Origin of the sequence: Chromobacterium sp. (genome assembly GCF_041912965.1) — a bacterium.
Taxonomy (GTDB): Bacteria; Pseudomonadota; Gammaproteobacteria; order Burkholderiales; family Chromobacteriaceae; genus Chromobacterium; species Chromobacterium aquaticum.
The window spans coordinates 55,056-101,855 of record NZ_JAYSGF010000015.1 but is presented as its reverse complement, the minus strand read 5'-3'; the positions used below and the strand labels follow the sequence as shown (position 1 = coordinate 101,855).

Genomic DNA, 46,800 nt, shown 5'->3' with positions numbered 1-46,800 from the left:
AACCGCCGACATTCTGCTTGTAAGGCAGACGCTCTACCAACTGAGCTAAACGCCCCTCGAAACACCTTGCCAGCCCTTAGAGGCTGCCAAGGCCGCTAATTATAGCGCGTCTTTCAGTGCCTTGCCAGCACGGAACTTCGGCGAACGTGCTGCCGGGATCTTGATGGTTTCGCCGGTTTTCGGGTTGCGGCCGCTGCGTTCTGCGCGCTCGCCAACGTAGAAAGTGCCGAAGCCCACCAGCGTCACGGTGTCGCCCTTTTTCAGAGCGTCGGTTACAGCAGCCACCATGCCATCCAGCGCCTTGGCGGCGGCAGCCTTGGAGATATCGGCCTCAGCGGCAATAGCATCAATCAGTTCAGACTTGTTCACGTAAGTCCCCTTTCGTCGTTCTCGGTCTACGTAATTCGGATAAAAACCGCTTGCTTTATAGCAAGGGCGAAATCCTTGTGTCAAGCGGCTTTGACGGGCATTTTGCCATTTCGCAAACCCGCTGGAAAGCCGCTTGAACACAAGTTATTCAACGTTCGGCTAAGGCCATGATTCTTAATGCTTCATCACGGACACGCCTTGCGCTGCCTCCTGCGTCGCTCGCAACTCCTCCGCCGGCTTTTCTTCTTCCGACAAAGGCTCCGGCTGTCGCTCCAACGCCAAGGCCAAGACTTCGTCTATCCACTTAACGGCATGGATTTCGATTTTATGCTTGATATTGGCGGGAATTTCAACCAAATCTTTTTCATTGCCCTTGGGGATCAACACATGCTTGATCCCGCCGCGATGCGCGGCCAGCAGCTTTTCCTTCAGGCCGCCGATGGGCAGCACTTCGCCGCGCAGCGTGATCTCGCCGGTCATCGCCACATCGGCGCGCACCGGAATGCCGGTCAGGACGGACACCAGGGCCGTGGTCATCGCGATGCCGGCACTGGGGCCGTCTTTCGGCGTCGCCCCTTCCGGCACGTGGATGTGCATATCGCTCTTCTCGTAGAAGTCCGGCTTGATGCCCAGCGAACGCGCGCGGCTGCGCACCACGCTCATCGCCGCGGTGATGGATTCCTGCATCACCTCGCCCAGCTGGCCGGTGCGGATGATATTGCCCTTGCCCGGCAGCGACACCGCCTCGATGGTCAGCAATTCGCCGCCCACCTCGGTCCAAGCCAGGCCGGTGACCTGGCCGATGCGGTTCTCGTCCTCGGCGATGCCGTAATCGAAACGGCGCACGCCCAGGTATTTGTCCAGGTTGCGGCCGCTGACCGTCACCTTGGCCGCCTTGCCGGCCTTCAGCGAGGCGCTGGTCACCACCTTGCGGCAGATCTTGGCGATTTCGCGGTCCAGGCTGCGCACGCCGGCTTCACGGGTGTAGTAGCGCACGATGTCGCGCAGCGCCGACTCCTGCACCGCCAGCTCGCCCTCCTGCACGCCGTTGGCCTTCATCTGCTTGGGCAACAGGTATTTGGTGGCGATATTGACCTTCTCGTCCTCGGTGTAGCCGGCGAGGCGAATGATCTCCATCCGGTCCAGCAGCGCCGGCGGAATGTTCAACGAGTTCGCGGTAGCGACGAACATCACATCGGACAGGTCGAATTCGACTTCAGCGTAGTGGTCGATGAAGGAGTGGTTCTGTTCCGGATCCAGCACCTCCAGCAAGGCCGACGACGGATCGCCGCGGAAGTCCGCGCCCATCTTGTCCACTTCGTCCAGCAGGAACAAGGGGTTCTTCACCGCCGCCTTGCTCATGTTCTGCAGCACCTTGCCCGGCATCGAGCCGATATAGGTGCGGCGATGGCCGCGGATCTCGGACTCGTCGCGCACCCCGCCCAGCGCCATGCGCACGAACTTGCGGTTGGTGGCGCGCGCCAGCGACTGGCCCAGCGAGGTCTTGCCCACGCCCGGCGGTCCCACCAGGCACAGAATGGGCGCCTTGAGCTTGTCGACGCGCTGTTGCACCGCCAGGTACTCCAGAATGCGTTCCTTGACCTTTTCCAGGCCGAAGTGATCCTCGTCCAGCACTTCCTCGGCCTTGGCCACGTCCTTGCTGATCTTGGTCTTCTTCTTCCACGGCAGCTCAAGCAGGGTGTCGATGTAGTTGCGCACCACGGTGGCTTCCGCCGACATCGGCGACATCATGCGCAGCTTCTTGAGCTCGGACATCGCCTTTTCGCGGCCTTCCTTGCTCATGCCGGCGGCCTTGATCTTGTTTTCCAGCTCGTCGAGGTCGCTGACCTCGTCCATCTCGCCGAGCTCTTTCTGGATCGCCTTGACCTGCTCGTTCAGGTAGTACTCGCGCTGGCTCTTTTCCATCTGCCGCTTGACGCGGCCGCGGATGCGCTTTTCCACCTGCAGGATGTCGATCTCGCCTTCCAGCTGCGACATCAGATGCTCGAGGCGCTGCTGCACATCGAACATCTCCAGCACTTCCTGCTTCTGCTCCAGCTTCAGCGGCAAGTGGGCGATGATGGTGTCGGCCATGCGGCCGGCGCGGTCGATGCCGGCCAGCGAGTTCAACACCTCGGGCGGGATTTTCTTGTTCAGCTTGACGTACTGCTCGAACTGGGCGAGCAGCGCGCGGCGCATCGCCTCGGTCTCGGTCGATTCCTCGGCCTCCGGGCTCAGTGGCTTGAAGGCGCCGACGAAGCATTCGTCCTCTTCGCCCACCGATTCGATCATCGCGCGCTGGCGGCCTTCGACCAGCACCTTGACGGTGCCGTCCGGCAGCTTGAGCATCTGCAATACCGAGGCGATGGTGCCGACCTGATACAGGTCGTCGGCGGACGGCTCGTCCTTGGAGGCCGAGCGCTGGGCCACCAAGAGGATTTGCTTGCCCTCGTCCATCGCCAGCTCCAGCGCGCGGATGGATTTGGCGCGGCCGACGAACAGCGGGATCACCATATGGGGGAAGACCACCACGTCGCGCAGCGGCAGCAATGGCAGCGTGGCTTCTTCTTTGAGTTCTGCGGGTTGCGGCATATCACCTAACCTTGCTTATGAAACAATGCTTGGGAGATGGGGGGGCGGACGACAAAATTCAACACCCCCATACTAAATCAGATTTCCGGCTCTACAAATAAAAAACCGCCCGGTTTGGGCGGTCTCCGGAAGCGCGGCGGTCTATCAGGCCGACTGCGCCTTATCGTCCTTGTCGCGATAGATGAACAGCGGCTTGTCGCCCTTGTCGATAACCTTTTCATCCACCACCACTTTTTCCACGTCGGCCATGGACGGCAGCTCGTACATGGTGTCGAGCAGCGCCCGTTCCAGAATGGAACGCAGGCCGCGCGCGCCGGTCTTGCGGTTCAGCGCCTGCTTGGCGATCACGCGCAAGGCGGACGGACGCACTTCCAGCTCCACCGACTCCATCGAGAACAGCTTCTGGTACTGCTTGATCAGCGCGTTCTTCGGCTGGGTCAGGATGGTGACCAGCGCTTCCTCGTCCAGCTCCTCCAGCGTCGCGGCCACCGGCAGGCGGCCGATCAGTTCCGGAATCAGACCGAAACGGATCAGATCCTGCGGCTCCACTTCCTGGAACAGCATGGACAGGCTCTTGCCGTCGTCCTTGGAGCTGATGTCGGCGCCGAAGCCTATGCCGCCCTTTTCCGAGCGCTGGCGAATGATCTTCTCCAGCCCGTCGAAAGCGCCGCCGCAAATGAACAGGATATTGGTGGTGTCCACCTGGATGAATTCCTGGTTCGGATGCTTGCGGCCGCCCTGCGGCGGAATCGAGGCCACGGTGCCCTCGATCAGCTTCAACAGCGCCTGCTGCACGCCCTCGCCCGATACGTCGCGGGTGATGGACGGGTTTTCAGACTTGCGCGAGATCTTGTCGATCTCGTCGATGTAGACAATGCCGCGCTGGGCCTTGTCCACGTCGTAATCGCACTTCTGCAGCAGCTTCTGGATGATGTGCTCGACATCCTCGCCCACATAACCCGCTTCGGTCAGCGTGGTGGCGTCGGCGATGACGAAGGGCACGTCCAGCAAACGCGCCAGCGACTGGGCGAGCAGGGTCTTGCCGGAGCCGGTCGGGCCGATCAGCAGGATGTTGCTCTTGGCCAGCTCGACCTCGTTCTTGCTGGCCGGGCTGTTCAGACGCTTGTAGTGGTTGTACACCGCCACCGACAGGGTCTTCTTGGCGAAGTCCTGGCCAATGATGTACTGGTCCAGGTCCGCACGGATTTCCTGCGGCGTCGGCAGCGGACGGTCTTCGGAGACGGACGCGGCATCGCCGACGCCCTTCTCCAGCTCCTCGCGAATGATGTCGTTGCACAGCTCGACGCATTCGTTGCAGATGAAGACCTGCGGCCCTGCGATCAGGCGCTGGACTTCATGCTGGCTCTTGCCGCAGAAAGAGCAGTAGAGAAGCTTTTCATTGCTGTTCTTGTCAGCCATTGGCGGATTCCATCGCTCCTTAAGCTGTCACGTCCTTGTGGGACGTCAGCACTTTGTCGATCAAGCCGTAAGCCTGTGCCTCGTCGGCGGACATGAAGTTGTCGCGCTCGGTGTCGGCCACCACGCGCTCCAGCTGCTGGCCGCTATGCTTGGCCAGCAGTTCGTTCATCTTGGCCTTGACCTTGACCAGTTCACGCGCATGGATTTCGATATCGGTGACCTGGCCGGACAGGCCGCCGCCGTACAGCAGCGGCTGGTGAATCATCACCCGGCTGTTGGCCAGCGCGAAACGCTTGCCCGCGGCGCCGGCGGCGAGCAGGAAAGCGCCCATGCTGGCGGCCTGGCCGATGCACAGGGTGGAGACATCCGGCTTGATGAAGTTCATCGTGTCGTAAATGGACATGCCCGCGGTAATCGACCCACCCGGCGAGTTGATGTAGAAGTGAATGTCCTTGTCCGGGTTTTCCGACTCAAGGAACAACATCTGCGCCACAACCAGGTTGGCCGACTCATCCGTGACAGGGCCCACCAGGAACACGATGCGTTCCTTCAGCAGACGCGAGTAGATGTCATACGCGCGCTCGCCGCGGCCGCTTTGTTCCACCACCATGGGCACCAGGCCCAGACCTTGAGGTTCCATCATCGATTTCATCGGCCACTCCAGCTGTTATCAGGCGTTGTTGCCCATCAGGGCATCGAAGGACAATTCTTTCTCTACAACATTGGCCTTGGACAGCACAAATTCAACCACATTGTCTTCCAGGACCATGGAGGTCGGGCCTTCCAGGCGATCCGGGCTGGCGTAGTACCAGGTCAGCACTTCAGCCGGATCTTCGTAGCTGTCGGCGAACTCGGTGATCATGGCCTTGATTTGGTCCTGCTTGGCTTCCAGCTTGTTGGATTCCACTACTTCGGACAGGATCAGACCCAGGGCCACGCGGCGCTCGGCTTGCTGAGCGAACAGTTCCGGCGGGAACGGCATGTCCTTGACGTTCATGCCGCGCTGTTGCATGTCGCGACGGGCCTGCTCGACCAGACGGCCGATTTCCAGGCTGACCAGGGCTTTCGGCAGTTCGATCTCGGTGGCGTCCAGCAGCGCCTGCATCACGTTTTCCTTGGTGCGGGCCTGCAGGCGGCGCTTCACTTCGCGCTCGACGTTCTTGCGGATTTCGGCGCGCATTTTTTCCACGTCGCCGTCGGTGATGCCCAGTTGCTTGGCGAACTCATCGTTCACTTCCGGCAGCACGGCTTCAGCCACGTTCTTCAGCAGGATCTCGAACACGGCGGTTTTGCCGGCCACGTCCTTGCCATGGTAGTCCTCGGGGAAGCTCACTTCCACGCTCTTGATCTCGCCTTCCTTCATGCCGGTGACGCCGGCTTCGAACTCGGCCAGCATCTGGCCCTGGCCCAGCACGAAGGGGAAGTTCTCGGAAGAGCCGCCTTCGAAGGCCACGCCGTCGATGGCGCCCTTGAAGTCGATGATCACGCGGTCGCCGGCGGCGGCTTCGCGCTCAACGCGGTTGTAGCGAGTGCGCTGCTTGCGCAGGATGTCGATGGTTTTCTCGATCTCGGCGTCGCTCACCGGGGTCAGCGGCTTCTCGATTTCCTTGCCGGCCAGTTCGCCTACCTTCACTTCCGGGTAAACCTCGAAAGTAGCGGCGAACTTGAAGCTTTCCTTGTCGTCGCCGGCGGCTACCGGCTCAAAGCGCGGGTAGCCGGCAACGCGCAGCTTCTGCTCGCTCACGGCGGAGTAGAAACCCTGTTGAACCTGTTCACCCATCACTTCTTCACGCACCTGGGCGCCGTAGTTCATTTCCACGATCTTCAACGGAGCCTTGCCCGGGCGGAAACCTTGGATCTTGGCGTTGCGGGCTACGCGCTTCAGGCGCTCGGCCACTTGCGCGTCGATGGCTGCCAGCGGCAGGGCGATGTTCATGCGGCGCTCAAGATTGCTCAATGTTTCCAGCTGTACTTGCATGTTAAATCCTTAGTGTGTGACAGGTTTAGTCATCTGGGACGGTACGACGCCACGGATAGGCGGACTCGGCGGGCATTGCCGCATCTCCATTACCGCACCTCCAAGTGGCGCTGCGCGGAGTTACACCGCGCACCCAACGCGAAAGCGGACAGTATAGCACGCGGCCCGCGCTGGCAAGTAGCCGCCCGGCCAGCCCGGCGTCGCGGCCAGCGCAGGACGGCGGGCTCGCCGCGGGCGCCGCCGGCGCCGCGCGCAAGCCAAGTTTTTGAATCGACGGATGAATGCGCGCGTGATTTTGAACAGAGACAGGTCAGGCTGATAGGCCGGCGGCGACACGCCGATAAAAGATTTCAATCAGCAATGTTGAATATTCCAATCAAGCGAACGCTTAACCTTGCCCCGCCGCTCTTGTATATTGTCAGCCGAAACGCCCGCGCCCGGCGCGCGCGCTGTCCGAAAGAGTCCGCTCTTGGATTCCGGCGGACAGGCACCATACTTCAGAACTGAACGACTCAACCACGGCTCCAATCAGGCCGTCCGGTTCGACGCAATCGGTTTCATTACCCGCTTTTCACACAGGAAAACATCATGACCACGACTCGCCACAGTCCCCTGCTGATTCTGGGTTCCGGCCCCGCCGGCTACACCGCCGCCGTTTACGCCGCGCGCGCCAACCTGAAGCCGGTGCTGGTGACCGGCCTGGCGCAAGGCGGCCAGCTGATGACCACCACCGACGTGGACAACTGGCCCGCGGACGCGGCCGGCGTGATGGGCCCGGAACTGATGCAGCGCTTTCAGCAGCACGCCGAGCGCTTCGGCACCGAGATCCTGTTCGACCACATCCACACCACCCATCTGCACGAGAAGCCGATCCGCCTGGTCGGCGACGCCGGCGAATACACTTGCGACGCGCTGATCATCGCCACCGGCGCCTCGGCCAAATACCTGGGCCTGGCCTCCGAAGAGGCGTTCAAGGGCAAGGGCGTGTCCGCCTGCGCCACCTGCGACGGCTTCTTCTATCGCAACCAGGACGTGGCGGTGATCGGCGGCGGCAACACCGCGGTCGAGGAAGCACTGTACCTGGCCAATATCGCCAAGCACGTGACCCTGATCCATCGCCGCGACACCTTCCGCGCCGAGAAGATCCTGATCGACAAGCTGATGGACCGCGTCAAGGAGGGCAAGATCAGCCTGAAGCTGAACGCTACCCTGGACGAAGTGCTGGGCGATGATTCCGGCGTCACCGGCCTGCGCCTGAAGTCCATGCAGGACGGCAGCACCGAAGAGATCAAGGTGCTGGGCCTGTTCGTCGCCATCGGCCACCAGCCCAACACCGAGATCTTCAAGGGCCAGCTGGAAATGGATGGCACCGGCTACCTGATCACCAAGAGCGGCCGCGAAGGCAACGCCACCGCCACCAGCGTGGCGGGCGTGTTCGCCGCCGGCGACGTGCAGGACCACATCTACCGCCAGGCGGTGACCAGCGCCGCTTCCGGCTGCCAGGCCGCCCTGGACGCGGAACGTTATCTGGACAGCCTGAAGTAAACACTTGAAAGCGTTCAAAAAAGCGCTGCAAGGCCTGCGCCAGCAGGTGCGCGATTCCCGCGCGCCGGCTGGCGTTTCCGTTTCCGCCGCCCCGCCGGCCGAGCCGGAACCGGACTTCCGCCAGCTATTCCGCGACGTCAAGCCGCTGAAACCGGATGGCCACCATACCAGTCCGCGCGCCAAGCCCAGCCCGCACCCGCGCCGCCGCCACGCCCACGAGACGACGTCGGAGGCGGTGCAGCAGGCCTTGTTGCAGCAGATGGTGGGCTGGTTTGAACCGGCCGAGATCGACACTCATTTCGCCCGTCCAGGCATGCCCTCCGCCACGCTGAAGAAACTGCGCGCCGGTTTCTGGCCGGTCAGCCGCCAGCTCGACCTGCACGGCTGCGACCGCTACCAGGCCCAGGATGCGCTGGCGCTGTTCCTGCACCAGGCGCGGCGCCACGGCCCTTGCGTGCGAGTGATACACGGCAAGGGCTTCGGCTCCAACGGCCAGCCGGTGCTCAAGCGCATGGTGCGCGCCTGGCTCAAGCACCACCCCGATGTGCTGGCCTTTTGCGAGGCCGGCGAAACCATGGGCGGCGCCGGCGCCTTGCTGGTGCTGCTGCGCCGCGAACACGCGCCGTGAAAATTTCGTTACCCATTCCCATTGTCTAACCGGGCGGTAATCCGCTAATCTCAAGACAAGGCGGACGCACCACCCAGTTCCACCACAGGAGTTATTGCATGTCCGGCACTGCTTGCCCCGACTTCACCCTGCCCGGCACCGCCGGCGTCTCGTTTCAGCTGTCCTCCAGCCCCAAGCCGCTGGTGATCTACTTCTACCCCAAAGACAACACGCCCGGCTGCACCAATGAAAGCATGGACTTCCGCGATCTCCATGCCGAATTCGCCGCGGCCGGCGCCGTCGTCGTCGGCATTTCCCGCGACGGCCTGAAGTCCCACGAAAACTTCAAGGCCAAGCTGGAGCTGCCGTTTGAACTGCTGTCCGACCAAGAGGAGACCGTCTGCAATCTGTTCGGCGTCATCAAGATGAAGAATATGTATGGCAAACAAGTCCGAGGCATTGAACGCAGCACCTTCGTGATTGACCGGAACGGCGACATCGCGCGCGAGTGGCGCGGCGTCAAAGTGCCCGGCCACGCCGGGGCGGTGCTGGACTTCGTCAAGACGCTCTAAAAAACCGCGTCGGGGCCGGCCGGCTTCCGGGCCGCCCCGCGATAAAACCAGGGGATCATCATGGCCAGCCGCAAAAAAGTCAGCGCCAGCAAGCTGTTTGTTCTCGATACCAACGTATTGCTGCACGACCCCACCTGCTTGTATCGCTTCGAAGAACACGATGTGTTCATCCCCATCATCACGCTGGAAGAACTGGACACCCACAAGAAGGGCATGTCCGAAGTGGCGCGCAACGCCCGTCAGGCCAGCCGCTTCCTGGACGAGATCGTCAGCGGAGCCGAAGCGGAGATCGAATCCGGCATACCGCTGAAAAGCGCCAGCCGCGACGCCGCCACCGGCAAGCTGATCCTGCAGACTCAGGCGATACACAGCGTGCTGCCGCCGTCGCTGCCGGTGGGCAAGGCCGACAACCAGATCCTCGGCATCGTGATGGCATTGAAGGAGCTGCAGCACGGCCGCTCGGTGATCCTGGTGTCCAAGGACATCAATATGCGCATCAAGGCCCGCGCATTGGGCCTGGACGCGGAAGACTACTTCAACGACAAGGTGCTGGAAGACACCGACCTGCTCTACACCGGCACCCGCGAGATCGACGAGAGCTTCTGGGAACGCAACGGCAAGGACATGAAGTCCTGGCAGGAACAGGGGCGCAGTTACTACCAGGTCAAGGGCCCGGACGGCCAGAACCTCTACGTCAACCAGATGCTATGGCAGGAAGGCGCCCAGCCGCTGCAGGCGCGCGTGACCCAGGTGGAGGGCAAGAGCGCGGTGCTGCAGACGCTGAAGGATTACAGCCATCACAAGAACAATGTCTGGGGCATCACCGCGCGCAACCGCGAACAGAATTTCGCCCTCAATCTGCTGATGGACCCGGAAGTGGACTTCATCACCCTGCTGGGCCAGGCCGGCACCGGCAAGACCCTGCTGACGCTGGCCGCCGGCCTGGCGATGACGCTGGAGCAGAAGCTTTACTCGGAAATCATCATGACCCGGGTCACCGTGCCGGTGGGCGAGGACATCGGCTTCCTGCCCGGCACCGAGGAAGAAAAGATGGCGCCGTGGATGGGCGCGCTGGAAGACAATCTGGATGTGCTCAACAAGAGCGACGACGACGGCGGCGACTGGGGCCGCGCCGCCACCCGCGATCTGATCCGCTCCCGCATCAAGGTCAAATCGCTGAACTTCATGCGCGGCCGCACCTTCCTGAATAAATACCTGATCATAGACGAGGCGCAGAACCTGACGCCCAAGCAGATGAAAACGCTGATCACCCGTGCCGGCCCCGGCACCAAGGTGGTCTGCCTGGGCAATATCTCGCAGATCGACACGCCCTACCTGACCGAGGGCAGCTCCGGCCTGACCTATGTGGTAGACCGTTTCAAAGGCTGGGAGCATTCCGGCCACATCACGCTGCAGCGCGGTGAGCGCTCGCGGCTGGCCGACCACGCGGCCGAAGTGCTGTGATGCATCCACGCCTGGAACTGCTGCATCAGGCTCCGGCGACAACGGCGGCGCGTCTCGCGCCGCCGTTGTTGTTCGTGCATGGCGCCTTTTGCGGCGCCTGGTGCTGGCGGGAGAATTTCATGCCCTGGTTCGCCCGACAAGGCTACGATTGCTGGGCGTTGAGCCTGGAAGGCCACGGCGGCAGCGAGGGTCGGGACTACCTGGCCGCGATCGGCGTCGACGATTATGTGCGCAATCTCGACACAACGCTCAAACAACTGCCGGCCGCGCCGGTGATGGTCGGCCATTCCATGGGCGGCTTTGTCGCGCAGCAATACCTGAGCCGCCACAAACTGCCCGGCGCCGCCTTGCTGGCCTCGGTGCCGCCCGGCGGGCTCGCCTCGTCCAGCCTGCGGCTGCTGACGCAGGCGCCGGCGCTATTCCTCAAGCTCAATATGTACCAGCACGGCCTGTACGACCCGGAGTTCGTCGAACTGAAAGACATGCTGCTGTCGCCGGATGCGCCGGAATCGGCGGTGGAACTGCTGATCAGCCGCTGCCAGCAGGAAAGCCAGCGCGCCTTGATGGACATGACCCTGGTCAATCCGCTGGCCAACCGGCCGCTGGCGAAGATGCCGGCGCTGGTGCTGGGCGCAGCCGAGGACAAGCTCGTAGGGCCGGAAGACGTGGTCGCCACCGCGCGGCGGCTGGATGTGGCGGCGGACATCCTGCCCCATCTCGGCCACATGATGATGCTGGACACGCGCTGGGAGAGCGCGGCGGAATGGCTGGCCAGCTGGCTGGAACGGCAGTTTCCGGAAGACTGGAATCAGGCGCTCAGCGCCTGAGAACCTGTTTACGCACTGCTGCGCGTCATGAGACGTGGCGCGGTGAGCACCGCTTCGAAATGCTCATGCGTCACGGGCACATTCCGCTTCCTCAGCTGTTTTCGCCTTGTCTCGCCCTAGCTCGCGAGATCGTGAGCAGGTTCTGAAACCCCACAATAAAAAAAGCGGCCTAGGCCGCTTTTTCAGTCACCCCGCCGTCTCAGGCGCGGGTATCGATATTCTGCCCCAGATGGGCCGGATTGCTGGCCTGGGCCTGCGCCATAGTGTCGGACGCGCCTTGCACCAAGCTCAAAGCCGACTGCGACTGCGCCGACATGGCTTTTTTCAATGCGTAGATCTGGATGCTGTTGGACACGCCCTGCCCACTGATCTGACTCAATCCATCCATGCTTCGCCTCCCTCTGAAACACGCACAATGCGCATGGCTACAGTCTAGACGCATCATCGCCGGCTGTCATCGCCGAATTTAATCTTTTGTATCCAATACACTACAGCCCTGGGCCACGATGCGACGCGGACGGCATAATGCCGGACGCCCCCCGCATTCACCGAGACCGCGTCCATGCGTTTGCACAGCCTTTCCCTCACTCATTTTTCCCTGATCCACCAAGCCTTCACCCAGGCTTTCGACGACTATCTGGTACCGATGCGAATGGACGAAGAACAACTGGCCGCCATGCTGCACCGTCGCGGCTGGCGGCCTGAACTCAGCGTCGGCGCCTGGCAAGGAGATGCTCTCGTCGGCCTGTGGCTGGCCGGCATCCATTGCGATGAGAGCGGCCCTGCCGGCTATTGCATCGCCACCGGCGTGCTGCCGGCCGCGCGCCGTCGGGGTCTGCTGCAGGCGATGGCCGCCGCGGTGAGCCGGCGCCTGGCCAGCCGCGGCATCCGCCGCCAACGGCTGGAAGTGATCGCCGACAACGCCGCGGCGCTGGCCGCCTATACCAGCCTCGGCTTTCAAGCGCATCGCCGGCTGGATTGTTACCGCATCGAACAAGCCATCGTCGCGCCGATCGGCGACTGGACGCTGCAACACGGCCAGCCGGAGGAATGGCCGTGTTGGGAGCTGGATTTCGAACCGGCAATACCCAATAGCCGCGACAGCCTGCAACGGGCGCGGCCGCCGCTGAGCTTGCTGACCGCGCGGCGGAATGGCGCCCTGATCGGCTATGCCCTGCACTCCAGCGCCGGCGACATCGCAGAACTGGCGGTGCGCCCCGACTGCCGACGCCGTGGCGTCGCCCGTTCGTTGCTGGCCGCGACGCAAGCGGCCATCGGCGCCGAGCGCCTCGGCTGCAACAATATCGACGCCGCCGATCAGGCGATGGCCGACTTGCTGCGCGGCTGCGGCGGCCAGCTGTGGCTGTCGCAATGGGAGATGCGCCGCGCTTGACCTCCGGCATGCCAATGCCGTAATATCGAACAAATGTTTGCTAAACGGACAAATGTTTGATGACTGAGCGGGAACAACAAATCCTCTCTCTGCTGCGCCTGGATCCGCTGATCCCGCAGCAGGAGCTGGCGGATCAACTAGGCATCAGCCGCTCGGCGGTGGCCGGCCACATCATGAATCTGGTGCAAAAGGGGCATATCCGCGGCAAAGGCTACATCCTGGCCGAGCAGCGTTATATCGCCGCCGTCGGCGGCGCCAATATGGACATCGTCGGCAGCGCCGCCGCCGCGCTGCGCCACGGCGACTCCAATCCCGGTCAAGTGCGCTGCTCGCCCGGCGGCGTGGCGCGCAACGTCGCGGAAAACCTGGCGCGGCTGGGCGCCGACTGCCGGCTGGTCTCGGTGGTGGGCGACGACATCCACGGCCGTTCGCTGCTGGAGGCCACCCAGCGCGCCGGCGTCGACGTGCGCGGCTGCCTGACGCTGCCGGACGCGGCCACCTCCACCTATCTGTCCATCCAGCAGGCCGATGGCGACATGGCGCTGGCCATCAACGACATGGATATCCTCAAGCGGCTGACGCCGGAACGGCTGCAAGCGCAGCGCGAGCTGGTGCGCCACGCCGGCGCGGTGGTGGCCGACACCAATCTATGCGCCGACGCGCTGGCCTGGCTGATCGCCGAAAGCGGCGACAAGCCGCTGTTCATCGATCCGGTCTCCGCGTTCAAGGCCGAGCGCATTCGCCCCTGGCTGTCGCGCATCCACACCTTGAAGCCCAACCGCCTGGAAGCCGCCGCCTTGTCCGGCCTGCCGCTGGAACGGCCGGAACACGCGCCGGACGCCGCGCGCTGGTTCCATGGCCAGGGCGTGCGCCGCGTGGTGCTGAGCATGGCCGGCGCCGGCATCTATTACAGCGGCGAAGCCGGCGACGGCTGGCTGGACGCGCCGGACTGCGCCATCGTCAACACCACCGGTTCCGGCGACGCGCTGATGGCCGGCCTGGCCTGGGGCTGGCTCAATGAACTGCCGCTGGCGGACAGCGTGCGCTTCGCCCGCGGCTGCGCCGCGCTGACGCTTTCCTCCGCCGCCACCAACAATCCCTCACTGTCGCGCGCGGCGGTGGAAGCCTATCTGAACGCCTGATCTCGTCATCAACAAGGAGCACGCAATGCACAACGCCCATCTCGACATCCATCCCGAAGTCGCCGCCGCCCTGGCCGCCAACCGCCCGGTGGTGGCGCTGGAGTCCACCATCATCTCCCACGGCATGCCCTATCCGCAGAACGTGGAAACCGCGCTGCAAGTGGAAGCGGAAATCCGCGCCCACGGCGCGGTGCCGGCCACCATCGCCATCATCGACGGCCGCTTGAAAGCCGGCCTGAGCGCGGACGAGATCGAATACCTGGGCAAGGGCGGTCGCGACATCGCCAAGGTCAGCCGCCGCGACCTGCCCTTCATCGTCGCCGGCAAGCGCAGCGGTGCCACCACCGTGGCCACCACCATGATCATCGCCGCGATGGCCGGCATCCGCGTGTTCGCCACCGGCGGCATCGGCGGCGTGCACCGCGGCGCAGAGCGCAGCTTCGACGTGTCCGCCGATCTGCAGGAACTGGCGCAAACCCCGGTGGCCGTGGTCTGCGCCGGCGCCAAGTCCATCCTGGACCTGGGCCTGACGCTGGAATACCTGGAAACCCATGGCGTGCCGGTCATCGGCCATCGCTGCGACCACCTGCCGGCCTTCTTCACCCGCGACAGCGCCTTCAAGCTGGACCACCGTCTGGACGAAGCCGCCGACATCGCCGCCACGATGCAGGCCAAGTGGCAGCTGCAGCTGCGCGGCGGCGTGGTGGTGGCCAACCCGATTCCGGAGCAATACGCGATGCCGCGCGACAAGATCGACGCCGCCATCGAACAAGCTCTGGGCGAAGCTGAGGCGCAAGGCGTGGCCGGCAAGGAATCCACCCCCTTCCTGCTGGCCCGCGTCTGCGAACTGACCGGCGGCAACAGCCTGGCCGCCAACATCCAGCTGGTGCTGAACAACGCCCGCCTAGCCTCGGCGATCGCCGCGCGCTACTGCGAGCTGAGCGCCGGCTAAGCGCCTCGCGAGCAAGAACGACACATTGAACCGGCTTTTAACGCCGGCTTGACGGCGGTGCGGATTGGGGCTGTAATCCTCTGCCCCAACCCACCACCGCCGCAATGAGCCACCCCCTTAGCGATACCCCGCTGGAAAACTGGCGCCAACGCCTGATCCAGTTGCTGCTGCAACAGCCGGGCGACGACGACGGCGCCCACGACCTCAACCACTTCCACCGCGTCTGGGCCTGCGCCCGCCAGTTGCTGGACGCCCACCCCGAAGCCGACGCGCTGACCGTGCTGGCCGCCTGCTATCTGCATGACCTGGTCAACCTGCCCAAGAACCACCCGGAGCGCCATCTAGCCTCGCGCCAGGCCGCCACGCGCGCCCGCGCGCTGCTGGCCGCCGACGACTTTCCGCAGCACAAGCTCGACGGCGTCGCCCACGCCATCGAAGCGCACAGCTTCAGCGCCGCTATCGCGCCGCAAAGCCTGGAGGCGCGCATCGTGCAGGACGCCGATCGCATGGACGCGCTGGGCGCCATCGGACTGGCGCGGCTGTTCTACACCGCTGGCCGCATGGATTCCGCGCTGGCCCACCCGCTGGACCCTGAGGGCGCAGACCGCGAGCTGGACGACCGCCGCTGGGCGCTGGACCATATCGAGGTAAAACTGGCTAAATTGCCAGGCATGATGCAGACCGAGGCCGGCAGGAAAATGGCGGAGCAGCGGCTGCAAGCGCTGTTCGAATTCCGCCGGCAATTCTGCCAGGAATGGCTGACCGGCTAAGCTCAGACTCGCCACAGAACTCGCTAAGCCACTGATAGTCAAACAAAAATAGTTCTAGTTTGGAAACTATCAATACGATGACAAAACCATCGGCATGGCGCAAAATATCCGCACCCCACCCCCGAGTTCAAGCATGATTCTGAAGCTGCAACGCAATACCCAAGGCCGCGACTGGGTGGTAGGCGATATCCACGGCTGCTTCCGTCAACTGTCGCGGCTGTTGAAAATGGCCGCCTTCAATCCCACATGCGACCGGCTGTTCTCGGTCGGCGACATGGTGGACCGCGGCGCCGACAGCGCCGCGGTGCTGGAGTGGCTGGCGCAACCGTGGTTCCACGCGGTGCGCGGCAATCACGAGCAATTGGCGATCGATTCGCTGCTGGGCGACAAGCAGGCCGAGATCCGCCACGTCAACAATGGCGGCTCCTGGCTACTGGCCCTGCCCACGGCGCAGCGACTAGCCTGCCTCGCAGCCTTTCAGCGCCTGCCCTACGCGATAGAGATCGCCGACGGCGCTGGCGGCAGGATAGGCGTGGTGCACGCCGATTGCCCGGACAATGACTGGGACGCCCTGGTCGCGGGTCTGGAAAACGGCACCCTGCCGGACGCCAGCCGCAACACCGCGCTGTGGTCGCGCGAACGCGCGCGCAATGGCCGCGGCGGCGTGGTCAGCGGCGTCGAGCTGCTGCTGGTTGGCCACACTCCGCAGACCAGCGCCACCCGTTTCGACAATGTGCTGAACCTGGATACCGGCGCGGTCTATGGCGGCAAGCTGACCTTGTTTTGCCTGAATGATTTCGTCGAATTATCGCTGCCCAGCGAAGAGCATGGGCTGATGGAGTTCCAGCTGCATTGAACGGGCCGCTGGCGCGCCGCGGCCGGGATGGCTAGAATGCGGCGCTCTGTCTTTTCCTCCAGGAGCCCCAGATGGCCAGCAAGAAAGCCGCGAGCAAGCCCCAGGCGCAGCAACGCCAGCAGCAGGACAAGCGCTGGAGTTCAGCGGAACAGGCCTGCCGCGAAATCATGGCGCTGCTGGATACGCTGAACCCCAGCCTGGACGCGCAACAGACCGCGTCGCAGTACGCGCAGATGGCGGCCGTGTACTACAAGAAAATCCGCAATGGCCGGGTGCTGTCGCCCGGCGACTTCAATCTGGCCGCCGATGTCGCCGCCAGCGCCCGCCGCGCTCTGCAAGCACTGTCACCAACGCTGGACGTCTCCTCCCTGCCCCAGGCCGCGGACTGCCAGCGCATGCTGACGCTGGCCGATAGCGTGCTGGCGGCGATGAGCGAACTCAAGGCCGCTGGAAAACCAAGGCCTTAGAGCCTGTTCAGAGTCTCGCGAGCAAGAGCGAGACAAGGCGAGAAGCGCTGAGAAAGCAGAATGTACTCGTGGTACATGAGCATTTCGAAGCGGTACTCACCGTGCCACATGTCTCGACGCGCAGCGGATCGTAAATAGGTTTTCAGGCGTCGTCGGTCGCCGGCTGCTCCGTCTGCTGCAAGCGCCACATTTCGGCATAGCGCCCGCCACGCTCCAGCAACTCGCGGTGGCTGCCCTGCTCCAGCACGCGCCCGGCCTCCATCACCAGGATCTGGTCGGCGTCAACGATGGTGGACAGCCGATGGGCGATGATCAGCGTGGTGCGGTTGGCGGAGATTTCCGCCAGCTCGCGCTGGATCGCCTTCTCGGTGCGCGAGTCCAGCGCGCTGGTGGCCTCGTCGAAGATCAGGATGGGCGGATTCTTCAGAATGGTGCGCGCAATCGCCACCCGCTGCTTTTCGCCGCCGGACAGCTTGAGTCCGCGCTCGCCCACCATGGTGTCGTAACCATCCGGCAGGCCGCTGACGAAACCGTGGATGTGCGCGGACTTGGCCGCTTCCATCACTTGCTCGCGGCTGGCGCCGGGCCGGCCATAGGCAATGTTGTAATACACCGTGTCGTTGAACAGCACCGTGTCCTGCGGCACGATGCCGATATGAGCGCGCAAGCTGTCCTGGCTCAGTTCGCGGATATCTCGGCCATTGACTAGGATGCGGCCCTGGCTGACGTCGTAGTAGCGGAACAGCAGCCGCGACAGCGTGGATTTGCCGGCGCCGCTGGCGCCCACCACCGCCAATGTCTTGCCGGCCGGAATCTCGAAGCTGACCTCGCTCAGAATCCGGCGCTTGCTCTCGTAAGCGAAGCCCACCTGTTCAAAGCGTACCGAGGCCGCCGGCGCGGCCAGCGTGGCCGCCCCTTCCACGTCCGCCACTTCTTCATTCGCTCCCAGCAACGAGAACATGCGCTCGATATCGGCCAGCGAATGCTTGATCTCGCGGTAGACGAAGCCGAGGAAGTTCAAGGGCGCGTACAGTTGGGTGATGAAGGTGGCCACCAGCACCACATCGCCCACCGTCATTCGCGCGGCCACCACTTCGCGCGCCGCCAGCACCATGATCAGGGTGACGCCGCTGGCGATGATCAGGCCCTGACCCGCGTTGAGCATGGACAGCGATACCTGGTTCTTGATCGCCGACGCCTCCCAGGCCGCCAGATTCTTGTCGTAGCGCGCCGCCTCGTAGCCTTCATTATTGAAGTATTTGACCGTCTCGTAATTGAGCAGCGCGTCTATCGCCTTGGCGTTGGCCTTGGAGTCCAGGTCGTTCATGCTGCGGCGGTAGACGGTGCGCCACTCGGTCACCACCAGGGTGAAGGCGATGTAGACGGCGATGGTGGCGAAAGTCACCAGCGCGAACGGCCAGGCGTAGCGGTGCAGCAGGATGGCGGTGACCATGCCGATTTCCAGCAGCGTGGGCAGGATGTTGAACACAGTGAAGTTCAGCAGAAAGCCTATGCCCTTGGTGCCACGCTCGATGTCGCGGCTCATGCCACCGGTCTGGCGTTCCAGATGAAAACGCAATGACAGCCGCAGCAGGTGCTGGAACACCCCGCGCGCGACGCTGCGCACCGCGCCCTGTATCACCCGCGCGAACACCGCGTCGCGCAGTTCGCCCAGCACGCTGGACAGCAGGCGGGCACAGCCATAGCCGGCCAGCGCCAGTACCGGCAGCGCCAGCAAGGTGGCCGGCACCGAGAGTTGATCGACGATGTCTTTCAGGTACAAGGGCACGCTGACCGCGGCCACCTTGGCCAGAATCATGCAAGACAGCGCCAGCAGCACGCGGCCCTTGAACACCCACAGATAAGGCAGCAGCGTCTTCAGCGTCGCTGCGTCGTTGCGGTTGCCCGGGGCCGGGCCGGAATGGGTAAAACGCATATTTGGGATTGCCTGTGACGACAAGCTGTTCCAAAGTGAGAGTTGAGCGGTCTTGCGAACATCATCAACGCTCGCTAGGGAGAGCGGATATGTGGATATTATTGCTGGAAGCGGCGATTGCCGGCGGTTTGGCCACCTTCATCGTGTGGTGGACCTGGCCAAGGGAAAAATAGCACCGCCGGCGGGAGCGCTTTAGTGCAGCACGCGCGGCGCCACCAGATTCATCTCGGGGATCTCCGCCTCGAAACGCTTGCCGTCGTCGGCCAGGAACTGGTAGCTGCCCTTCATTGAACCGTAGGGGGTTTTCAGGTGGGTGGCGCTGGAATAGTCGAAGGACTGGCCCGGCTCGATGCGCGGCTGCTCGCCCACCACGCCCATGCCGCGCACTTCCTGCACCTGCTCGTTGGCGTCCGCGATGATCCAGTGGCGGCTGATCAGCTGCGCCGGTTCGCTGCCGGTATTGGTGATGCGGACGCGATAGCCGAACACATAGATGTCGTTGGCCATATTGGATTGCTCTTCGATGTAATGCGGCTCGGCCTGGACTTCGACGCGGTAGGTTTTTTCCGCCATGTTCTGCGCTCCTTTTGTTGTTTGTGCTTTATTTTATCCCGACGTCCCGCATTTGGCGCGGTAGAATGTGGCCATCCCGTGTTCATCCTTGCCCAAAGCAACGCCCTATGCGCACTTTCCGTATCGCCCCCAGCATTCTTTCCGCCGATTTTTCCTGTCTTGGCCAAGAGGTTCGCGACGTGATCGCCGCCGGCGCCGACATCATCCATTTCGATGTGATGGACAACCACTATGTGCCCAACCTGACCATAGGGCCTATGGTGTGCGAGGCCATCCGTCCGCACAGCAACGCGCCCATCGACGTGCACCTGATGGTGAAGCCGGTGGACAGCCTGGCCGCCGCCTTCGCCAAGGCCGGCGCCGACATCATCACCTTCCACCCGGAAGCCTCCGAGCACATAGACCGCACGCTGGGCCTGATCAAGGACGCCGGCTGCAAGGCCGGCCTGGTGTTCAACCCGGCCACCTCGCTGTCCTATCTGGATCATGTGATGGACAAGATAGACATGGTGCTGATCATGTCGGTGAACCCGGGCTTCGGCGGCCAGAAGTTCATTCCGCACGCGCTGAACAAGGTGCGCGAGGCGCGCCGCCGCATCGATGAATACACCGCCAAACACGGCGGAGAAATCTGGCTGGAAGTGGACGGCGGCATCAAGACCGACAATATCCGCGCGGTGGCCGAGGCCGGCGCCGACACCTTCGTCGCCGGGTCCGCCATCTACGGCCAGGCCGATTACAAGACCGTGATCGACGCGATGCGCGCCGAGCTGGCCCAACTCCGCTGAAACCGGCCCTCAAACCAGGAGCACAGACTATGCATGCCTTCATCGTGACCGGCGCCTCGCGCGGCCTTGGCCTGGCGCTGACCGAAGCCCTGCTCGCCGACGGCTACCGCGTCGCCGGCCTGGCGCGCGGCGCCGTGGACGCGCTGGCGCCGCTGACGCGCCGCTACCCCGAGCGCCTGATCGCCCTCGACGTCGACCTCGCCGACGCCGCCGCGGTGGCGCCCGCCATCGCCGCAGCGGTGGAACAACTGAAGCCGGCCGATTGCGCCAGCCTCAATCTGATCAACAACGCCGGCGTGGTCACGCCCATCGCCCAGGCTGGCCATTACCCGGCCGAAGACGTGGTGCGCGCGCTGGCGATCAATCTGGCCGCGCCCATGCTGGCCACCGACGCGCTGCTGCGCGCCAGCGCCGGCCTCAAGGCCCGCCGCCGCATCCTGAACATATCCTCCGGCGCCGCGGCCAAGCCCTATCCGGGCTGGAGCGTGTACTGCACCACCAAGGCCGGGCTGGACCACTTCAGCCGCAGCGTGGCCGTGGAACAGGCCGGCCAGGCCAACGCCGCGCAAATCGTCGCGCTCTATCCCGGCGTGGTGGACACCGAGATGCAGGCCAGCATCCGCGGCAGCGACACCGAGCAGTTTCCGCAGAAAGCCCGCTTCGACGCGCTGAAGGCGGACGGAGAACTGAGCACCCCGGCCGCCGCCGCGCGCCGCATCGTCGACCATCTGCTGTCGCCGGCCTTTGGCTTGCAAGCCGTGGTGGACATCCGCAACCTGGGCTGACGCCTGTTTACAATCCGCCGCGCGCAAACGCGCGCGACAAGCACAAGCGGCGGCCAAGGCCGCCGCGCTGAAACGCATATGAATCTGAAACACATCAAAGCCGTCGCCTTCGATCTGGACGGCACCCTGGTCAACTCCATTCCCGATCTCGCCGCCGCCGCCAACGCCATGCGCGAACACCTGGACCTGCCGCCGCTGCCGGCGCTGCGCATCCAGGAGCACGTCGGCGACGGCATCGCCAGCCTGGTGCACCGCGCGCTGACCAATGAGCGCGACGGCCAGGCTGATCCGGCGCTGTGGGAACGCGGCTACGTCTTCTTCATCCAGTACTACCGCGAGCACCTGAGCGACAACACCAGCATCTATCCGGGCGTGACCGACGGCCTGGGCCTGTTGCGCGCGCTGCAGCTGCCGCTGGCGGTGATCACCAATAAATCCGAGCGGCTGGCGCTGCCGCTGCTGGAACAGCTGGGCCTGCGCGACCACTTCAGCCTGATCATCGGCGGCGACACCCTGGCGGAAAAGAAACCGTCGGCGCTGCCCTTGCAGCACGTTTGCCAGGTCTTGGGCATCGCCCCGGAGCAAATGGCGATGGTGGGCGACTCCGCCAACGACGTGCTGGCCGCGCGCAATGCCGGCTGCGCCGCCGTGGCCGTCAGCTACGGCTATGCCGACGCCGCCGCGCTGGGCGCGGATCTGGTGGTGGCCAATATTGCCGAACTTTACGATTTGATGAAGAATAGCTGATCAGCTGATAATTTCTTTTACGGATGACAACTTCATGATGATGCAAGGATACCGGCTTGGATGCCGATGGCGTCGCTCAATGCCTGTTTGACAAGCTGCATTCGACCTCACCACGACCGCAAAAGCGCAGGACCCGCCATGAACCATGAAGAATTCAACCGCCTGGCCGCCGCCGGCTACAACCGCATCCCGGTCAGCCTGGAGCTGTTCGCCGACCTCGACACTCCGATGTCGGTTTATCTGAAGCTGGCCAACCAGCCCTATTCCTATCTGCTGGAGTCCGTCGTCGGCGGCGAGCGCTTCGGCCGCTACTCCTTCATCGGCCTGCCGTCCAATACCCGCTTGCGGGTCAATGGCCAGCAAGTGCAAGTGGAATACGGCGACAAGGTGATAGAACGCCACAGCGGCGACCCGCTGGCCTTCATCGAAGCCTTCCAGCAGCGCTTCCACACTCCGCCGCAGCCGAACCTGCCGCGCTTCGCCGGCGGCCTGGTCGGCTACTTCGGCTACGACACCATACGCCACATCGAAAAGCGGCTGGCCGAAACCGCCAAGCCCGACGCCATTGGCACCCCGGACATGCTGTTGATGGTGTCCGAGGAACTGGCGGTAGTGGACAATCTGTCCGGCAAGCTATTCCTCATCGTCTACGCCGATCCGGAAGTGCCCAACGCGCTGCTGAAGGCCGAGGCACGGCTGGCGCAACTGCGCGCGCGCCTGCGCGAGCCGCTGGAAGTGCCCTTGTCCTTGCCGTCCCAGGCCTCGCAAGCGGCTTCGGAATACGGCGAACAGGCGTTCAAGGACGCGGTGGCCGACTGCAAGCGCTACATCCAAGACGGCGACATCATGCAGGTGGTGCTGTCCCAGCGCATGCAGATGCCGTTCGCGGAGTCCCCGCTCAGCCTCTACCGCGCGCTGCGCAGCCTGAACCCGTCGCCCTATATGTTCCTCTACCACTTCGACGACTTCCACGTGGTGGGCGCCTCGCCGGAAATCCTGGTGCGCCGCGAGCGCGATACCGTCACCGTGCGCCCTATCGCCGGCACCCGCCCGCGCGGCCAGAACCGCGAGCAGGACGAAGCGCTGGCGGCCGAATTGCTGGCCGACCCCAAGGAAATCGCCGAACACGTGATGCTGATGGACCTGGGCCGCAACGACGTGGGCCGCGTTGCCACCACCGGCAGCGTGCGCGTCACCGACAATATGGCGATCGAGCGCTATTCCCACGTGATGCACATCGTGTCCAGCGTGGAGGGCAAGGTTGGCCCCGAGATATCGAACATCGACGTACTCAAGGCCACCTTCCCGGCCGGCACCCTATCCGGCGCGCCCAAGGTGCGGGCGATGGAAATCATCGACCAGTACGAACCCAGCAAGCGCGGCATCTACGGCGGCGCGGTCGGCTATCTGGGCTTTAACGGCGACATGGATCTGTGCATCGCCATCCGCACCGCGGTGTTGAAGAACCGCATGCTCTACGTGCAGGCCGGCGCCGGCATCGTCGCCGACTCCTCGCCAGACATGGAATGGCAGGAAACCCAGAACAAGGCGCGCGCCGTTCTGCGCGCCGCGGCGCTGGCCCAGCAAGGACTGGACGCCTGATCCGAACAAACGGCCCGCCTTAGCGGGCCGTTTTAGCAAGCGCACCAGCCATGCTGCGCCGACTCCAGGAGCCAAACGCTGAATCCCACCATCACGCTACGCCCCGCCAGGCGCGACGACCTGGCCTTCCTGCTGATGCTGCGCCGCGCCAGCATGGGCCCCCACTTGCAAGCGGCGCGCATGCCCTGCGATGAGGACGCGCATCTGAGCCGCATCCACCATGGTTTCGAACACGCCGCCATCATCATGGAGGGCGAGCGGGACATCGGCCTGCTCAAAGTCGCGCGTCGGCTCCCCGCCTGGCAGTTGATCCAGCTGCAACTGCTGCCGGACTACCATGGCCGCGGCCTGGGCGCGCAATTGCTCCGCGGCTTGCAGCGCGAGGCCGAACAGGCCGGAGCCGCCTTGGAGCTCAGCGTGCTGGAGCGCAATCCGGCGCGCCGGCTCTACCTGCGCCTGGGCTTTGTCGATATCCGGCACGCCGACGGCGAATTCCTGATGCGCTGGAGCGCCTGACAGGCCTAGGCCGCCGGCCACAACACCGGAAACCAATCCTCGCGCAAGCATTGACCCGGCCGCATGCCGTGATCCGGATACGGCGGCGAGGTGCGGCCCGGCCGCTCGACGTAGCGCGCGTCGTCGCCCAGCCAGCGCAAGGACAGCGCGCGCCGCCGTCCGCCGCCGGGATTGCCGCGCGCGCCATGCGCGGTGCGGAAATCGAACAATACCGCGTCGCCCGGCTCCAAGGCCCACTCCAGCACCGTCATGCCCGGTTCGCGGTCCGGGTCCGGCGCGTCGCGATAGCGGCGCGCATCGCCCTCGTAGAAGCCGGAATCGTCCTTCCAGCGCACCGGTCGCACCCACTCCTCCCAACGGTGGGAGCCGGCGATCAGCCGCAGCGTTGCCTCGCGCACCGGGTCCACCGGAATCCAGAAGCTGACGGTCTGCTCGCCGTCGACGAAGTAATACGGGATGTCCTGATGCCAGGGCGTGGGTTTGTGGGTGCCCGGCTCCTTGACCAGCACATGCTCGTGAAAGAATTGCGCGCTGGCCGAGCGCATCAGGGTGGCCGCGGCCGCCGCGGCCGGCGACGCCGTCACCACCGCTTCGAATTCGGGAATGCGCCGCCAGTTGCAATAATCCTCGAAGAAGGACCCCGGCTCGCCAGCGGCGACCACATTGCCGGCATAGGGACCGGGCGCCTGCAGATTGCGCTCGATGCCGGCGGCGATGACCTCCACCCAATCTCTGAACAGGCCACGCAGACAGATGGCGCCGTCGCTCTGAAAGGCGGCGATGTCGGCGGTGGAAATTTCGGGACAGGCTGACATGGGCTTCTCCTCCTCTTGTATGGATGCACACCGCCACTGCGGGCGACCGTCCACACTATCGCCACAAGTCCATGCCAAAATAAAATAATATGTTTTGATCATCCTCCTCGGAAAAATCGATGAAGCTGACCTTGCGTCAATTGCGCTATGCGCTGGCGGTGGCCCGTCACGGCGGCATCAGCGCGGCGGCTGAACGGCTGAACGTCTCCCAGCCGGCGGTATCCGCCGCCATCGGCGAACTGGAGGAGATCCTGGGCCAGGCCCTGTTCGTGCGCGCGCGCGGCTCCGGCATGACGACGACGCCGTTTGGCCGGCAAGCGCTGGCACAGGCGCGGCGAACCATGGAAGCCGCGATGGCGTTGGAGGGGCTGGCCGACGGCGCGGCATCCTTGGCCGGGGAGTTGGCCTTGGGCTGCTTCGAGGACTTGGCGCCTTACTGCCTGCCGCCCTTGCTGAGCGCGCTGCGCGAACGGCACCCGTCCTTGCGCGTGGAGCCGCGGGAGTGCGGCTTCGACCTGATCGGCCCGCAACTGCTGCAAGGCGGGCTGGACGCCGCCATCAGCTACGATCTGGCGCTGCCGCCCGCGCTGGCGCTGACCGAACTGCGCACGCTGGCGCCCCACGCGCTGCTGGCGGCCGATCATCCGCTGGCGCGAAACGAACAGGTGGGTTTGAGGGAATTATGCGAATGGCCGCTGCTGCTGACCGAGCAGGCATACAGCGGTGCGCATTTTCTGGACTTGCTGCGCATGCACGGCCTGCGGCCGGCGCGGCTGGAATCGGTCCGCAGTCTTGAACTGCAACGCGGCATGGTGGCTCACGGACTGGGCGTGGCCATCGCCTACACCCGGCCCAGCGGCGACCACAGCTATGACGGCCGTCCGCTGGCGCTGCGGCCCATCGCCGATCCGCTGCCGACGCAACGCATCGTGCTGGCCTGCCTGCGGGAACGCACGGACACGCCGGCCATCGCCGCCTTGCGCGAACTGGCCCAGGGCTGGTTCGCCGCCAGGCCGGAGTTTGGCGTAGGCGCGCCCGGCAACGCGGGATGAACCTTGCGCCGCGCGAGGTCTCAGCCGGCCTGCGCCTGCAGATACTGCCCTATCTTGGCCGCGCTGATCTTCTGCATGCCGCACAACTGGCCGTGACCGCACAGGTGCGCGCCATAGCGGCTGCTCAATTCGCCCTGCAGATGCGATAGCAAATGCGCGGCCATTTCCGCGTCGGCCAGCGCACGGTGGGCGCGGCCGGTGTCCGGCAAGCGCAACCAGCGCGCCAGGGTGCCCAGCTTGTGGTCCGGCGCCTGCGGCAACACCCGGCGCGACAGCAGCAGGGTACAGGCGAAATCCTGGCTGCGCGCCAGGCCCAGTTGCGCCAGCTCGTAATCCCAGAACTTGCGGTCGAAGCTGGCGTTGTGCGCGGCCAGCGGCGTGTCGCCGACGAAGCGCGCCGCCTCCGCCATCGCCACCGCCGGCGGCGGGGCATCGCGCAACATCGCGTTGCTGATGCCGGTCAGCCGCTCTATCATCGGCGGAATCCACACGCCGGCATTGATCAGGCTTTGATAGCGATCGACGATGCGGCCGTCTTCCAGCAGCGCCACGCCGATTTCGGTGGCGCGGCAATCGCGTCCCGGGGACGCGCCGTTGGTTTCGAAATCGATGACGGCGATGCGTCGACTCATTTCAGCGCCGCCCGCGCCGCTTCTTCCGGACTCAAGCCGTCGTAGTACTGGTCGGTATACCACTCCGCCTGTTCCTCGATATGCTCCTGCGCCTCCGCCACCGTGGCGCCGGCCGCCACCAGATGGGTTTCCACCTCGGCGCACCATTCCAGCAGCGCGCGGGTTTCCTCGTCCAGTTCGTCCTGTTTCTGTTTTTTGGCCATGGCCGCATCCTCCGCGCCGCTTCGGCGTGTCAAAAACCGTGCATTCTACCCGCGCCGGCCGTGGCGGCCAAACCGGATCAAACGCGCATGTGGCGGATGGACTCGCTCAGTTCGCCAAAATGGCCGCGCAGCTGCAGCAATTCGTCCTGTACTTGTTCCACCGAACGGCTGGTGGTTCCGGCATGCTCGGTCACCGCGTCGACGTTGACCAGGATTTGCGCTCCGGCCGCCTTCTGGTTGTCCAGCAGCCGGGAAATATTGCGGATGCGCTCCTCCGCCACGCCGGCCTGACGGCCGATCTGGTCCACCATGCCGCCCAGTTGTTTCACGAGTTCCACACCTTCCTCCACCTGGCCAACACCGTTTTCCATGCCGCTGACCACCTGCTCCGAGGTGGCCTGCAGCTGGGAAATGACGTTGACGATGTCCGCCGTCGCCTGCGCGGTGCGCTCCGCCAGCGCGCGCACTTCGTCGGCCACCACGGCGAAGCCGCGGCCGGATTCACCGGCACGCGCGGCTTCTATCGCGGCGTTCAAGGCCAGGAGATTGGTTTGATCGGCGATGCCGCGGATCGAATTCACCATGCCGCCTATCTTGCGGATATCGCCCTCCAGCAATTGCACGCTGTTGGCGCTGTGATGAATGGTTTGGGCCAGGTTGCCGATATTGCCCACGGTCTGCTGCACCGCCCTGCTGCCTTCGCTCGAGCATTGCCCCACTTCGCCGGCGATCTGCAAGGTGCTGTCGGCGTGCTCGGCCACGCTGGCCAGATGATCGGCGAGTTGCTGGATGGCGCCGGCCATGGACTGGGCCGAATCGGTCTGCTGCTGGCTAGCCTGCCCCACCCGCAGGGTCAACTGCGCGATCTCGTCTACCGAGCCGCCCAACGCGCCGGAGGTCTGGCCCACCTTGCCGACAATGCCCTGCAAGGTATCCATCAAGGTGTTGAATTCGCCGATGGCGGCGCCCAACTCATCGTTGCGGCCCACCGGCGCCCGGATCGACAAATCCCCGCTGCGCTCTATGCGCTGCGCCGCGTCCTTGAAGTGCTCGATCGGCGGCAGCATCGAGCGCGCCACCCACCAACACAACAAGGCCATCAGCAGCGCCGCGGCCACCGCCGCCACGATGATGACCACCGCGGCCCCCCCCCACCTGCGCCACCGAGCTATCACTCTGCCGTCGCGAGCCGTTGTCGATGGCGTCGGCCAGTTTTTCCATCTTGTCTTCCAGCAGCGCGAAATCCTGCTGAAAACCCTTCAAACTCACGGCGGCCGTCTCCGGATGCTCAAACCCGCCGGCGATGATGGCGGTCGCGGTCGCGGTATAGCGCTCCACCACGGGAAGGATCTGCTGCAGCAAGGCGCGGGCCGCTGGATCGCTGAGCTTGTCCTGGTTCTCCTTCATCGCGCCAAGGAAACGCTTGCGATGCTCGTCGACATCCTTGCGGATATCGCTGAGCGCCTCACGATCGCCGTTTTTCTGCGCCAACAAAAGCGCCAGCACATCGGCATGCACCGCGTCATGCATCATGTCGGCATCCATCTGCCGGCGCACAGCCCCCTGGCTATCTAGCAATTCGTAGATATTCCGCACCAGTTGCGCCGTGCTTTGATAGCCGACCGCGCCGATCAACAGGCAGGACACCACCGCCCCGCATGCCAACAGCCGCAGCTGTGCCCGGATTGTCAGACTCCACATCGCGGCCTCCCTTCTCAGTATTCATGCCTTCAGCATTAACACTAATACATCCCCGCGATTTCACCGAAGCAATTGGGCCGGCTACAAGTCCACCTTGCCGCGCAGCGACTTGACCTCGCCACGCCGGGTCTTGCCGGCCAGGCGGCGCTGCTTGGAACCATAGGTGGGTTTGGTGGCGCGGCGCGCCTTGGGGGTGTGGCTGACAGCGTCGATCAAGGCTTGCAGGCGCTGCAGCGCGTCGGCGCGGTTCAATTCCTGGGTGCGGTGCTGCTGCGCCTTGATCACCAGCACGCCATCCTTGTTCAGCCGCTGGTCCGGCTGAGCGAGCAGGCGCTCGCGCAGCCATTCCGGCAGCGAGGACGCACGCACGTCGAAGCGCAGATGCACCGCCGACGATACCTTGTTGACGTTTTGCCCGCCCGCGCCTTGCGCGCGCATCGCGCTGAATTCCACTTCGCGCTCGCTGATCGGATACCGCAGCTTGTCCATGATGCAGACCAACAATCAAAAGAGATAATTGTAGCGCACCCGCCGCATCCCATGGCATGGCGCGGCGTTTTATTTCAGAGTGAAATTGTATGGATATCAATAGACTGCTATTGTCTTGCGCTTGCCTGGCCGATACCCAGCCAGACGCTCTTTGCTAGTAGAACACGATGTCATTTTTCCTCGACCCACGGACAACGCTGGCCTGCACCGCCGGCTACAGCCTGGTCATCTCCCTGGTCACCTTCCTGTTTTGGCGCCGCAGCCAACGCCAGCCCGCCGTATTGGCGCTGGCCATAGGCGGCTTGCTGGACGCGGCGGCCGGCCTGCTCTATCTGGCGCCGCTGGAGCTGGATCAGGCGCTGATCTCGATCAGCTCCAAGCTGCTGATCCAGCTGGCCGCCCTGCAGGTGCTGATCGGCATCGAACGTTTTTACAATCATTCCAGCCATTACAGCCTGCCCTTGGGGCTGGCGCTGATCTTCGTGCCGCTGCTGCTGTTCACCCATAACGGCCTGGCCCACTCGGCGCTGGCGCGCCACGCCATCTTCTCGCTGGGCGGCTGCCTATTGTGGGGAATGATTTCCTGGCGCTTGTGGCAGGCGGAGCAGGACAAGCCGCGCGCCGGCAAATCGCTGGCCTCGGCGCTGGCGGTGCTGACCCTGCTGCTGGAGTTGACCCGGCTGGCGCTGGCGCTGTCCGCGGGAGAGCCGGAACTGGAAGTGGCCGGCCAAAGGCAGAACCTGCTGCTGTTGATGACGCAATGGACCGGTTACGGCGTGGTGGTTTGCCAGCTCTATCTGGTGTACGAACGGGCGATGGACCAATTGCTGCAGCAGTCGCGCAGCGACAGCCTGACCCGCTTGCTGAACCGGCGCAGTTTCGACGAGGAAGCGGTGGCCGCCTTCCGCAAGGCCCAGCGCGAACGGCGCGCGCTGTCACTGATCGTGTTGGACCTGGACCATTTCAAAAGCATCAACGACCGTCACGGCCACCTGACCGGCGACCAGGCGCTGACCGAGCTGGCGGACTGTCTGCGCCGCCAGGCGCGGCAGACCGATCTGATCGGCCGCCACGGCGGCGAGGAGTTTTGCATCCTGCTGCCGGACACCGGCCGCGAGCAGGCGGCGCAAGTAGCGGAACGGCTGCGCGCCGCCATCGCCCGCATCGAACTGCCGCTGCCGGACGCCGGCGCGCGGCTGCGTTTCACCGCCAGCCTGGGCGTGGCCTGCCTGAACAGCAGCCACGCCTCGCTGGAAAGCCTGTTCTGCGAGGCCGACGCCATGCTCTACCAGGCCAAGCATCACGGCCGCGACAAGGTGATGCTGTCGGCGCTGCCCGCCGCGGTGTGACTCAAGACCGGGCCGACTGCGCCAGGCCCTCGCACACCGGCTTTTGCGGGTCGCCGGCCGGCAACTTGGCGCACACCTCATCCAGCTGCTCGGCCAGCCGCGCCAGCGCCGCCGCCTGCTGTTGCTGCCGGCCCCAGGCCTTGAGCCGGTTCACCGCTTTTTCCAGCGAGCGCCGATTGCGCTCGTAGAAGGCGCTGGGCGTGCCGCCCGCTTCCTTGAAAATGGCGCTGGCGGTGCTCTCTATCCGCTTCTCGTCCGCCGGCGCCAGCTCAATCGCCCCACTCAGATAGCTGACGCCCCATTGCAGCCGCGTGGCCGGGCCGTTGGCGGCCTCATAAGCCTGACGATACCAGTCCAGCGCCGCCGCCTTGTCGCCGCGCTGCTTGGCGTTGGAAGCCAGGATCAGCATGTGGTAGTACGGCGCGTGGGAGCGGCCCAACTCCGCCTTCAGCAACGCGTCGGACTCATCCAGCCAGCCCGCTTGCGTCAGCAGGTCAGCGCCGGCGGTGATCACCGCCTGGCGCTCATAGGGATTGGCGGTGGCCTTGTCCGCCGCCGCCACCCGCTGTTTGACCTCTTCGCGCAAGGACCGCGGCAGCTCGCCCTTGGGCTGGTTCAAGCGCGCCAACGCCAGCCGCGAGGACAAGGCGCCCAGGCGATCGGCGGTGGACAAGCCGGCGTCCGCGGCCAGTTTTTCCAGCGCGGCGTTCCATTGCGCCGCCAGCGCCTGACGCTCCGACCCTTCCGCGCTCAAGGCCTTGACGATGTCGGCGGCGCTATTGATCAGGATGTCGGCGTTGGCGCGCGGCTGCGCCAAGGCGGCGCGCGCGACGCTCAAGCCCTGCCCTCGGTCCGCCACCGGCGCCTCCTCGCTGGCCGCTGCGGCCAGCGCTTTCAGCTTCAGCCGCTGCGCGGTGGCCGCCGGCTGCGCCGGCACCTTGTCCGCCAGGCGCGCCAGCGTCGCCGCCACCTGTTTCTCCGGCACGATCTGCGCTTGATCGGTGTCCCAGGAATAATCCGCCAGCAATTGCCAGTCGCCGTCCGCCAGCTTGTCGCCGTCCAGGGCCGCCCGCAGCAGCGCCTTCACCGGCCGCGCCGCCACCAGCCCCAGTTCCAGCGTGCGCAGATAGCGCTCCGGGTCCACCTCGCCCGGCAGGCGGGTGATCTCGGCGCCGTCCGGCCGGAACAGAATCATGGTCGGATAGCCGCGTACCTTGAACTCGCTGCCCAGTTTTTGCGCGTCCGGGCTGTCGCCGTCCAGGTAGACCGGCACGAACTGGCGGGCGCGGGCGATGAAATCCTGGCGGTTGAAAATGGTGGCCTTGACCTGATTGCACGGCGGGCACCATACCGCGCCCCAGTACAGGAATAGCGGCTTGTTTTCCGATTTGGCCTTGGCGAAGGCCGCCGCCACATCGCCCTGCAACCAGGCGATGCCGGGCGGCAGCGCATGTCCATCCGCCGGAGCGGAGGCCGCCTGCGCCGGCAAGGCCAGGCTGGCGGCGACAAAAGCCAGCGAGATCAAGGTAAGCTTCATCGCAGAATTCTCTTAGAGTTGGTTTGTCGAACCATGCTAACGCAATTATTCGAACGTAATAAAGTGCAATCCCTTCTGTGCTTAGCGATAAAAAATCCATTGTCGCGCGCGCGCCGCGCGACGCCGCCACTCCCGCCGCAAGGACAGCTCGCATGACCGCCCTACCCGCCTACTGGCTTGGCCCCCTATTGCTGGAAGACGGCTTCGAACGCGACGCCGCCGGCCAGATCATCGCCACCGCCACCCGCCGCGCCCATTTGCTGATCGCCGACGGCCGCATCGCCGAACTACGCTTCGACGCCGTCCCTGACGATGGCCGGCCGCGCCGAGACGCGCGCGGCTGGCTGGCGCTGCCGGCCTTCGCCGACATGCACATCCACCTGGACAAAGGCCATTACGGCGGGCCTTGGCGCGCCGCCACGCCCTTCGTCAGCGTGGCGGCGCGCATCCGCGAGGAACAAGGTTTCCTGCTGGATTTCCTGCCGGACACCCGGCGCCGCGCCGAAGCGCTGCTGGACCTGATCGCCGCCGACGGCGTCGCCTTCGCCCGCGTGCATTGCAATGTGGACCCGGTGGCCGGTCTCGCCACCATGGAGCAAGTGCGTCTGGCGCTGGACAGCCGCAAGCATTGGCTGGATTACGAGCTGGTCGCCTTCCCGCAGCACGGCCTGCTGTCCGGCGGCACCCTCAAGCTGATGGACCAGGCGCTGGCCTCCGGTTTCGACGTGGTCGGCGGGCTGGACCCGGCCAGCGTGGACGGCGACATCGAACGCTCGCTCAATGCCACGCTGGAGCTGGCGGTCAAGCACGATGCGCCGGTGGACCTGCATCTGCATGATCGCGGCGAGCTGGGCGCCCATACGCTGGAACGGCTGGCGCGGCTGAGCGAATCGGCCGGCCTGACCGGCCGGGTCAGCGTCAGCCACGCTTACTGCTTGGGGGAACTGGAACCGGCCCGGCTGGACCAGGTGTGCGCGGCGCTGGCCGCCAGCGGCATCTCCATCGTATCGGCGGCGCCCATCGACGTGCCTATGCCGCCGCCGCGCGTGCTGACCGCGCACGGCATTCCGCTGAGCCTGGGCAATGACAATATCAACGACCACTGGACGCCCTATAACAGCGGCAGCATCGTCGAGCGCGCCAGCCGTCTGGGCGAGCGCCACGGCTGGAACGATGAATACTCGCTGAGCCGCGCCTTGCGCCACATCAGCCGCGGCCTGACGCCGCTGGACGACGCCGGCCGCCGGGTGTGGCCGCAAGTCGGCGACGCCGCCGATCTGACTCTGGTGGACGCCTGTTGCTCCGCCGAGCTGATCGCCCGCCGCAAACCGGTGCGCGGCGTGCTGCGCGGCGGCCGGCCGGGCTGGTGGGCCGAGGGCTAGGCCCGACCAGGCTTCGTCGTCTGAAAAACGATTACAGCAACTCCAGCGCCATTGCCGTCGCCTCGCCGCCGCCTATGCACAGGCTGGCCACGCCGCGCTTGCCGCCGCGCTGACGCAGCGCCGACAGCAAGGTGATGATGATGCGCGCGCCGGAGGCGCCGATGGGGTGGCCCAGCGCGCAGGCGCCGCCGTGGACGTTGACCTTGTCGTGCGGCAGGCCCAGGTCCTGCATCGCCGCCATGGTCACCACGGCGAAAGCTTCGTTGATCTCGTAGAGATCGACATCGCCGGCGCTCCAGCCCGCCTGGGCCAACAGCTTGCGGATCGCCTCCACCGGCGCGGTGGTAAACCAGCCCGGCTCCTGGGCATGGGTGGCGTGGCCGACGATGCGGGCCAGCGGGCGCAGGCCGCGGCGCGCCGCCTCCTCCGCCGTCATCAACACCAGCGCGGCGGCGCCGTCGGAAATGGAGCTGGCGTTGGCCGGCGTCACCGTGCCGTCCTTCTTGAACGCCGGTTTCAGCGTTGGAATCTTGTCGACATTGGCCTTCAAGGGCTGCTCGTCGGTGTCCACCACCTGCTCGCCGCCGCGGCCGCTGACCGTCACCGGCGCGATCTCGTCGCGGAACAATCCATCGCGGATGGCTGCCTGGGCGCGGTTCAGCGAGGCGATGGCGAAGGCATCCTGGGCCTCACGGCTAAAGCCGTATTTCTCCGCGCACCATTCGGCGAACACGCCCATCAGCTTGCCCTTGTCGTAAGCGTCCTCCAGACCGTCCAGGAACATATGATCCTTGATCTCGCCATGGCCCAGGCGCAGGCCGGCCCGCGCCTTGGTCATCAGATAGGGCGCGTTGCTCATGCTCTCCATGCCGCCGGCCACCATCACCCGCGCGCTGCCGGCGCGCAACAAATCATGGGCCAGCATCGCCGCCTTCATGCCGGAACCGCACATCTTGTTGACCGTGGTGCAGTTCACCGCCAGCGGCAGGCCGGCGCCCAGCGCCGCCTGGCGCGCCGGCGCCTGGCCCTGGCCGGCCGGCAGCACGCAGCCGACGATGGCTTCGTCGATGTCCGCCGCCGGCACGCCGGCGCGCTCCACCGCGGCCTGGATCGCCGCCGCGCCCAGCTCCGCCGCCGTCTTGGACGCCAAAGCGCCCTGGAAGCCGCCCATGGCGGTGCGCGCCATGCCCACGATCACGATGTCTTGCTGTTGCATTGCTCACTCCTCAAGTCGATTGCCGGGCATCCACTCCGCGCTTGTCCAGCGTTTTCTCGCACTGATGCCGCAATTGGGAAATTTCGCTCAATACCACCTTGATGTCTTCCATCTGCTCCTGCAACTGCTGCTCCTTGCGCTGCAGGATGCGGATGAATTCGTGCAGCTGCGGCGCGTCGTCGCTGGCCGCGTCATAGAGCGCGAACAGCTCGCGGATTTCCTGCAAGGACAGGCCGATGCGCTTGCCGCGCAGGATCAGCATCAGCCGCACCCGGTCGCGCCGGCTGTAGATGCGGCGCTGTCCCGCCCGCAGCGGCTCCAGCAATTGCTGGTCTTCGTAAAAGCGGATGGTGCGCGTGGTCACGTCGAACTCCTGTGCCAGTTCGGTAATGCTGTAGGTCTGCTCCGCCATCTTCCTCTCCCGCCTCTCCGGCGCCGCCGGACCATTCGCGCAACATTCGCCGTTGCGCTTGTCATTGTTGATTGACGTTAACGTAAACGTCAAGCTATCTTGAATACAGCATAGAGCAAATAGTCGAGGAAACAACATGCAAGCCAAAATCGCAGTGGTGGGCGCCGGCACCATGGGCAACGGCATCGCCCAGGTTTTCGCCAGCCACGGTTACGAAGTGCGCCTGGCCGACGTCAGCCAGGCCGCGCTGGACAAGGGCCTGGCCGCCGTCGCCTCCAGCCTGGCGCGCCTGGTGAAGAAAGGCCAACTGGCCGAGGCCGACGTCCCCGCCATTCTCGCCCGCATCCAGACCACCACCCGCCTGGCCGATCTGGCCGACCGCGACCTGGTGGTGGAAGCCGCCACCGAGAACGCCGCGGTCAAGGAAAGCATCTTCCGCGAACTGGCCGCCGTGGTGCGCCCGGACGCGGTGCTGGCGTCCAACACCTCGTCGATTTCACTAACCCGCATCGCCAGCTGGGTCAGCCAGCCGGAGCGCGTGGTGGGCATGCACTTCATGAACCCGGTGCCGGTGATGCAGTTGGTGGAAATCATCCGCGCGCTGCAAACCGGCGACGCCGCCTACCGGCTGGTCTACGAATTGAGCCAGGCGCTGGGCAAGACCCCGGTCACGGTCAAGGACGCCGCCGGCTTCGTTTCCAACCGGGTGCTGATGCCGATGATCAACGAGGCCGCCTTCACGCTGCACGAAAACCTAGCCAGCGCCGAGGACATCGACACCGTGATGAAGCTGGGCATGAACCATCCCATCGGTCCGCTGGCCTTGGCGGACCTGATAGGCCTGGACACCTGCTTGTCCATCATGGACATCCTCTACACCGAATTCCGCGACAGCAAATACCGCGCCTGCCCGCTGCTGGCCCAACTGGTGCAGGCCGGCCACCTGGGCCGCAAGAGCGGCAAGGGCTTTTACAGCTACGCCTGAGCCGGCGCCGCCGGCAACGGGCTTTATTCAAGATCAGACGGAGGCAGCACCATGACCCAGGCAGTCCCCACCATCAAATTGCTGATCGGCGGCGAATTCGTCGAATCCCGCAGCGCCGAATGGCGTGACATCGTCAACCCGGCCACCCAGGAAGTGCTGGCGCGGGTGCCTATGGCCACCCAGGACGAAGTCGACGCCGCCGTCAGCGCCGCCAAGACCGCCTTCGCCAGCTGGAAGAAAACCGCCATCGGCGCGCGCGCGCGCATCTTCCTGAAATACCAGCAGTTGATCCGCGAGCACATGAAGGAACTGGCGGCGCTGCTGACCGCCGAGCAAGGCAAGACCCTGGCCGACGCCGAGGGCGACATCTTCCGCGGCCTGGAAGTGGTGGAGCACGCGTCCGCCATCGGCAATCTGCAACTGGGCGAATACGCGGAGAACGTCGCCGGCGGCGTCGACACTTATACCGTGCTGCAGCCGCTGGGCGTCTGCGCCGGCATCACCCCGTTCAACTTCCCGGCGATGATTCCGCTGTGGATGTTCCCGATGGCCATCGCCACCGGCAACACCTTTGTGCTCAAACCGTCGGAACAAGACCCGATGGTGACCATGCGCCTGGTGGAACTGGCGCTGGAAGCCGGCATTCCGGCCGGCGTGCTCAATGTGGTGCATGGCGGCGAACAGGTGGTCAACGCGCTGTGCGACCACCGCGACATCAAGGCGGTGTCCTTCGTCGGCTCCACCAAGGTGGGCACTCATGTGCACCAGCGCGCCAGCCTCAGCGGCAAGCGCACCCAGTGCATGATGGGCGCCAAGAACCACGCCATCGTGCTGCCGGACGCCAATAAGGAACAGGCGCTGAACCAACTGACCGGAGCCGCTTTCGGCGCCGCCGGCCAGCGCTGCATGGCGCTGTCGGTGGCGGTGCTGGTGGGCGAGGCCCAGCAGTGGATTCCGGAACTGGTGGCCAAGGCGCGCGGCCTGAGCGTGGGCGCCGGCAAGGACAACCCGGACCTGGGCCCGCTGATCTCCTGCGCCGCCCGCGAACGCGTGGCCGGCCTGATCGCCCGTGGCGTGGAAGAAGGCGCGCGCCTGGAGCTGGACGGCCGCGACATCCAGGTGGCCGGCTACGAGCGCGGCAACTTCGTCGGCCCCACCATCTTCTCCGGCGTCAAACCGGAAATGAGCGTCTACCATCAGGAAGTCTTCGGCCCGGTGCTGTGTCTGATGGCGGCGGATTCGCTGGACGACGCCATCGCCATCGTCAACGCCAATCCCAACGGCAACGGCACCGCGGTGTTCACCCAGAGCGGCGCGGCGGCGCGCAAATTCCAGGAAGAGATCGACGTCGGCCAGGTGGGCATCAACGTGCCCATCCCGGTGCCGGTGCCGCTGTTCAGCTTCACCGGCTCGCGCGGCTCCAAGCTGGGCGACCTCGGCCCCTACGGCAAGCAGGTCGTGCTGTTCTACACCCAGACCAAGACCGTCACCAGCCGCTGGTTCGACGACGCCGCCAGCGGCGGCAAGGTCAACACCACCATTTCGCTGCGCTGACCGGGAGCCCGCCATGGATTTCGCACTGACCGAAGAACAAATCGCCTTTCAGGACAGCGCCCGCGACTTCGCCGCCAGCGAGCTCGCGCCGCGCGCCGCGGAATGGGACGAAGAGGAAACCTTCCCGCTGGAGGTGATCCGCCGCAGCGGCGAGATGGGCTTTCTCGGCCTGTACACGCCGGAAGCCTACGGTGGCCTGGGCCTATCGCGGCAGGACTCCGCCATCGTCTTCGAAGAACTGGCCGCCGGCTGCACCTCCACCGCCGCCTATCTGACCATACACAATATGGTCAGCTGGATGATAGCCAGCTTCGGCAGCCCGGAACTGGCCGAGCGCTGGGTGCCGCGCATGGTCAGCGGCGAGTTGCTGGGCAGCTACTGCCTGACCGAGCCCGGCGCCGGCTCCGACGCCGCCTCGCTGAAGACCCGCGCCGAGCGCAAGGGCGACAGCTATGTGCTCAACGGCTCCAAGATGTTCATCTCCGGCGCCGGCAGCACCCAGGTGCTGGTGGTGATGGCGCGCACCGGCGGCCCCGGCCCCAAGGGCGTGTCCGCCTTCGTGGTGCCGGCGGACGCGCCCGGCGTGCAATACGGCAAGAAAGAGAAAAAAATGGGCTGGAACAGCCAGCCCACCCGCGCCATCACCTTCGACAATGTGGAAATCCCGGCCGCCAACCGGCTGGGCGAGGAAGGCCAGGGCTTCGCCTTCGCGATGAAGGGCCTGGACGGCGGCCGCATCAATATCGCCACCTGCGCGGTGGGCACCGCCCAGGCCGCGCTGGCCGCCGCCCAGCGCTATGTGCAGGAACGCCAGCAATTCGGCCAGCCGCTGGCCGAGCTGCAAAGCGTGCAGTTCCGGCTGGCGGACATGCTGACCGAGCTGGTGGCCGCGCGGCAGATGGTGCGGCTGGCGGCGTGGAAACTGGACCAGGCCAGCCCGGATGCCGGCGCTTATTGCGCCATGGCAAAGCGGCTGGCCACCGATTTGAGTTTCAATGTGGCCAACAACGCGCTGCAACTATTCGGCGGCTACGGCTATCTGAAGGACTTCCCGCTGGAACGCCATGTGCGCGACCTGCGCGTGCACCAGATTCTGGAAGGCACCAATGAAGTGATGCGGATGATCGTGGCGCGCAAGCTGTTGCAGGACGGCGCGCTGGAAACCCTGCGCTGAGCGAAGCCGGAAATATCCCTGATGCTGTGTTGCGCCGGCTTGCCTCAGCCGCTTCGCTGGATTTTTCCGGATTAGCTCATCCACACCGAATCCATAAAGGCATACGCTATGAATCATTACGCCCACCTCAACGTGGAAAAACGCGGCCACACCGCCGTGATCACCATAGACAATCCGCCGGCCAACACCTGGAACCGCGACAGCCTGAGCGCGCTGAAGCAGCTGGTGGCGGACCTGAACGCCGACCGCGACACCTACGCGCTGGTGATCACCGGCCAGGGCGAGAAATTCTTCTCCGCCGGCGCCGACTTAAACCTGTTCGCCGACGGTGACAAAAAGGTGGCCACCGAGATGACCATGCTGTTCGGCGAGGCCTTCGAGGCCTTGTCCGCCTTCCGCGGCGTCAGCATCGCCGCCGTCAACGGCTATGCGATGGGCGGCGGCCTGGAGTGCGCGCTGGCCTGCGACATCCGCATCGCCGAAGAACAGGCGCAAATGGCGCTGCCGGAAGCCGGCGTCGGCCTGCTACCCTGCGCCGGCGGCACCCAGAACCTGCCCTGGCTGGTGGGCGAAGGCTGGGCCAAGCGCATGATTCTGTGCGGCGAGCGCATCGACGCGCGCACCGCCGAGCGCATCGGCCTGGTGGAAGAAGTGGTGGCCAAGGGCCAGGCGCTGGACGCCGCGCTCAAGCTGGCGGAAAAAGCCGCGCGCCAGTCGCCATCCTCTGTGGCGGTGTGCAAGCAGCTGGTGCAGCGCGCGCGGCTGCAGCCGCCGGCGCACAACCTGATCCACGAGCGCGAGGGCTTCATCAAGCTGTTCGACACCCAGGACCAGGGCGAAGGCACCCGTGCCTTCCTGGAAAAACGCGCGCCGCAATGGAAGAACGCCTGACCCTCACCCAAGGACGAATCCGCCATGTCCAACCTGGTACTGTTTGAAGAACTGCCGGTCCGCGGCGGCCAGCGCATCGCCATCGCCACGCTGAACGCGGAAAAATCGCTGAACGCGCTGACGCTGGAGATGATACGGCTGCTGGACGCGCGCTTGAGCGCCTGGGAGAACGACGACGCCGTGGTGGCCGTGCTGCTGCGCGGCGCCGGCGACAAGGCCTTCTGCGCCGGCGGCGACGTGCGCTCGCTGCGCGCCGCGCTGCTGGAAGACGGCGAGGTCTACCCCAACCCGCACGCCGTCGCCTTCTTCAGCGAGGAATACCGGCTCGATTACCGCATCCACCGCTACCGCAAGCCGCTGATCGTCTGGGGCGGCGGCATCGTCATGGGCGGCGGACTGGGCCTGATGGCCGGCGCCAGCCACCGCGTGGCCACCCCGGCCACCCGCATCGCGATGCCGGAAATCACCATAGGCCTGTACCCGGACGTGGCCGGCAGCTGGTTCCTGCAACGGATGCCGGCCAAGCTCGGCCTGTTCCTGGGCCTGACCGGCGCGCCGCTGAACGCCGGCGACGCGCTGCTGTGCAATCTGGCCGACCATGTGCTGCCGGCCGACGGCCAGGCCGCGCTGCTGACCGCGCTGCGCGATCTGGCCTGGGAGCAGCCGGCGGAACGCCACCACGGCCTGGTCAGCGCCCTGCTCAACGAGATGGAGCGCGACGTGGCGCTGCCGGAGGCCAACGCCGGCCGCAATCTGCTGGCGGTGCATCAGTTGATGAACCGCGGCAGCCTGGAAGCGGTGGCCACCGCGCTGCGCGACACCGCCTTCGAAGACCCGTGGCTGGCCGCCGCCGCCAAGAGCTTCGCCCACGGCTGCCCGACTTCCGCCGCCGTCTGCTGGGAAATCTTCCAGCGCGCCAAACACCTGTCCCTGGCCGAAGTCCTGCGCATGGAGCTGGCGCTGTCGGTCAACTTCTGCGCCAAGCCGGACTTCCGCGAAGGCGTGCGCGCGCTGCTGGTGGACAAGGACCGCGCGCCGCAATGGCATTGCCGCGAGCTGGGCGACATTCCGCCGGGCTGGGTGGACAGCCATTTCGATTCGCCGTGGACTGAGGCCGACCACCCGCTGGCCGCCCTCCAATAACAATCGAGGAGACAGAAGATGCAAACCATCGCCTTCATCGGTCTGGGCAATATGGGCGGCCCCATGGCCGCCAACCTGCTGAAGCAGGGTTATCAGCTGAACGTGTTCGACCTGTCCGCCGACGCGCTGGCCAAGCTGGTCGCCGCCGGCGCGCGCGCGGCCGCCAGCGCCGCCGATGCCGCCCATGGCGCCGACGCGGTGATTTCCATGCTGCCGGCCGGCCGCCACGTGGAAGGCTTGTACCTGGGCGAGTCCGGCCTGTTCGCGCAACTGCCGGCCGGCACCCTGGTCATCGATTGCAGCACCATAGACGCCGCCACCGCGCGCAAGGTGGCCGCCGCGGCCGACGCCGTCGGCCTCAAGATGCTGGACGCGCCGGTGTCTGGCGGCACCGCCGGCGCCGCCGCCGGCACCTTGACCTTCATCGTCGGCGGCGCCGCCGCCGAGCTGGAACGGGCGCGGGCCTTGCTGCAGGCGATGGGCAAGAACATTTTCCACGCCGGCGCCGCCGGCGCCGGCCAGACCGCCAAGATCTGCAACAATATGCTGCTGGGCATCCTGATGGCCGGCACCGCCGAGGCGCTGGCGTTGGGCGTGAAGAACGGGCTGGACCCCAAGGTGCTGTCCGACATCATCAGCCAGAGCTCCGGCCGCAACTGGGCCACCGAGCTGTACAACCCCTGGCCCGGCGTGATGGAGAACGCGCCGGCCAGCCGCGGCTACAGCGGCGGCTTCATGACCGAACTGATGCTGAAAGACCTGGGCCTGGCCGAGGAAACCGCGCTGCACAGCCACGCGGCCAATCCGCTGGGATCGCTGGCCCGCAATCTGTACGAGGAACACGCGCAAGCCGGTTTCGGCAAACTGGATTTCTCCAGCATCCTCAAGCACTTCCACCCGCTGGATTGAATACTGGCGCGGCCCCGCCTTGGGGCCGCTGACAAGACTCCGGAGGCCAGCCGCCACGCATTTGGCGCGGCAAGTCCGTCCGGGTGGTGAATGACGGTCAATGCTTGACCAGGCCAAAGAAGCGCCGGATCTTGTCCACCAGCTCCGCCCGCTGCGGCGCGCCGTGCCCCTCCTGCCAATCCTGCGGCAGCTTGCGGGTGCGCTCGGCCAGCCGCTCCGCCAGAATCGACGAGATCGCCTCGGCCAATTCCTTGCGCGAACTCAGAATGGACTGGAAGGACTCCTTGTCCAGCCGCAGGCATTCCACATTGGAACGCGCGATCACGGTGCCGCTGCGCGCCTCGCCGGTCATCAAGCCCATTTCGCCGAAGAAGTTGCCGCCCTCCAGCACATCCACCAGCTTGCGGCTGCCGTCCGGCAGATTCACCCACACCTCCACCTCGCCATTGAGCATGATGTAGAGCCAGTGCGCGACCGCGCCCTGATGCATGATGATGTCGCCGGTGACGAAGGGGGTGAACTTGAGCTGGTCGGCCAACACCACCAGTTCCTCGTCATTGAGGCTGGACAGCAGTTCCACCTTGCGCAGCGCCTGCACCCGCTCTTCCAGATGCTTCTTCATCCGCGCTTCCATGTACTTCTCATTGTCCTTGATGGTCAGCACATTGTAGTGCGGCGAGGACATTTTCAGATTATGGCGGCGCAAGGCGGCGTCGATATGGGTGCGCACCACCGAATCGGTCAAATCGTCGGCGGCGAGATCGGTCAGCCAGTAACGCACCGCGTACTTGCTGTAGCCGTTCTCGAAACCCATCAGAATGCAGTTGGGCTCCGGCGACAAGGCCACGCCGGGCAGTTGCGCCTCGCGCAAGGAGCGCTCCACCACGGAGATGATCTGATTCGGCAGCGTGTCCCAATTGATGTTGAACCACACCCAACGCCGCCATTGCAGCGGCACGCCCTGACGCTTGCCCAGAATGGCGAACTGCCCCTTCATCAGCTGGCTGTTGGGAATCACCACGGTTTCCCAGTTGCGGGTTTCCACCAGAGTGGCGCGCCAATTGATTTCCACCACTCGGCCGGACAGTTCGCCGGACTTGATCCAGTCTCCCACCTCCACTGAATTATCCAGCTGCAACGACAGGCCGGCCAGGATATTGCCCAGCGTGTCCTGCATCGAGAACGCCAGCACGCCGGTGATCACCGCCGAGGTGGTGACGATGTGGCTCAGGTCCAGGCCGGCCAGGCGCAACAGCACCAGGCCCCAGCCGACGCAGCCCAGCACCAGCAGGATGTCCTCCAGAATGCGCGGCGGATGCAGGCGCAGCAGCGGCAGAAACAGCCGCATCAACATCATCGCCCATAGCCGGATCAGCGCCAGGCCCAGCACGATGATGGCGACCTGCTTCAGCCATTCGGCGATCTGATCGCCCTGCAAGCCCAGATTGATCACCACCAGCGCCACGGCGGCGGCCAGCAGCGAGCGCAGCGTCGATTTGCGGGTTTCCGGCCGCAGCAGATAGAGCAAGGCGGCGCAGGCGGCGGTCAGCGCCACGAACAGCGTCAGGCTGTCGTGCCACGCCTGGGGCACCAGTTTTTCCAGCCAGCTAACCGTGGGGGCCGTATCCATGCCGCCTCCGCGCTGAAGTCTTGATGGGAAAGCGCCGATGGCGCCGCCGCGGCAGGAGAAACAGAGGAAACAACTGGCCGGCCGCTTTTCATTGATAGCTCATGGCGGCGGATAAAAAAAATCCCTCCCGTGTAGGGAGGGCTGCAAGGTATCGGGGAAGTGTAATCGCCGGAGCTGGGGAGCCGCCGGAATCACAGCGCCCTGCTATACCAGTGCAGCGCGCAATTGAATGCTACACATTCCCATAGCATTTAGATATGAGTACATTTACTTAGCAAGCATGTCCCGCAGCACAGGCTCCACCTCGTCCGGCGTGGTCAGCCGGCGGATGCGCTCGAACAGTTCCCCGGCTTCCGGCCAGGTGCGCTTGAGCTGACCCAGCCATTGCTTGGTGCGCGCCACCGGATAGCGCCCGTCCTCGGACTGGACGCGGCACTGCAGGAACAGGTCCAGCACCCAGGGCTGCATCTCGCTCCACGCCATCGGCGCGGCGCCGTCCTGGCGCTTGATGCGCAGCGCCAGGTCCGGGCAAGCCACCAGGCCGCGGCCTATCATCACCGTATCGCAGCCGCTCTGTTCGCGGATGGCGCGGTAATCGTCCAGCGTCCACACCTCGCCGTTGGCCACCACCGGCACCGCCACGCTGTCGCGGATACGGGCGATCCAGTCCCAGTGCGCCGGCGGCCGGTAACCCTCCACCTTGGTGCGGCCATGGACCGCCAGTTCCTGCGCGCCGCCGGCTTCCAGCGCGCGCGCGCATTCCAAGGCCCGGCTCTTGTCTTCATAGCCCAAGCGCATCTTGGCGGTAACCGGTATTTCCGCCGGCACCGCCACGCGCACCGCCTGGACGATCTGGAACAACAGTTCAGGATCGTTGAGCAGGATGGCGCCGCCGCGATGGCGGTTGACAGTGGGCGCCGGACAGCCGAAATTCAGATCTATGCCCGGCGCGCCCAGGCTGGCGGCCTTGGCGGCGTTCTCCGCCAGGCAAACCGGGTCCGAGCCCAATAGCTGCACCCGCACCGTGACGCCGGCGCGGGTCTTGCCGCCGCGCGCCAGCTCGGGCGCCAGGCGCATGAAGGTGCGGGTGGGCAGAAGCGCCGAGGTGACGCGGACGAACTCGGTCACGCACAGATCAATGCCGCCCACTCGGGTCAACACATCGCGCATCGCCTCGTCCACCAGGCCCTCCATCGGGGCAAGAACCAATTTCATTGCAAACATCGCCGGAAAAAAGGCGAATATTGTACCGCAAAGCGGGGAAAGGCATTCAATGCAAATCGCCATCCGCCAGGCCGACGCGGAATCCGTCCGCTGCTGGCTGCCCTTATTCCTGGCCTACCTCGATTTCTATCAGGTCGCGCAGCCGGCGGAAGCCTGCGCCGCCTTCCTGGAACAGCGGCTGAGCATGGGCGAAGCGGTGGTCTTCCTGGCGCAAGACAGCGCCGGCGTCCAAGGCTTCGCCCTGCTCTATCCAGGCTTCTCCTCGCTCAGCCTGCGCCCGCACTGGCTGCTGCACGACTTGTTCGTGGCGCCGGCCAGCCGCGGCGACGGCGTCGCTAGAGTCTTGCTGCAACATTGCCAGGCTCACGTCGCCGCGCTGGGCGGCGGCCTCACGCTGCAAACCGCTCACGGCAATCTGAACGCACAACGACTATACGAACAATCCGGGTTTAAACTGGATAGCGAATTCCGGGTCTATGAATGGTGCGCCGGCTAAGCCCGCCGGGCCGCGCCTTGACGCGCCGTCAAGCGCTGCGGCATCCTTCGCCCCCTTGATGACATCGCCCACAGGAGCCGACATGAAACAACACCGCGTCATTTTCGACACCGACCCCGGTCTGGACGACGCCGTCGCCATCCTGTTCCTGCTGGGCGCCAGCGCCGATATCGAGCTCCTGGGCCTGACCACGGTGGCCGGCAATGTCGGCGTGGAGCTGACCACCCGCAACGCCCGCATCGTCTGCGAATGGGCCGGCCGCGGCGATGTGCCGGTCTACGCCGGCGCCGACCGACCGCTGGTCCAGCCCTACCAGGGCGCCGAGCACGTGCACGGCGCCAGCGGCCTGGACGGCGCGCCGCTGCACGAACCCGCCATGCCGGTGCGCGCCGAACACGCGGTGGACTTCATCATCGACACCCTGCGCCGCGAACCGGCCGGCAGCGTCACCCTGTGCCCGGTGGGCCCGCTGAGCAATATCGCGCTGGCCTTGCGCCGCGCGCCGGACATCGCCGCGCGCATCGGCCGCATCGTGCTGATGGGCGGCGGCTATTTCGCCGGCGGCAATATGACCCCGGCGGCGGAATTCAATATCCACACCGACCCGCACGCGGCCGACATCGTGCTGCGCAGCGGCGCGCCCATCGTGATGCTGCCGCTGGACGTCACCCATCAGGCGACGACCACGCCGGCGCGCGTGGAACTGCTGCGCGGCCTGTCCAACCGCTGCGGCCCGCTGGCGGCGGCGCTGCTGACCTCGCTGGAGCGCTACGATGTGCAAAAGCTGGGCCAGGACGGCGCGCCGGTGCATGATCCCTGCGTGATCGCCTACCTGCTGCGCCCCGAGCTGTTCCGCGGCCGCGAAGTCAACGTGGTGGTGGAACTGGCCGGCCACTACACCACCGGCGCCACCGTGGTGGACTGGCACGGCGAATCCGGACGCGCGCCCAACGCGCTCTATCTAAGCGAGGTGGACGCCGACGGCCTGTTCCAACTGATGGCCGACGCCCTCTCCCATCTGCCGTAACCCCAAGGAGGCCCCATGAAAATCGCTCCCGGCATCTATCGCCATTACAAAGGCCCGCTCTACGAAGTGCTGGGCACCGCCACTCACTCCGAAACCGGCGAACTGCTGGTGATGTACCGCGCGCTCTACGGCGAGTTCGGCCTGTGGGCGCGCCCGGCCGGCATGTTCGAGGAGAGCGTGGTTCACGAGGGCCAGACCCTGCCGCGCTTCGCGCTGGTCAAGGTGTTCTGAGCGCCGCGATGCGCATATTCCGCACCGATCAGTTCCCGCTGCCGCTGCCGCCCGGACACCGTTTCCCGGCGCGGAAATACGCGCTGCTGGCGCAGGCGGTGGCCGGCTTCGCCGCCGAGGCGATGGACGCCGCGCCGGCGGCCAGCCGCTACGAACTGGCGCTGGCCCATGACGACGCCTATCTGGACAAGGTGTTCAAGGGCACGCTCAGCAACGCCGAGCAGCGCGAGATCGGCCTGCCCTGGAGCCCGCAGTTGCTGGAACGCAGCCGCCGCTCGGTGGGCGCCACCATCGCCGCCGCCCGCTGGGCGCTGGCGCAGGGTTGCGGCGTCAACCTGGCCGGTGGCACCCATCATGCCGGCCGCGCGATGGGCAGCGGTTTTTGCGTGTTCAACGACATCGCCGTGGCCGCGCGCCTGATGCTGGACGAAGGCCTGGCCCGCCGCGCGCTGGTGCTGGATCTGGACGTGCATCAAGGCGACGGCACCGCCGCCATCACCCGCGGCGACGCGCGCATCTTCACCTTTTCCATGCACGGCGCCGGCAACTTCCCATTCCGGCGCGAGGCCGGCAGCCTGGACATCGAACTGGCGGACGGCACCGGCGACGCGGCTTATCTCGCCATCCTGGCCCAGCAATTGCCGCGCCTGTTCGCCGCCGCGGCGCCGGACCTGGTGTTCTACCTGGCCGGCGCCGACCCCTACGCCGGCGACCGCCTGGGCAAGCTGGCGCTGAGCCGGGACGGCCTGGCCCAACGCGACCGCATGGTGCTGGACGCCTGTCGCCAGGCGGGAACCGCGGTGACCGTCGCCATGGGCGGCGGCTACGCGGTGCCCATAGAGGACACC

48 protein-coding genes (1 of these 48 cut by a window edge) are annotated in these 46,800 nt (G+C 65.4%); 29 read left to right on the top strand and 19 right to left on the bottom strand.

Annotated features, from left to right (window positions below; translation table 11 throughout):
* Positions 1-99 precede the first annotated feature (99 nt).
* The 5 genes from ACE3QM_RS10580 to tig form a co-directional block, all read right to left on the bottom strand.
* Positions 100-369, bottom strand: a complete 270-nt coding sequence (locus ACE3QM_RS10580; protein ID WP_043572292.1) for an HU family DNA-binding protein — start codon at positions 367-369, stop codon at positions 100-102.
* Positions 370-543: 174 nt separating this feature from the next.
* Positions 544-2,961 carry an endopeptidase La gene (gene lon, locus ACE3QM_RS10575; protein ID WP_374421651.1) on the bottom strand — a complete coding sequence of 806 codons (2,418 nt, stop codon included), beginning with the start codon at positions 2,959-2,961 and terminating at the stop codon, positions 544-546.
* 144 nt (positions 2,962-3,105) lie between these two features.
* Positions 3,106-4,380, bottom strand: a complete 1,275-nt coding sequence (gene clpX, locus ACE3QM_RS10570) for an ATP-dependent Clp protease ATP-binding subunit ClpX (RefSeq protein ID WP_048411025.1) — start codon at positions 4,378-4,380, stop codon at positions 3,106-3,108.
* A 19-nt stretch (positions 4,381-4,399) separates the two neighbouring features.
* Entirely contained in the window at positions 4,400-5,032 is a 633-nt protein-coding gene (gene clpP, locus ACE3QM_RS10565; protein ID WP_269325881.1) for an ATP-dependent Clp endopeptidase proteolytic subunit ClpP, read from the bottom strand.
* A gap of 18 nt (positions 5,033-5,050) precedes the next feature.
* Positions 5,051-6,358 (bottom strand): trigger factor, encoded by a 1,308-nt coding sequence (gene tig / locus ACE3QM_RS10560; RefSeq protein ID WP_374421650.1) that lies wholly within the window; start codon positions 6,356-6,358, stop codon positions 5,051-5,053.
* A gap of 588 nt (positions 6,359-6,946) precedes the next feature.
* Between tig and trxB the strand changes: the two genes are divergently transcribed.
* The 5 genes from trxB to ACE3QM_RS10535 all read left to right on the top strand — a co-directional run bounded on the left by trxB (position 6,947) and on the right by ACE3QM_RS10535 (position 11,373).
* A complete protein-coding gene (trxB, locus tag ACE3QM_RS10555; protein ID WP_048411028.1) occupies positions 6,947-7,903 on the top strand; it encodes a thioredoxin-disulfide reductase in 957 nt (318 codons plus the stop codon).
* 4 nt (positions 7,904-7,907) lie between these two features.
* Positions 7,908-8,531: a Smr/MutS family protein gene (locus ACE3QM_RS10550; RefSeq protein ID WP_374421649.1), complete on the top strand. Its 624-nt coding sequence runs from the start codon at positions 7,908-7,910 to the stop codon at positions 8,529-8,531.
* Between the two features lie 98 nt (positions 8,532-8,629).
* A complete protein-coding gene (locus ACE3QM_RS10545) occupies positions 8,630-9,082 on the top strand; it encodes a peroxiredoxin (RefSeq protein ID WP_374421648.1) in 453 nt (150 codons plus the stop codon).
* 60 nt (positions 9,083-9,142) lie between these two features.
* Complete coding sequence (locus ACE3QM_RS10540) at positions 9,143-10,546, top strand: PhoH family protein (protein ID WP_048411031.1); 1,404 nt, start codon at positions 9,143-9,145, stop codon at positions 10,544-10,546.
* The gene (locus ACE3QM_RS10535) at positions 10,546-11,373 is read left to right on the top strand and encodes an alpha/beta hydrolase (RefSeq protein WP_374421647.1); all 828 of its coding nucleotides are present in this window, start codon (positions 10,546-10,548) and stop codon (positions 11,371-11,373) included. Before ACE3QM_RS10540 ends, ACE3QM_RS10535 begins: the two co-directional genes overlap by 1 nt.
* A 199-nt stretch (positions 11,374-11,572) precedes the next feature.
* Here the strand turns inward: ACE3QM_RS10535 and ACE3QM_RS10530 are convergent, their stop codons facing one another.
* Positions 11,573-11,761 (bottom strand): putative motility protein, encoded by a 189-nt coding sequence (locus tag ACE3QM_RS10530; RefSeq protein ID WP_166450753.1) that lies wholly within the window; start codon positions 11,759-11,761, stop codon positions 11,573-11,575.
* Between the two features lie 174 nt (positions 11,762-11,935).
* On the opposite strand from ACE3QM_RS10530, the gene ACE3QM_RS10525 reads away from it, so the two are divergent.
* From ACE3QM_RS10525 to ACE3QM_RS10500, 6 genes are all read left to right on the top strand, one after another.
* Positions 11,936-12,766, top strand: coding sequence for a GNAT family N-acetyltransferase (locus ACE3QM_RS10525; RefSeq protein WP_374421646.1), 831 nt, complete (start codon positions 11,936-11,938; stop codon positions 12,764-12,766).
* A gap of 59 nt (positions 12,767-12,825) precedes the next feature.
* The gene (locus tag ACE3QM_RS10520; RefSeq protein WP_048411035.1) at positions 12,826-13,908 is read left to right on the top strand and encodes a PfkB family carbohydrate kinase; all 1,083 of its coding nucleotides are present in this window, start codon (positions 12,826-12,828) and stop codon (positions 13,906-13,908) included.
* Between the two features lie 25 nt (positions 13,909-13,933).
* Positions 13,934-14,860, top strand: coding sequence for a pseudouridine-5'-phosphate glycosidase (locus ACE3QM_RS10515; RefSeq protein ID WP_374421645.1), 927 nt, complete (start codon positions 13,934-13,936; stop codon positions 14,858-14,860).
* A gap of 104 nt (positions 14,861-14,964) precedes the next feature.
* A complete protein-coding gene (locus ACE3QM_RS10510) occupies positions 14,965-15,630 on the top strand; it encodes an HD domain-containing protein (protein ID WP_374421644.1) in 666 nt (221 codons plus the stop codon).
* Positions 15,631-15,763: 133 nt separating this feature from the next.
* Positions 15,764-16,486, top strand: a complete 723-nt coding sequence (locus tag ACE3QM_RS10505) for a metallophosphoesterase (protein ID WP_374421642.1) — start codon at positions 15,764-15,766, stop codon at positions 16,484-16,486.
* Between the two features lie 71 nt (positions 16,487-16,557).
* On the top strand, positions 16,558-16,953 hold the full coding sequence (locus ACE3QM_RS10500) for a hypothetical protein (protein WP_374421641.1): 396 nt from the start codon (positions 16,558-16,560) through the stop codon (positions 16,951-16,953).
* A gap of 142 nt (positions 16,954-17,095) precedes the next feature.
* On the opposite strand, the gene ACE3QM_RS10495 is transcribed toward ACE3QM_RS10500, so the two are convergent.
* Positions 17,096-18,889 carry an ABC transporter ATP-binding protein/permease gene (locus ACE3QM_RS10495; RefSeq protein ID WP_374421639.1) on the bottom strand — a complete coding sequence of 598 codons (1,794 nt, stop codon included), beginning with the start codon at positions 18,887-18,889 and terminating at the stop codon, positions 17,096-17,098.
* Between the two features lie 192 nt (positions 18,890-19,081).
* Positions 19,082-19,462: a Co2+/Mg2+ efflux protein ApaG gene (gene apaG, locus ACE3QM_RS10490; RefSeq protein WP_048411041.1), complete on the bottom strand. Its 381-nt coding sequence runs from the start codon at positions 19,460-19,462 to the stop codon at positions 19,082-19,084.
* Between the two features lie 107 nt (positions 19,463-19,569).
* Here apaG and rpe point away from each other — a divergent pair, with 107 nt between their 5' ends.
* The 5 genes from rpe (at position 19,570) to ACE3QM_RS10465 (ending at position 23,900) form a co-directional block, all read left to right on the top strand.
* Positions 19,570-20,250: a ribulose-phosphate 3-epimerase gene (gene rpe / locus ACE3QM_RS10485; RefSeq protein WP_374421638.1), complete on the top strand. Its 681-nt coding sequence runs from the start codon at positions 19,570-19,572 to the stop codon at positions 20,248-20,250.
* A gap of 29 nt (positions 20,251-20,279) precedes the next feature.
* Positions 20,280-21,035: an SDR family oxidoreductase gene (locus ACE3QM_RS10480; protein ID WP_231460784.1), complete on the top strand. Its 756-nt coding sequence runs from the start codon at positions 20,280-20,282 to the stop codon at positions 21,033-21,035.
* Positions 21,036-21,113: 78 nt separating this feature from the next.
* The gene (locus ACE3QM_RS10475; protein ID WP_374421637.1) at positions 21,114-21,782 is read left to right on the top strand and encodes a phosphoglycolate phosphatase; all 669 of its coding nucleotides are present in this window, start codon (positions 21,114-21,116) and stop codon (positions 21,780-21,782) included.
* Between the two features lie 138 nt (positions 21,783-21,920).
* Entirely contained in the window at positions 21,921-23,384 is a 1,464-nt protein-coding gene (trpE, locus tag ACE3QM_RS10470; RefSeq protein ID WP_374421636.1) for an anthranilate synthase component I, read from the top strand.
* A 153-nt stretch (positions 23,385-23,537) separates the two neighbouring features.
* Positions 23,538-23,900 carry a GNAT family N-acetyltransferase gene (locus tag ACE3QM_RS10465; RefSeq protein WP_374421635.1) on the top strand — a complete coding sequence of 121 codons (363 nt, stop codon included), beginning with the start codon at positions 23,538-23,540 and terminating at the stop codon, positions 23,898-23,900.
* Positions 23,901-23,905: 5 nt separating this feature from the next.
* Here ACE3QM_RS10465 and ACE3QM_RS10460 read toward each other — a convergent pair whose 3' ends face one another.
* Positions 23,906-24,715 carry a phytanoyl-CoA dioxygenase family protein gene (locus ACE3QM_RS10460; protein WP_374421634.1) on the bottom strand — a complete coding sequence of 270 codons (810 nt, stop codon included), beginning with the start codon at positions 24,713-24,715 and terminating at the stop codon, positions 23,906-23,908.
* 119 nt (positions 24,716-24,834) lie between these two features.
* Here ACE3QM_RS10460 and ACE3QM_RS10455 point away from each other — a divergent pair, with 119 nt between their 5' ends.
* Complete coding sequence (locus tag ACE3QM_RS10455; RefSeq protein ID WP_374421633.1) at positions 24,835-25,767, top strand: LysR family transcriptional regulator; 933 nt, start codon at positions 24,835-24,837, stop codon at positions 25,765-25,767.
* A 20-nt stretch (positions 25,768-25,787) separates the two neighbouring features.
* Here the strand turns inward: ACE3QM_RS10455 and ACE3QM_RS10450 are convergent, their stop codons facing one another.
* The 5 genes from ACE3QM_RS10450 to arfB all read right to left on the bottom strand — a co-directional run bounded on the left by ACE3QM_RS10450 (position 25,788) and on the right by arfB (position 28,792).
* Positions 25,788-26,399 carry a PolC-type DNA polymerase III gene (locus ACE3QM_RS10450; protein ID WP_231460778.1) on the bottom strand — a complete coding sequence of 204 codons (612 nt, stop codon included), beginning with the start codon at positions 26,397-26,399 and terminating at the stop codon, positions 25,788-25,790.
* Positions 26,396-26,602, bottom strand: coding sequence for a hypothetical protein (locus ACE3QM_RS10445; protein WP_019101381.1), 207 nt, complete (start codon positions 26,600-26,602; stop codon positions 26,396-26,398). Before ACE3QM_RS10445 ends, ACE3QM_RS10450 begins: the two co-directional genes overlap by 4 nt.
* A gap of 77 nt (positions 26,603-26,679) precedes the next feature.
* Positions 26,680-27,669: a methyl-accepting chemotaxis protein gene (locus tag ACE3QM_RS10440; RefSeq protein ID WP_374421652.1), complete on the bottom strand. Its 990-nt coding sequence runs from the start codon at positions 27,667-27,669 to the stop codon at positions 26,680-26,682.
* Entirely contained in the window at positions 27,575-28,303 is a 729-nt protein-coding gene (locus ACE3QM_RS10435) for a hypothetical protein (protein ID WP_374421632.1), read from the bottom strand. The genes ACE3QM_RS10440 and ACE3QM_RS10435 overlap by 95 nt, the downstream gene beginning before the upstream one ends.
* Positions 28,304-28,384: 81 nt before the next feature.
* Positions 28,385-28,792 (bottom strand): alternative ribosome rescue aminoacyl-tRNA hydrolase ArfB, encoded by a 408-nt coding sequence (arfB, locus tag ACE3QM_RS10430; RefSeq protein ID WP_374421631.1) that lies wholly within the window; start codon positions 28,790-28,792, stop codon positions 28,385-28,387.
* Positions 28,793-28,959: 167 nt separating this feature from the next.
* Here arfB and ACE3QM_RS10425 point away from each other — a divergent pair, with 167 nt between their 5' ends.
* Positions 28,960-30,141 (top strand): diguanylate cyclase, encoded by a 1,182-nt coding sequence (locus ACE3QM_RS10425; protein ID WP_374421630.1) that lies wholly within the window; start codon positions 28,960-28,962, stop codon positions 30,139-30,141.
* A gap of 1 nt (position 30,142) precedes the next feature.
* Here ACE3QM_RS10425 and ACE3QM_RS10420 read toward each other — a convergent pair whose 3' ends face one another.
* Positions 30,143-31,678 (bottom strand): thioredoxin family protein, encoded by a 1,536-nt coding sequence (locus tag ACE3QM_RS10420; RefSeq protein ID WP_374421629.1) that lies wholly within the window; start codon positions 31,676-31,678, stop codon positions 30,143-30,145.
* A 152-nt stretch (positions 31,679-31,830) separates the two neighbouring features.
* Between ACE3QM_RS10420 and ACE3QM_RS10415 the strand changes: the two genes are divergently transcribed.
* The gene (locus tag ACE3QM_RS10415; protein WP_374421628.1) at positions 31,831-33,060 is read left to right on the top strand and encodes an amidohydrolase; all 1,230 of its coding nucleotides are present in this window, start codon (positions 31,831-31,833) and stop codon (positions 33,058-33,060) included.
* A 31-nt stretch (positions 33,061-33,091) separates the two neighbouring features.
* Here the strand turns inward: ACE3QM_RS10415 and ACE3QM_RS10410 are convergent, their stop codons facing one another.
* Together ACE3QM_RS10410 and ACE3QM_RS10405 are read right to left on the bottom strand one after the other, a co-directional pair.
* Positions 33,092-34,276 carry an acetyl-CoA C-acetyltransferase gene (locus ACE3QM_RS10410; RefSeq protein ID WP_374421627.1) on the bottom strand — a complete coding sequence of 395 codons (1,185 nt, stop codon included), beginning with the start codon at positions 34,274-34,276 and terminating at the stop codon, positions 33,092-33,094.
* A gap of 10 nt (positions 34,277-34,286) precedes the next feature.
* Positions 34,287-34,688 (bottom strand): MerR family DNA-binding transcriptional regulator, encoded by a 402-nt coding sequence (locus ACE3QM_RS10405; RefSeq protein ID WP_374421626.1) that lies wholly within the window; start codon positions 34,686-34,688, stop codon positions 34,287-34,289.
* A gap of 136 nt (positions 34,689-34,824) precedes the next feature.
* Between ACE3QM_RS10405 and ACE3QM_RS10400 the strand changes: the two genes are divergently transcribed.
* The 6 genes from ACE3QM_RS10400 (at position 34,825) to mmsB (ending at position 41,344) form a co-directional block, all read left to right on the top strand.
* Complete coding sequence (locus ACE3QM_RS10400; RefSeq protein WP_227108171.1) at positions 34,825-35,673, top strand: 3-hydroxybutyryl-CoA dehydrogenase; 849 nt, start codon at positions 34,825-34,827, stop codon at positions 35,671-35,673.
* 51 nt (positions 35,674-35,724) lie between these two features.
* Entirely contained in the window at positions 35,725-37,227 is a 1,503-nt protein-coding gene (locus ACE3QM_RS10395; protein WP_374421624.1) for a CoA-acylating methylmalonate-semialdehyde dehydrogenase, read from the top strand.
* A 13-nt stretch (positions 37,228-37,240) separates the two neighbouring features.
* Positions 37,241-38,401: an acyl-CoA dehydrogenase family protein gene (locus ACE3QM_RS10390; protein WP_227108167.1), complete on the top strand. Its 1,161-nt coding sequence runs from the start codon at positions 37,241-37,243 to the stop codon at positions 38,399-38,401.
* Positions 38,402-38,509: 108 nt separating this feature from the next.
* Positions 38,510-39,292, top strand: coding sequence for an enoyl-CoA hydratase (locus tag ACE3QM_RS10385; RefSeq protein WP_374421623.1), 783 nt, complete (start codon positions 38,510-38,512; stop codon positions 39,290-39,292).
* A gap of 24 nt (positions 39,293-39,316) precedes the next feature.
* Positions 39,317-40,435: an enoyl-CoA hydratase/isomerase family protein gene (locus ACE3QM_RS10380; protein WP_374421622.1), complete on the top strand. Its 1,119-nt coding sequence runs from the start codon at positions 39,317-39,319 to the stop codon at positions 40,433-40,435.
* An 18-nt stretch (positions 40,436-40,453) separates the two neighbouring features.
* On the top strand, positions 40,454-41,344 hold the full coding sequence (gene mmsB, locus ACE3QM_RS10375) for a 3-hydroxyisobutyrate dehydrogenase (RefSeq protein WP_374421621.1): 891 nt from the start codon (positions 40,454-40,456) through the stop codon (positions 41,342-41,344).
* Between the two features lie 97 nt (positions 41,345-41,441).
* Here mmsB and ACE3QM_RS10370 read toward each other — a convergent pair whose 3' ends face one another.
* Positions 41,442-42,974, bottom strand: coding sequence for a mechanosensitive ion channel family protein (locus tag ACE3QM_RS10370; protein ID WP_048411059.1), 1,533 nt, complete (start codon positions 42,972-42,974; stop codon positions 41,442-41,444).
* Positions 42,975-43,241: 267 nt separating this feature from the next.
* Positions 43,242-44,189, bottom strand: coding sequence for a tRNA dihydrouridine synthase (locus tag ACE3QM_RS10365; protein ID WP_374421620.1), 948 nt, complete (start codon positions 44,187-44,189; stop codon positions 43,242-43,244).
* 58 nt (positions 44,190-44,247) lie between these two features.
* On the opposite strand from ACE3QM_RS10365, the gene ACE3QM_RS10360 reads away from it, so the two are divergent.
* The 4 genes from ACE3QM_RS10360 to ACE3QM_RS10345 form a co-directional block, all read left to right on the top strand.
* Positions 44,248-44,694: a GNAT family N-acetyltransferase gene (locus ACE3QM_RS10360; protein ID WP_374421619.1), complete on the top strand. Its 447-nt coding sequence runs from the start codon at positions 44,248-44,250 to the stop codon at positions 44,692-44,694.
* A gap of 82 nt (positions 44,695-44,776) precedes the next feature.
* Complete coding sequence (locus ACE3QM_RS10355; RefSeq protein ID WP_374421618.1) at positions 44,777-45,721, top strand: nucleoside hydrolase; 945 nt, start codon at positions 44,777-44,779, stop codon at positions 45,719-45,721.
* A gap of 15 nt (positions 45,722-45,736) precedes the next feature.
* Positions 45,737-45,952, top strand: a complete 216-nt coding sequence (locus ACE3QM_RS10350; RefSeq protein ID WP_048411063.1) for a DUF1653 domain-containing protein — start codon at positions 45,737-45,739, stop codon at positions 45,950-45,952.
* 8 nt (positions 45,953-45,960) lie between these two features.
* A protein-coding gene (locus tag ACE3QM_RS10345; RefSeq protein ID WP_374421617.1) for a histone deacetylase crosses the window boundary here: on the top strand, positions 45,961-46,800 show its 5' portion. The gene runs 117 nt beyond the window's last position; 840 of the gene's 957 nt are visible here — the first part of the coding sequence; the start codon lies at positions 45,961-45,963; the stop codon falls past the right edge of the window.

Bases quoted from the DNA above. Each gene is read 5' to 3' on its own strand.
- lon (WP_374421651.1), bottom strand. From the start codon at position 2,961: ATGCCGCAACCCGCAGAACTCAAAGAAGAAGCCACGCTGCCATTGCTG.
- clpX (WP_048411025.1), bottom strand. From the start codon at position 4,380: ATGGCTGACAAGAACAGCAATGAAAAGCTTCTCTACTGCTCTTTCTGC.
- clpP (WP_269325881.1), bottom strand. From the start codon at position 5,032: ATGAAATCGATGATGGAACCTCAAGGTCTGGGCCTGGTGCCCATGGTG.
- tig (WP_374421650.1), bottom strand. From the start codon at position 6,358: ATGCAAGTACAGCTGGAAACATTGAGCAATCTTGAGCGCCGCATGAAC.
- trxB (WP_048411028.1), top strand. From the start codon at position 6,947: ATGACCACGACTCGCCACAGTCCCCTGCTGATTCTGGGTTCCGGCCCC.
- ACE3QM_RS10545 (WP_374421648.1), top strand. From the start codon at position 8,630: ATGTCCGGCACTGCTTGCCCCGACTTCACCCTGCCCGGCACCGCCGGC.
- ACE3QM_RS10540 (WP_048411031.1), top strand. From the start codon at position 9,143: ATGGCCAGCCGCAAAAAAGTCAGCGCCAGCAAGCTGTTTGTTCTCGAT.
- ACE3QM_RS10535 (WP_374421647.1), top strand. From the start codon at position 10,546: ATGCATCCACGCCTGGAACTGCTGCATCAGGCTCCGGCGACAACGGCG.
- ACE3QM_RS10530 (WP_166450753.1), bottom strand. From the start codon at position 11,761: ATGGATGGATTGAGTCAGATCAGTGGGCAGGGCGTGTCCAACAGCATC.
- ACE3QM_RS10525 (WP_374421646.1), top strand. From the start codon at position 11,936: ATGCGTTTGCACAGCCTTTCCCTCACTCATTTTTCCCTGATCCACCAA.
- ACE3QM_RS10520 (WP_048411035.1), top strand. From the start codon at position 12,826: ATGACTGAGCGGGAACAACAAATCCTCTCTCTGCTGCGCCTGGATCCG.
- ACE3QM_RS10515 (WP_374421645.1), top strand. From the start codon at position 13,934: ATGCACAACGCCCATCTCGACATCCATCCCGAAGTCGCCGCCGCCCTG.
- ACE3QM_RS10510 (WP_374421644.1), top strand. From the start codon at position 14,965: ATGAGCCACCCCCTTAGCGATACCCCGCTGGAAAACTGGCGCCAACGC.
- ACE3QM_RS10505 (WP_374421642.1), top strand. From the start codon at position 15,764: ATGATTCTGAAGCTGCAACGCAATACCCAAGGCCGCGACTGGGTGGTA.
- ACE3QM_RS10500 (WP_374421641.1), top strand. From the start codon at position 16,558: ATGGCCAGCAAGAAAGCCGCGAGCAAGCCCCAGGCGCAGCAACGCCAG.
- ACE3QM_RS10495 (WP_374421639.1), bottom strand. From the start codon at position 18,889: ATGCGTTTTACCCATTCCGGCCCGGCCCCGGGCAACCGCAACGACGCA.
- apaG (WP_048411041.1), bottom strand. From the start codon at position 19,462: ATGGCGGAAAAAACCTACCGCGTCGAAGTCCAGGCCGAGCCGCATTAC.
- rpe (WP_374421638.1), top strand. From the start codon at position 19,570: ATGCGCACTTTCCGTATCGCCCCCAGCATTCTTTCCGCCGATTTTTCC.
- ACE3QM_RS10480 (WP_231460784.1), top strand. From the start codon at position 20,280: ATGCATGCCTTCATCGTGACCGGCGCCTCGCGCGGCCTTGGCCTGGCG.
- ACE3QM_RS10475 (WP_374421637.1), top strand. From the start codon at position 21,114: ATGAATCTGAAACACATCAAAGCCGTCGCCTTCGATCTGGACGGCACC.
- trpE (WP_374421636.1), top strand. From the start codon at position 21,921: ATGAACCATGAAGAATTCAACCGCCTGGCCGCCGCCGGCTACAACCGC.
- ACE3QM_RS10465 (WP_374421635.1), top strand. From the start codon at position 23,538: ATGGGCCCCCACTTGCAAGCGGCGCGCATGCCCTGCGATGAGGACGCG.
- ACE3QM_RS10460 (WP_374421634.1), bottom strand. From the start codon at position 24,715: ATGTCAGCCTGTCCCGAAATTTCCACCGCCGACATCGCCGCCTTTCAG.
- ACE3QM_RS10455 (WP_374421633.1), top strand. From the start codon at position 24,835: ATGAAGCTGACCTTGCGTCAATTGCGCTATGCGCTGGCGGTGGCCCGT.
- ACE3QM_RS10450 (WP_231460778.1), bottom strand. From the start codon at position 26,399: ATGAGTCGACGCATCGCCGTCATCGATTTCGAAACCAACGGCGCGTCC.
- ACE3QM_RS10445 (WP_019101381.1), bottom strand. From the start codon at position 26,602: ATGGCCAAAAAACAGAAACAGGACGAACTGGACGAGGAAACCCGCGCG.
- ACE3QM_RS10440 (WP_374421652.1), bottom strand. From the start codon at position 27,669: ATGCTGCCGCCGATCGAGCACTTCAAGGACGCGGCGCAGCGCATAGAG.
- ACE3QM_RS10435 (WP_374421632.1), bottom strand. From the start codon at position 28,303: ATGTGGAGTCTGACAATCCGGGCACAGCTGCGGCTGTTGGCATGCGGG.
- arfB (WP_374421631.1), bottom strand. From the start codon at position 28,792: ATGGACAAGCTGCGGTATCCGATCAGCGAGCGCGAAGTGGAATTCAGC.
- ACE3QM_RS10425 (WP_374421630.1), top strand. From the start codon at position 28,960: ATGTCATTTTTCCTCGACCCACGGACAACGCTGGCCTGCACCGCCGGC.
- ACE3QM_RS10420 (WP_374421629.1), bottom strand. From the start codon at position 31,678: ATGAAGCTTACCTTGATCTCGCTGGCTTTTGTCGCCGCCAGCCTGGCC.
- ACE3QM_RS10415 (WP_374421628.1), top strand. From the start codon at position 31,831: ATGACCGCCCTACCCGCCTACTGGCTTGGCCCCCTATTGCTGGAAGAC.
- ACE3QM_RS10410 (WP_374421627.1), bottom strand. From the start codon at position 34,276: ATGCAACAGCAAGACATCGTGATCGTGGGCATGGCGCGCACCGCCATG.
- ACE3QM_RS10405 (WP_374421626.1), bottom strand. From the start codon at position 34,688: ATGGCGGAGCAGACCTACAGCATTACCGAACTGGCACAGGAGTTCGAC.
- ACE3QM_RS10400 (WP_227108171.1), top strand. From the start codon at position 34,825: ATGCAAGCCAAAATCGCAGTGGTGGGCGCCGGCACCATGGGCAACGGC.
- ACE3QM_RS10395 (WP_374421624.1), top strand. From the start codon at position 35,725: ATGACCCAGGCAGTCCCCACCATCAAATTGCTGATCGGCGGCGAATTC.
- ACE3QM_RS10390 (WP_227108167.1), top strand. From the start codon at position 37,241: ATGGATTTCGCACTGACCGAAGAACAAATCGCCTTTCAGGACAGCGCC.
- ACE3QM_RS10385 (WP_374421623.1), top strand. From the start codon at position 38,510: ATGAATCATTACGCCCACCTCAACGTGGAAAAACGCGGCCACACCGCC.
- ACE3QM_RS10380 (WP_374421622.1), top strand. From the start codon at position 39,317: ATGTCCAACCTGGTACTGTTTGAAGAACTGCCGGTCCGCGGCGGCCAG.
- mmsB (WP_374421621.1), top strand. From the start codon at position 40,454: ATGCAAACCATCGCCTTCATCGGTCTGGGCAATATGGGCGGCCCCATG.
- ACE3QM_RS10370 (WP_048411059.1), bottom strand. From the start codon at position 42,974: ATGGATACGGCCCCCACGGTTAGCTGGCTGGAAAAACTGGTGCCCCAG.
- ACE3QM_RS10365 (WP_374421620.1), bottom strand. From the start codon at position 44,189: ATGAAATTGGTTCTTGCCCCGATGGAGGGCCTGGTGGACGAGGCGATG.
- ACE3QM_RS10360 (WP_374421619.1), top strand. From the start codon at position 44,248: ATGCAAATCGCCATCCGCCAGGCCGACGCGGAATCCGTCCGCTGCTGG.
- ACE3QM_RS10355 (WP_374421618.1), top strand. From the start codon at position 44,777: ATGAAACAACACCGCGTCATTTTCGACACCGACCCCGGTCTGGACGAC.
- ACE3QM_RS10350 (WP_048411063.1), top strand. From the start codon at position 45,737: ATGAAAATCGCTCCCGGCATCTATCGCCATTACAAAGGCCCGCTCTAC.